This window comes from Pseudoalteromonas rhizosphaerae (genome assembly GCF_902498845.1).
Taxonomy (GTDB): domain Bacteria; phylum Pseudomonadota; class Gammaproteobacteria; order Enterobacterales; family Alteromonadaceae; genus Pseudoalteromonas; species Pseudoalteromonas rhizosphaerae.
The window spans coordinates 1-57,671 of record NZ_CABVLM010000020.1; the positions used below are offsets into that span (position 1 = coordinate 1).

Sequence of the window (57,671 nt, forward strand, 5' to 3'; positions counted from 1 at the left end):
TTAAAAAGAAAGGGTTCATCACTTCAACTGCTGGAAAAAGCCGAACGATAAAGCTATTGATAGGAATAAATCAGTTGCCTGAATTTAAGTAAGGCAACTGATCAGAACTTCTGTGAACGAGTACTAGTAAGTTTGGTAAGCAATGGGACTCATTAGGAAAATCGCCAAAACCTGTATATATACATAACGGTTTTAATTTTGGTGTTATGGTTTGTTCCGAGTTACAAAATAGTAAAGCACGCGTTCGCTTTCAAGGAGCCGTTGATGCATTAATGGTGCTCAGTTGGAATAGAGATCTTGATACCTTCGCGTCTCTAATCGAATCTGCGGCTTTAGATGTTCATGCTTATACTATTTTAGTTAACAATCGAAAATATGGTGACAGTAGAGTACGCTCTCCAGCAAAAGAAGGCTTTCTGCGTGACATCGCTCGTTTAAGAGGCGGTGATAATGATTTCGTGGTAGCTGCTACTATAGACATTGCTACACTTCGAGCTTTTCAAAGTAGAGCTAAACGTTGGCCAGAAAATGGCGATAAGTTTAAGCCCGTACCTGAAGGCTTTCGCTTAGCAAATAACCGGAAAGTACTTCCTCCTAAATAAAACTGTATGAAAACAAAAAAGCGAACCAGAAGTGGTTCGCTTTTTTGTTTTTACTGACCTCAAAATTCAACTATCGGTTGCAGACTTTATTCGAGTTGCAAACTTAATTCCGATAGTTGCATTCTTTATTCGCAACCTACAATCATGATCAGAGTTATTTAAGTTTGGGAAAATGCAGTTTTTTAGACCGCATTTTTCGTTATAGAGTTTTTAGTTATAGATTGGGAATTTTAGTAGGATTTAATAACCCCTAATCTAAGCGTAATTATTATAGTTTGGGAATGTTAATCATAATTACTCATTATCTATATTTAGGCTTCCTCAAATGCCAACCACTACCTACAGGACACCTATAAGCTTCGAGCTCTCGATTAGAGCTCTCATAAAAGTCATCAGCAGAGCTTTCCGCCTCAATAAAACTACCGAAAATTCGCTTTTTAATACCATCACCAGATACACACTTTTTACAAGTCGTACTGCCGGACCGAGCTATTCGTGTTTGGGCATGATGGTCATCTGATCCAAATTTCAACATTTGGTAGTCAGACTCAATATCAGCTTCTATTTGTTTAATCTGATTTTTAAATAAATTTTCAGAAAAATTATGCATACGTATACTCCTTGACTGGCCATATAGACCGTAAAGTTTTTACATGGCGGACGGATAGCGTCAAAGTAAGAGCATCAGGCTCTAGTACACCAAGTTTAGTTATTTAGATTGGAGGTAATTAATAAATTATGTGTTGCGCATTAGGTTACGCCTAGTTCTTAGGGCTTTTTCAGAATGATTTTTATGACCTAACTCAGTTCGCTGACACATAAGAAGCCACCATTCAGCAGCGATAATGCTTCTTTTTATATCTTGAACAGAAGCGTCTTTCTTAGCGTGTCGTCGAACAGCCTTATAACACTCACTGGCAATAGCTCGCACATCCTCATTAGGATCTGATTTTTTGGTGAAGTTGACTGTTTTATGGACTTTTCCATTTAAGTCCAAACCTAATTCAGTAAGAGCTTTTAAGTAACCTTGCCTCCAAACAGAAGATTGTTCTGTTACTTGGCTCGTTTCATATTTATCATCTTTCGCTTTTTCACCTTTACGAATACGCAGTCGGCTTAGGCAAAATTCAGCTAATTGTTGGGAAAATTGCACATAAAAATCTTTTTCAACTTGCTCATGTTTAGCTATTGTAAGGCTTCTATTCTCATTTATTTTTTTTGCACACTGCTCAGCAGCAAGTTGCTTTAAGGAATCGTACCATTTGCTAAAGCCTTTACGCTCAAACAAACAGTTAAACTTTGCAAGAGCCTCATCAGAGAAAGGTTCGGTCGACGAGCGCATTAGAAAAAGGCGATGTCGTAAAGCTTTATCTGGTGCAGAACGATCTAAAAAACTAAGTAATCTATCAAGTTTTTGATGGTATGTTTCTAGATGATCTTTATTCTCTACTTTTACGATTTCACCACGTATTATCCCAATGCTTTTATCTATATAGGGAACCATCTCTTCTCGTTCTAGCCTGTCAATTCCAGTAACAGCCCAATCAGGTATCAAAGCTTTAGGAAAATCCTTAGCGTCAATCAAGTCGGTAAAAAGCTCATTCCACCAAGCGGCGCATTCTGGATATAAATCTTCAGCTCGGCGGCTATTAAAAGGAATTGAACAAGATAAAATTCGTAGTTTACTTTGATAGTCTAACTCTTCTAAAGCGACTAAAAATACTTTTTTCCATGAGGTAAAATGCTTATCATAACCCCATAAATCAACGCTATCCTTTAATTCACCTCGAAACTGACTAGGCTTTGATTCAAGTAACCTTCGAAAATCTTCTTTTATAGAAAACTCAATCCAAGTCGATATCTGTAGCGGTTTCAATTTTAAGCAAAACTCATGATGAGCATTATCTTTACGTCTATATAAATCAATAATGTTTGAGTTGCTGTAGTTATAGTGCCTCTCAAAGTTACGAGACTTAAATGAACTAAAGTATCCGTCTAGCTCTTGAGCCCACCGCACATGCTCTTCGGATGGAACATTATCTAAGTTAGTATTTATATATAGTAACTCTTGAAGCTCTAGCTTCGTGTTCTCAAGCCATTCATAATTTAAAGTTTGAGTTTCATCACTATCTATAAGTTCAAGAGATATTGAATCATCAAGATTAGAGAAGGACTTATTGTAAAAGTATAAAAAATCGAACCACTTATAATTAAATCTACCAGCTTGAGAGTCGTAAGTTATCCATGCCCTTATAAAATCTAAACCACGAATTATATTAGTTGAAGTATTAGTTATTTCTTCAATTTGTGGTCCTTGCACGACGTTTGAATTAGCTATATAAGTCATAGCTTTATATAAGCGCTTGCTATCTAGTGACTGTAATCGATGAGATATTTCATCAAAGAAACTCCAAAGTACAATAGCTCTATCGCTATCACTCAACAAACATAATGAAGTATCATCAAAAAATGCTTTAGTGAGGCAGTAATCCTTTCCGTACAACCATGATGAAAACATTATATAGCTACCACATTTATCCATACCGTCATTAAATAACCCAAACAGTGCGTTAGGGTAATAAATGTCAGCTACGTCCTTTAAAAAAGCAATTATTAGTTCGTTATTCAAAGGTGCTCGGTAGCCTTCATAAAAACTAAAGATACAATTTTCAATGGTTTTCTGTTGAGTCAATAAGATAGAAATACACTTTGCAGACTCTGATGTATGGGGTTTAGTCTCAGCTAGGGCCTCTTCAAGAGCTAATGCACCTCTAAATACATTCATCCATGTATCAGAAAAGTGTTTAATCATTAATGTTCTGAAATTGCCTTGTATATCAAACTCATCTAGAGCTTGTATAAAGCGTTCTTTAGGGTCGTTTTTTTCATCGAAGGTGATATTGCCAAAAGGCGCATCAATCCTGCACATAGTATTCTCCAAAAATAATGAAGTTAGGTTTCACAAAAAGTATCCGGTATAACCGGTTTGCAGCTGAAACCTCCCGTGCAATAGATAGGGAGCGGAGTATAAAGTTAGAGCAAACATGCTCTGTAGCCGACTGCAATTTAGTCTGTTTTTAAGATAAATAAATTTCTCAGCGAAGTCAATAACTTCAATAAGGAACAATTCTAATTTTTAAGATTAAAATTATTTGTCTCACTATTCTCTAATAGTTTCAATTCAATGAATAGAGTTAAATGGCCCATCAACAAACTCTCTAACTTGCTTCAATTGCTCTATATCTCCACCAAGCATAAACTCCAAAGCAGACTGATCATTGAACTCTTTGTTTGGTTTATTTACCCATTCATCAGCCATGCTTCTATCATTGAAAATTAAGCCTAATCCTTTGTAAATTCCAATAATGTATGAGATACGTATAATTACATCGAGGTTCATGCTTTCAACATTACCTTGTTGCCATTGCTCAAATTCATTTCTATCAGGGCTACTTAAAAACACTTGACGCTGTTCTAAATTAACACCCCATGCATCCATAATATTTAAAAATACCTTTAGCGCGATCCGAGCCGCTTTTCTCGGATTTTGTTGCAGTACATTATTTGTATATCCATCCATATTCACTCTCTTATTTGTTGTTGAAGTATGTATTCTTAAAACCGTTTAACCATTCTCTATCGTGCTTATAAAGCCACATATACTCTTTATCTACTGCTTTTCTAAGCTTAGAAATAGATGGTCTAACAAGCGTGTATAGCGCTGAGATAATAGCCTGCCGTGCGGTTTTTCTGCGGGTATAAAACCTGATGCGTTGACGCAGCTTTTTTATCGCCGTTTGGCCAACTAGCACTTGCTCAATATCACCTACTGATAAATTAAAATCACGCGCTATTACTTCTGTCGGCTTTCCTACGATTAACCGTATCAAGATAGACCTGTGCATTATGCTGCTAACTTTTCGGGTATATTCTTTTAGTGCTATACCATGCACTCTAGCAAGATTACGAACGGTTGCAGCACTGACATTCGCTTTACAAATAATATCCCTTAAGGGCATACCTGATTTCAATAATGTTAATGTTTCCTTATGGCGCTCTTCGTCAATATTCACTTGTGGTTTGGGTTGTTTAACTGCACGTACCTTAATGCTTTCTCCTTTTCCGTAAGCCACAATAAAATCGCCGAAGTGCTCGAACAAAAAACTAATAATTAATACGTGCTTGATAGGATGATGACTAGAATCATCGTTATAGAAAATATTTGCAGGAAAGCCCTGCTCAACCGAGGGATTTAATAACTTTCTTACTCGCTCATCATGCATAAGTGGAGCAAAGTACGCTTTCATTTCATTACGCCATTGTATATGTCGAACAGATTTCGTTGTTGCCAAGCCTTTATTAATAAGCCTCACCGCATATGTTTGCCCAAGCTTAGCTCGATCAAATGAATAGTCATTAAGGACAAAGTGATTTATTTCCGCAATCTTAAGTAGTAGAGGGTTTGTACAGTCAGTGACTGAACTGCCAATCTCAGGGAATACAAGCTGCTTACGCGCTTTAGGTTTTGAAACAAGCATGCATTCATGCTTTAAACAAACCATAGAAAGTGGCAATTGATGCTCTAGCAACCAGTACGCCTCACCAAACGCTAACTCTTGCTCTGAAGCGCATACAGGGCAAAATTTATGAGTACCTTCATTCATAATCCGGTTGGATAATAATCCAAGCACTTTGAACGCAGCACCACTGTCGCCAACTATTAAAAAATCACGTGCTTGCTTTTTAACTCTATCAGGTGAAAAAGAAGAGTAATATTGAAAAAGAGAGTGGTTATCTATAAAACAATCAATCTCGCACGATGTTAATGATGATAGCTGACGTAAATACGAGGGGAAAATAGAGTTCAGCTGAATATCCTTATTACCGAACTTATTTATCATCGATTGCGAAAAAGACGTGGATACATCATTTAGCACTATACGTGCTGCTATGCTGTATATTGTTTCCCCTTTATAAATTCGAGGGACTATTTGTAACATTCGCATAACTTATCCTTGCCTGACTATTTAGCTACGCCGCACTAGCTTTTACTAATTCACGAATGTCTAATGGCAATACAACAGGAGGGATCTCACGCCTTATATTTGAAGTGTTTAATAGGAATTCTAAAGACAAATTGAACTCGTCCCTCGTTAGAAACAAATCAATGAGCATTAAATAGAACATGGGATGAAAGTGTTTCTCTGGTTCTAAAAAGTGCATTAAACCACCTGATGAGTTCAACGGGTAATGTCCCGATGTCAACTTACCCCAATCAAAATAACGCTTATAAACAGAGCTATTAAAACGCTTTGCTAGTATGTTTTGCATATACTGAACTCGCTGCACCTGATATGGATTTTTTCTATCATAAGAATAAACACACGCCTTTTGACGCAGCAAATTCAGTACCCGGAGTTTACGCTCTTCTGGGGGAGTATCCGTTAATTCAGAGACCCACCCCAATAACGCAACATCTTTTTCAATATCACTTTGCGAAGCAAGTATCGATAAATTATTGCTAGGCGGTAAAGAAACGTGACAAGAGGCAAGCTCTTCAAGCAATACACTATGCTTATTGCACACACGTTTATATAAACATTGATGTTCTACATGAAGGTAAGTTGTGCCATATTTTTGCTCATCTTCATTTGCACACTCAGGGCAATAGCGCCAATATTTATCTTGTAGAACATTTAATGCATTACTAAATTTGAACGTAGATAACTTTTTCAAAATGGTTTCAATACTTAAACCTTGAAACGCGGATTCATCTAAAAACAAACTATAATCATGTATATTGGTAAACTTACTAATAAAGTCCGCTAATGAGTATTTTGATAATAGTGCATGAGCAAGTTCAGAATATAGTGGGCACCACAACCGTCGGGGTGAGTTCAATTTTGAACTGCACCCATTTACTTGAATAAATGATTCAAGAGTCTCAAAGCGAGTCATTTGAAACCAACGATAAATGATACTTACTGCATGCTCATCAGGTAGTGGAGTTGGTACTTGATGCATAAAACTCTCACTCGTTCTCATAACTTGCAACAATTGAATCAGCATCTATCATTTCATCCCCCTCATTAATTCGCTCAACACTTTGGGCTGGTTTTAAATGGTGCTCACTAGTGCGCTTACGTGCAGGTTTCGGAGTGAATGCCTCGGCTTCACTGTAAAGCTGTGCAACATTCATATTTGAATCAGTGGAACGATTAGCTTTCTTTTTAGGGCTCAATACGTTGTAGTCTTTTCGAAGCTTAGAAAGAGGGGCATGCCAAATTTCCATACGTGTTTGGTAAACTTGTTTAAGTAACTTTAAACAGTCTAGCTTCTTTCCTTTCTCTGAAAGCGAATGATAGTTACGTATAAATGCGATTGAAAGCACTGATATTGCATCAGTCACTCCAGCACATAATACAAGTAATTGCAGCTTGAATTCATTACTATTTACTTCACTATTTTCAAATATCGAGGGTTGGAAATACGCAGAAAAAAACTCATCAAACTTAGACGTATCGGCATGCCATTGCTTAATTTTAATATGTGCGACAGAGTTTAATCGACGCACAGTTTGCAACTTAGTCGCCTTTGTTAATGCTTCATTTTCAGTACTCTTAAACGTAGCTAAAGCATCATCTGTTGTAGAAATGATGACGGGTACGCCAATTTTATTAAAGAGGGTTTCAATTTCCGGTAGTGTGGGAGCATCTTTGAAGTTTGATGAAGGGTTTAATACAAACTGTGCTTCATCTATGTGTATCAATCCGATGTTATATACAACAGCTGCTGTTTGCATTGCATGAAAAAGTTGATCGATAGAATCTCGTGACTTTACAAAATCACCTTTAATTTCACACCCTACCACACGTTCTAATTCATTAAAAAAGTTATGGGCAAGCGCTTTACGACTACGAGATGCTTGCATATCAAATGACATCCACACCACTTGCTGTGTTTCGAATACCTGACCACGATACTCAGTGTGTTTTATGACTTGTGGAAATGTACTTAAAATACGACGAATTAACACTGTTTTGCCAATCCCTGCCTTCCCACTTACCAAGATGCTTGGTGCAGTTGCCACATGTTCGCACGGTTGTTCTACATCAAATTTACAATTAGCCTTTAAGCGAGTACTAATAGAATTCGCTAACCGGCGGGTATCAGCATCTAAAGGGTTTCGCTTCACATAACACTTGCGCATTTGTGCATATACATTTTCATAGAGTTGGTATGCCTCCTTCGTAGGAATGTGAACTAATTTCAAGTCATCGAGACAATCATTCACATCAATCCTTGATAATGCATTAAAGCAGTCAGGAAAATGCTTAAACACATACATTAGTTCAGTAAACTCACTTTCAGTGAGTGATGATGGGAGCGCTTCAACAAGCGGATTCCCTTGATATTTACTAAGCGCTTGCGCTTTATAATTTGCTTTAGTTCTAGTTACTTTCATCAATATATATCCTCATAGTCTTCATCATCATTAAGTTGCTCGCTACTCACTTTAAATTCGGAGTTGGCTTGCATTGTTTTAAATAATTGCTCTGCTTTAATTCGCTGCTCATCTTCAATCATGATTGCTTTACGTTCTGCAATACCACTTTGAATAGTTTTTTGTGTATTGGGTGGAGCATCTTTAAAATCATTGTTCAAACGATGCTCTACAGCTTGTTCAACTTCATGTTCAAAATTGACCAGTGCATTTTCTTTTTTATGCTCTAATTCTTTGCGATTTTCTTTTATTAAATTAAGTTGATATTTTGCTTGCAGCTCAGTCATACCTTCATACCGCTGATACTCTTTTTTGAGTGAGAGAGGCTGAAGTTCGCCTGCTTCATCTTTGAAGTAAATAGTGTCTACAGTGCCGCCGAGGCTGATCACATCAATTTTAAAACGAGCGCCTGTTGCTTTTGCAAACCATCCTTTTTTCTCAGCCCAATCGCTGAAGTACCCTAAACCTTTGAGACTAATTTCGTTTCGATGAACTGTGGCCTTAAGTTTAGGCATTAGGAGATAGACAAGCTCAGGGAGCCGCTTTTGCGACATCCTGGGACGCCCTAAAAGCTCATCATTGATTAAGTGGGACCACATGGCTGACGGCGTTTGTATGACGTCGCTCATCGCCATTTCAGTTGTCAATAAGCGCTCACGAGAGTTCATCGTGTTATGGATACAAATAGCTCTTATGATGAGCCTATGAACATCTTCAATTAAGAGAACAGCTCGTTGAGACGCATGCTGAATACCGGCGTCACGCTTTTTCTCTACTGACCCAGTAATGTTGGAAAGAAAGCCTTGAATAATATGCAGTATATGTTCGACAGTGCCTTTCCCGGCTCCATTTGCTGGAGGGCAATAATCTACAATAGAAAGACCTAAATCTTCTTCCAATACTGTACTAAACTGCTTGGGAGTATTTTCACCACCATTATCAAGGCGAATTGACAAGGGGAGATGTTGACATGACCAATCATCATCATCGATATGAACATTGTATTGCTTTGCATACTCTTTCTTATTTTGGACACAGTTGACTAATGCCTCTGCAACACTTATCCATTTTGGTGAACTAAAACCAAGAGAGTAACCCATCACCTTCTGAGTTTTTACACACACTACAATACACAAAGTCGGCTTGCCCGCAGCTTCTATTTTGTTTTTATTCAATGGGTAAGCAACATACAGAGGCAACTCAGTTGAGTCTGACTCACAAAGCTGGCCTGCACGAGTAGCGCCTTCAAAAGCGCAGCCTGTCATATCTTTACGATTATTTTCATAAGCAGACTTACCAATTTTTAAAACTTGCTGCTGTTGCGGATCAAACGCTTTATTAAATAAACGTTTAAATTGCTGATAATTAATTTTTTTTGATTCATCAACAGCAAGTTCAAAGTGTGTTTCTCCTGCTATTTCAACGACTATTTCATCGGAGCAATACTCTTTCAAAAACAAAATATGTAAGCGTTTTAAACAAAACTTCCCATCTTTTTTATCCACACAGTTTCGAAGTGCAAGTCGTTGAACTTTAACAATGTCGCTTGGTTCAATCATTCTAGTCATCAAAGTAGGAATAAGACTGCCCTTTGGTCCGGGTTTTGTTTTATAAACTCGCTTACTGTTACCCACATTCGCGTACGCAATTGGTAAAAGCGCATTCTTACGACACCCATTTGAAATATATCGATTCAAGGCTCTTCGAATAGCTTTTTCATTAACGTTTAAATCAGCTGCATGCTGTGTGATTTGGCGCGCAAGCATGCCTTGCAAGTATTTTAAGATTTGCTCATCTGATTGAAATTGCTCTATCACAGACCAACTCGCTTCGCGCTTTTTTATCCAGTTAGGGCTCTCTACTTCTAACTGTTCATCACTTACACGTGAGCGCTCATCATGCAAGTAGAATAAGCCACACCCATCATCGTCAAGCAATTGTTTAAAGAGCGTGTGCGCATGATTGGTCGATAGTGCAAGCGGTTTTTGCGGCTCAACTTTGCTTTTCATCTGCGTTAAATTTGTTATCACAAAGTATTGAGCGTACTCCGTACTCTCATTAATCACTTTTGAGACAAAAAACTCATCACCTGCACCAAATTGTGCTTTAAACTTTTCAACTCCCATGGGCGTCAGTTGTAGTATGTCATTTACAGCAAACATAAATATCTAGCCCCACTTACTTATCAAAGCGAGCTTAATCGGCTTATGCAATTTAATTTCTTGCATCAAATCGATTGGCAAAGCATTTTTAAATATTGCGTTCGCAAAAAGTGTCATACTATAAGATGGCTCTATATGCAGTGATGCAGACGTTGCACTCAATGACTCTCGCAGGGTGTGGCTCGGATGTTTAATAACATCATCTAGAAGAGTGGTTACAAACTCGTTTATTTCATTTATACATATGTTCTTATCATATTTATCTATGTAATTTATTAAGTTATGCGCTTTATCCTTTGACACATCATCTCGTAAGATTTGCTCACTACGCACACCAAATCGTTTCCAATACGTTTCTGCAATCTCTAGTTTTTGGTTCGTGCGTGTTTGATTTCGACCACCAATACTATATTTAAATGCATAAGCAACACGATACTCCGAGCCATTTTCATCACGGTATGTAATTAGTAAGTCGGTAGTAACAACCGTCAATTCGCCAGTTAAATGTTTGCGGGGGTGGATGACGCCGAGCGTGTCAGCAATCTCTTGCGTAAGCACATAGTCAAGCGGATATTGCTCTTTAATTTCAACAACATTCGAATCAAATAACTTTGAAATGTAAAGGTGCTTTTCACCTTGCCCCATGAAAGTAATCACTCGTTTTTGAACTGGACAAAAGAATATAGAGCGTGTGCCAGCCGACATAAAAGTGCTTTTCACATATGGAATATGGATACCGCGCTTTTTAGCTTCGTTAAACTCTCTAACTTTTCTATTTGTCGCTTCAGAAACGTATAATTTTTTCACTTGAGTAACTCTTCTTTAATCTTGTCTATTTTTAGTAATAGAACAGAATTGAAAGTTAAACAAGCTGAAAAAGTTAATTACAAAAACATAAATACATGTTTTTAAATATCTTTTTTTGGGTTTGATTGTAAAGTAGGGGTTAGGGTAATAAATATCAATTTAAACACTAAAAAGATAGACCATTAAAGATAAACCATTAAAAACAAGGTATTAAAAAACATAAAAACTGTTTTTTTTATTAAACTAGCAATAAATTATGTAAAAAAATACACACCAAAAAGACTACTCACAATTGGAAGAAGTACTGTATACCTATACATTCAACTGGTTGTAATCTAGGCTTAAAAAACAGAGAAGCAAGTTTATTTTTTGCGTCCACGAAGACTTAAAAACCGATTTTGAGGATTTAATTATGGCTAAAGGCAGTAGTATTAATGGGAATGGCGGCGGTAAAAATGGTGGTAATAATAGCTACACAGTTATTGGGCGTGGCGATGTTTCACGAGCCAAGCTCGTAAAAGAAGTAAAGCAAGGTCAGCATCCCGATACCCATGTTTATAAACGTGATGGCGTAGAGTATGCACATAATAACCCTAATCATAATAAGCCCGATAACATTAATGATTAAGAAAGTTGTAGCTGAAAAGGGATTCAGCTATTACTTAAACATTAATATCATCAAATTTATTTGTTTTTACTGGACAAATATCCATATAGAAATTTAAGTATTAATGCTTGATTCATTTGTTCCAAAAATTAATTTTATAATAAAATGAATTACTTACAAAAGTAAATCTTAAATTTGAAAAGTACTGTTTGCAGGCAAAGTGATTCTTCTACTATCTTCAACATTATTTGAAACATCAAAAGGTATAACCCAGAGCTTTAATTCCCCACCATACTCAAAGGGATATGCAATTGGTTCCATAAAGTCATCATGACTAGGATAAATTAAGAAAAGCTCCCCATAACCAGATAAGTATTTATGCCCGTAAGCGAACATTTGATACAAATCGCTCTGCGATAGCTCAAATTTATCAGTGCCATTGTCTTTTCTACTGTCGATTAATTTCCATTTTGTATCTAATACAACAATTCTCTTGCTATTTTCTGTGATGAGGAGATCTGGTTGTAAACGAAAAATTTTTCGTTTATTGAATGACACTAGCGCCTCAGATTTTGCTTGAGTCTCAAGAGTCATGTTTTGAGGTAACTGCGTTGCTAAAATTGAAGCTACATAGCTTTCAAAAACAGTTTCTAGTGGAAATAATAATGATGATGCATAACTGCTACCCGTCATCGTCAAGGGAGAAAATCCTTCGAGAATTAACTTAGCCCAGTCAAAGGGTTCTTTATAATAATTCATCCCCCGATCTAACTTAACGGCAGACAAATCATTTTTAACATTTGTGCTTAAAGGGATACCTGTAAAAGCAAATAAAAGTTCTTTAGCTAATTTTTGGTTTGCAGCACTAGAAGAATAACTTGAGACTTTAGTTAATGCTAAGTGAATTAACCTATTAATAGGTCTATCAAGTACAAACTCATCATGCGCAACATAAAATTTATGTTTATTAATTGAGTTCTTTTTCAACTGCTTACTAACTAACAATTTTCCCTTCAAAAAAGAGAGGTTGTTTTCACGTCCAATATAATCACTTCGTAGCCCTTTTTTAATCAGTACGTTCACTGAATCAAGAAATTGACTAATAAACACTTCAAGTAGTGGCATTCTAGACTTAGACAAATTGGCGCTCTTAGTGCGAATGTGGCGGAAGGAGCCAAGTGTTGCCAACATACTGAGCAATGAATTGCGCGCTCTAGCTTGACCGTCTTCGCCATCTAGCTTTCGACCGATTTTAGGCAAGACTTCAATTTGAGTGCCATCTGGTGTAAACAGCACCCCAGCATAGTTCTGGAGTTGGAGTACCTCGGTATTATCTATACTCTTTAAATTCAGAAATCGGCTTTCAGATTCGTCACATAGGCAAAGTTGCTTCAAGTAAGCGAATGATGATTGACTGATTCTACTTATGCGTTTCGAATGCACTACTTTTTCGCCAACACCTAAATAGCCAAATTCAAATACTGTTATTGCAGCTTGAATCCTTTTCACTACTTAATCTTCTTTTTTTGCTTTATAAATGCCTATGTATGCTTCCGGCTTGTTCCACACATCATTATCAAAAGGCAAAAGCGTATAGCTTTTTTCTTCTTGTTGATAATTATTCAAACCGTGGTTATTGCCAAACAAGCTATCAAACGATTGTTTTTCTTCTCTTACAAATTGCAGCTCTTCGACTTTTTGGTTATCACCAAGTACTAATCGTATTTTATTCCAGTCCTCAAAAAAGTACTCTTCTAGCAATGGAATTATTTTGTTTTTAAATACTGACTTTAGTGTTCCAAATGCTAGGTCCTGTTTGCCTACTAAATCTTTAACAGGGATGAAAAAAGCATGACCAAGTGTATGCTCTCTGTCGTATAGTGCTTCAATGCGCTGATTCATTTTGCTTAGTAGCGCTTCCAAATCTACACCCTTAATTGACACCTCATGAAACAACTCAGGTCTAGGCATCATTTCGACAAAATCAAAGCGGCGACGAAGCGCTGTGTCCATCATCGCTAATGAGCGATCCGCCGTATTCATAGTTCCAATTAGATACAGATTTTCTGGAACACTAAACGGTTCACCTGAATTTGACAAAACAACTTCTAATGCTTCGCCTTGCTCCTCTCCAGACCTTTTCGATTCTTCTATTAGGGTAATCAATTCACCAAATATTTTTGAAATGTTACCCCTATTTATTTCATCAATCACAAGTACAAAGTTTTTAGCTTCACCTTGTTTCGGCGCTTCAAAATCATTTACCTTATATGTTTTTTTAATATGGTTAAGAATCGATTTAACATACGATGAATTATAAATTTTCTTAACACTTAAACCCCGATACAATTTTCGTAAGTTATCAATTGAAACAGGGTATCCCTTTCCTAAATCTTCGTGTGATGTTGCTTCAGGGAACACTCTAAACGTAGTGTTACCGTGATATTGCACATCAAAGTCATTGCCACGAAGTGTCTTTAACGTAATAGTAGAGGTTTCTTCTAATTCGGCTTTAAACAGCTCTATTGCTTGCTCTAGGGGATCATTATCTGGCTCAACCCCTTGACGAGCATCTTCACAAATTTGCTTAAATATACCAGCTTCAACATCATAAGAAATTTCCCCGTTATTTGAATTTGCTTTCAAGCCCTCAACAAATTCTTCGTAACCATAACTTTGATGAAACGTAACAAATCGAACTCGCTTTTCTTCTACCAACGAGTCATACTTTGCCTTCAGCTTTTTTCTTGAACTTGCTTTGAAACTAGGTTCCGCAGCCTTAACAGCAGCCTCAATAGTATGGTATGTTTTTCCCGTACCCGGTGGACCATACAATATGGTGTTAAGGGAAATAGGAGTATCATCCATTGAATATTCTGCCGCAGGCTCATTTACCTGTTTTGGCTGTTCAAACATTTGCGCCACCTCATCATAGCCCAATGAAAACTTATGTATTTCAGCTTCACTCCAATCCACTAATTCAGATATCGAGCTAAATTTTTGTAAACCTTCGCTTGAAGGCAGAATACTCACGATCCCAGAACCTGCGTAGTCTTTTCCACGAATAGCTAGATATTTTTCTCTAAGACCTTTTTTAGCGTTAACCGTATCAATTTTGACATTAAAACCATCTGTTCCAATACCTACAGTATATGCCAAGTATTCTGGGGAATTTTTGGTTGGATATATCTTTGCCCAGTTATAAGAGAAAAAGTTACCACCTTGGTTAATCGGGCTTTTTCTAATCTTTACCGTTCCAGATGGGAACATTTTTTTCTGTAATGCTCTAGCCCACCGCTCGGTTATCGCGTATGCATCTTTTAATTGCGGGTAATCTTGTATTTGCTCTACATTTTTAGGATTACTTTTTTTACCTTGCCACTTATTCAGTAAATCAAAATGTTCTTTAATGAAAAAATCCATGTATTAAATCCATATTTTAAAATTTTTGTGTCTTTGACTCATGAATATTAAAAGCCTCAAGCTCACAGTATTGCTTAGAGCGTTTACTAAATATTTCTTCGTTAAGCATAACCACATCATCATTCACTTCAGAATGGCGCTCATCCAACCCAATCCCCCAGAAAAGGGCACCAAGCTCACTAATGATATACCTGTTGTGCAAAGCTTCACCGTTATCTTTCTCAATCAATGACGTTACCGTTAATGAAGCAATACCTGTTGAATTAAAGTCGTTATGTGTAGTTATTGCATTCATCAAGAACTGAATCAAAGGTGCGCCAGCGCGGTCTTTTAGCAATATAGTAATTTCTGTACTTTCAACAGGTGAGTTAGCGCCACAAAGCTCTATAAACTTAACCATCGGGTTTAACATAGTAGCCCGGTCGCTAAAATATGGATCTACAAAAGTGATTCGAGAAGATAATCTTAAAAAATCAGTAGTTGCTTGTACCATTTCATTCAAGCTCTTTTGCACTAACCTTTGATTGGGAAGTGATCGAATGCCATCGTTCAAATCAGCAGAGTAAATAAAATCAATTCCCTGAATAGCTTGTTCTGCACGTGCATTCAAACAAAATACATGACTGGGAAATTGTTGATGTGCTTGGACACAGTTTTCGAAGAAGCTAATACCCCCATCGATACCCGAATTTCTGTCAACTAAACAAGTTTCTTCTATAAAGTTAAGTAGTTCAATCAACATGCCTTGTTGATCTTCATTTGCTTCTTCACCTTGGGCGAGAAGCGTTTTTCGTCTGAACTTATTAAACTTTTGTAACTTGCCAACAACCCTAGGAGATTGACGAGAGAATTCTCGCAAAAAATCTTCATAATTTCGTTTAGAAGAAACGACCTCAGTCAAAAACTCAGGCTCAACTAAGTGTTCCACCAACATTATAAGTACTCCTCTCTGCGTTCAGAGAAGAAGCCTTGAGGCCACTTAGAAGTGAATTCACCGTCTTCATCAAGTTTAATTCTTCGGGCAATAGCACCTTCGTCAGACGGTTCAAAGTACACAATGGAGATATAATCTTTATCAACTGGCTTAAAGCCTTCTGGTAACTCTTCATCAGTTGTTTGTCTTACACGTTTTCTCAAACGAAGAACCAGATGCTCGCTATGCGTTTCAATTAAAAAGTTCGCTTTAGATTTTATTTGAGTTAACAAGTCGCCAAGCTCAGTTTGAATTCTAGGGTGAATATGAAGCTCAGGTTGCTCTATTGCTACAATTCCTTTTCTTACTGTATTAGCTGCTACAACCAAAGGTATTACTTGAGAAATGCCAACACCCAACTCAGAAGGCCACACTGGTAAACTAGAATTTTCATCAAACAGAAAAGGAGCTTGAGTTACTATGTCAGCAGATGGCATGTCATTTGGATGTGTAACTCTACAACCTGAACCTAAACGATTTAGCCATGTGGAGACATTAGTACTTAATTCGCTTCTGTCTGCTGCCAGCAAATCCCATGCAGCTCGCCCGTCATACCAGTCTTTTTGTTCGGTTTCTGACTTAGTAATAAAATTTGGATCAGGTACAGTGCGCAGGGGGCCAATGTTCGCACTTTGTTCAAGTATTGCTAGTAAGTTATCTAATGGCGCAACAAATATTTCAGTAAAGACTGACTGCATTTGCAAATAATTTAGGTATTCCGCATTGAGCCCTATGTCAGGTTTGTATAGTCCTGCTATATCCATTACTTGATTTAAATCTGGTAACCCAACTTTTCTACAATTTACGGAAATTGGCATGACTGAGTATGCATCAAGTGAGTGATATTCTTTCTTTTGATCTTCATCTAACTCATCATAACTTTTTGGACGAATTACCGTGTCAGATTTCTCTTCCAAGTAAAATTGAAAGAAAGAATTACAGCCATTATCTTCAACAACAAAATTATCAATCTTTGAGTCGTGTTCGAGTGCTTCGGGAGAAATTGGATAATCTGTATTTTCTATAACATTTAGCCATTCTTTATGGTTTTCAGGGCGTAGTAATGAATGTTTAAAATTCAATCTGGATATTGAAGAACTACTTTGATTCAAATCTGAAGATAATTCCCCCAAGAAGTTTCCATCACTCCATACCCTGTAAGACTTAACTTTGGCACTATTAAGGGTTGCGGACCAAGCAATGGTGAACTCAAGTTCAACCCTTTCACTATTCTCTACCACTGAAGGCATAAGGAATGCTGGCTCATCTAAGGATAGAGAGTCATCATCAATGATTACTTGAGTTAGTTCTGATGCCTCTGATAAATAACTTTTTCCAATTAAGCCTAATTTATCCAACTCCACTTTAATAATAATATCGTTGGAAAGATTTTTTCCATGCACTAAAGATAAAAAGCCACCAAGTTGTTTAGATTTTAGTGCATTTATCCTTGATGGATTTGCCTGCCCCTTAGAAAGAACCTCTTGAAGGTAAAACAGCGACAAAATTACAGAGCTTTTGCCAACACTATTAGGGCCAAATAATAAGGTTACAGGAGCAAACTCTATGGTTTGCTCCTGTTTAAATGATTTAAAGTTAGTTAATGATAATTTTGTTATTCTCATATTGTTATTCTTATTGAGCCAACAGCTCACATCCTTGTTTATTATAGTTCAGCCGAAAAGGCTTTTTGACTTAATGATTGAACAAGCTCACCGTCTATAGTATTTATCCACTTCTCTTTGCTTTCATTGACTTTCTTCCAAATACCCACAAACTTCATTTGCAGCTCTTTTGGTGGGACAGGTATTTCTAACTCTTCACCATATTGTTTTGCATTTATATTGGGTTGAGCAACAACCTTTTGCTTGCTTCTTATCCAATTCCAATATATCGAAGTATCCGTAAATGCTTTTATAAACTCTGGTAATGCTATATCTCTATTTATACTGAATTTGATTAGGTATCCCGCGTAAATACATCTACCATATTTCGAGGAGTAAAGGAAAGTTTTTCCTACAGTAGCTCCACTTCTAGCAAATAATAAATCACCGTCCTTTAACAAGTACTTTTGAGACTCCTGCTCAGAATCTTGTAGAGAAACCATCTTTTCCTTCAAGTCACCTGTGCTAGTTATATCTGTAATCCTTATATAACGATAATCACCTTCTGAATAGTTGACTGCTGGTTTTCCACTTCCATATACACCTTTACCAAGTGATATGTCATTAAGAGCTTTAACCTCCCACCCCTTTGGGTTAATAAAAGGGTCACCGAACATATCGAGGAAAACGCTGCGCAGGAAGTCGTCGGCGAGGTCGATGGCTTGTTGGCGTTTGCGGCGCACGCAGTCGGCTTTATCTAAAATCGCAGCGATTCGTTTTTGCTCTTCGAGTGGTGGTAGTGGAATCTGATGCTCCCAAAACACTTTCATAGATACGCGAGGCATCTTTGCACCAGCAACTTGATCACTTATCCAGCTCACAAATCGATTAGATCTTAAATAATAAGCTAAATACTTTCTATCCAACCTGTTTTCATCAGGGCACAAAGGAACTAATTCTGTAGTAGCTAATCCTTGCTCGTCTGGTAGAACAACTTTGTTTAAATAAGGGCGTAACTTTGAGTAAAGTACATTTCGTTCATCAAACCAATGTGTAGAAGATCCTGCCGATTCAACCGAGTCATAAACTTTTTCTATCACTATTCCAGATTGTGATTGGACTTTATCTAAATTAAGTTGCCAAACAGAATTTTCATCAATAATTTGGGGATTTTTAAGTGGTTTTGAAGGAGCAACCTCACCTAACCTAACTAAAGGCCAACTCACAGCATTTTCTCCAGATCTTTTAGGTCAGCTAGAATTTCATTCTCTAAGCTAACTAAATTTCTTAGGATATCTTTTGGATCGCCATGCTCTTCCTGTTGGTAAACAACTTCTTTATAACGATTAATCGACAAGTCATATTGATTAGAAACTATCTCATCTTTACTTACCCAGAATGCTTTTTGCGTTTTGTCGTTTGCATCGGTGCCTGCAATAGCTTTATCACGGGCTTTAAACTTGGCGACTAAGTCAGGAAGATCGTTATCTTTTATCGGTGTACGCTTATCGTCTAAAGAAAATCCATCTGCTTGTAGGTCGTAAAACCAAACATGCTCGGTTTGAGAACCTTTGGTAATAAAAAGAACTGCCGTAGATACCCCAGCGTATGGTTTAAATACGCCTGATGGTAATGAAACAACACCCTGAAGCTCATTATTTTCAACTATGTGTTTACGTAATTGTTGGTGTGCATTTGATGAACCAAATAGTACACCATCAGGCACGATAATCGCCGTTTTACCACCATTTTTAAGTAAACGAAGAATTTGCGCGACAAACAGTAGCTCTGTCTTCTTGGTTTTCACCATACGCAATATTGCCGGGTCTACGTCTTCTTCATCTAATGACCCTTTGAACGGCGGGTTGGCTGCACAAATAGTATAAGAGTCTTTACTTTGCGTTGGGAAACGCTCAATAAAGCTGCCACTTAATGTGTCTTGGTAATGAATATCTGGCTCAGTCACGCCATGCATTACTAGGTTCATCGCGGCAATACGTAACATGGTGGTATCAAAATCGAAGCCATGAAACATATCGGTATTGACATGATCGCGATGTTCAACCAGCAAATCACCACTAAAGATTTTTACCTTTTGCTCTTCACCTTTTTCATTAACTACTGTTTCAGTATGGATACCTTCAGAAGACGTGTATTTCTCCATTAAATACTCATAGGCCACAGTTAAGAATCCGGCGGTGCCACAGCTAGGATCGATAATGCGATCTTCATGAGTTGGATCTAGCATTTCGATCATGGCACGAATGATATGGCGTGGTGTTCTAAACTGACCATTAATACCTGCTGTTGTTAGCTTACTTAGAAGGTATTCATATAGATCACCTTTGGTATCGCTGTCTTCCAATGGCAATTTGTTGATCATCTCAACTGCGGATTCCATTAGCGTAGGCTTTTGGATCATGCATTGTGCGTCTTTCATAAACTCAGCAAACAATGAACCTTCACCCGAAGTGCTTTTGAAATGAGGAAATACCTCATCACGCACCACTTTTAACATGCTGTCTTTATCTTGATGCATAAAACGGTGCCAACGAATATGTTGTTGGTCGTCACTAAAACGGCGCTTGAACTCTCCACCTCTTAGCTTTTGGCGTTTTTCATCGCGCTGCTCGTGTAAGTCGAGTAGTCGGGCATACATTAAAAAAGTGATTTGTTCGATTACGGTCAGTGGATTAGCGATCCCGCCCGTCCAGAACTCTTCCCATAATTTATCAATATCGCTTTTTAATTTACCAGTGATCATAATGTTCTCTTTTCAATTCTAATTAGTCTTTAAAAGACGTATCTAATTTATTTAACGGTGTTGGTAACTCTAATGACTTTAACAAGGAAAAAACGTCATCTTCGCCGCTACCAAGTACACCCTCATATATTCTGTTGTATGGCGCTTTGTCTAAGTCTGCCATTTTTATACCGCCGCTCCTTGCAATGTGCCCAATCAACATATCGATGATACGCAAAGCTTGTGGTGGCATGCGATGGTTTTGCAGTAAATTTGTGAAACTCTGTTCAATATATTTAGTATCCATGCCAACAATACTGCGAAGCAACTTGTCTAGTGTCTCAGTAGTGTCTGGATAAAACGTTTTAAGCGTTTCAATATCCAAGTCAGCGTATTTGGCATGGATAACACCATTGAGTTGCACAATTTCGTCTTCAGTAACGGGTTGCCCATTTCTGATTTTTTGAATAACTGGATCACTTTCAAAAATAGGTTCTAACGCTTCCTGCACTTTTTGTTGATAGATTTTGTAATCAACAGTATGAATATTCGTTGCTCTCGCTTTGTATTCTGTTTCAGCGTCATCCTCGATTACATCCGTATACTTAGGTCCGGGATTCGGCGGCAGGATTTCACCTTCTAGTAAATACATGACTTCTCTTAACGCAATACGATGTAGCTCTAGCTCATCAAATGTGATGCAGTGCCAATTATTGTCATCCATCAAAAACTTGATTTCAGAGGCTTTAGTTTGCACTTGAGCTGTATTTTTAGGTAAGCGTTCTAACACATCTTTGATTTCAAATTTAAGCTCACCAATTGCTTGAGGATTGAGTAATAGTTCTGTTTGTGTTTGGGCGATTAAACAATCCCAACGAAGTGCTTTACTTTCACCACGAATATCTAACCAATTCATCAATGGTGCAATTTCAGTTTCTAACAATGTAACTGTTTGCTTAGCGAATTGCTTTAACAGCTTAACATCTGACATTTGTTCAACGATTTGCCACTTGTCACGTACATTAATGTTCTTGGTATCTAAGGCAGCTATGTCTTGTTGAATTAACTTGATTACCGTTTCAAACGCTAATACTTCTAGTTTGTTCAGCGCCGTTGCCGCTAGTAACATTCTTAACTCAAAGCGCTTCTGCCCCAATGATTTACTATTGGTTGGCTCGGCTTCTTCGTATTCAAACTCGAAATAATCAAAGTTGTTCCAGTGATCAAAAATCAGGAAACGTGTTTTATGCCTTCCATTACCAAATAAGTCTTCACACAGTCGTGTCCCACGGCCGATCATTTGCCAGAACTTAACTTTCGACTTTACAGGCTTAGCAAATACTAAATTTACCACACTTGGTACATCAATTCCGGTATCTAACATATCAACTGATATCGCCAGTGTTATTGGGTCTGGTAACGATGGATCTTTAGCCTTTTCTTCCTCAGTCACTTTAAACTGTTCGATCAATGCTTCTGCTCGCGGTTCATCTGAGTGAATAACTTCACAAAAGCCATTACTTAGTTCTGGATACATTTCATCGAACAGTTCTTTAAGCAAACGAGCGTGATCGATTCTTCTGGCAAAGATAATAGACTTACCAATTAATTGATTGTCTTTGTCTTTGATACCATTTTCCATTAAGTTTCGGAGTACTTTACGGTTGGTATCTTTGTTTAAGATAGCCTTATCAATGTCTTTTGAGTCAAACTCAAATTCGTTAGGGTCTTCGCCTTGATCTTCTAGCTCTGCTACTTGTAAATCAGTTAACGATTTCTGATTAATACCATCTCGCATGAACTTAGTGGTCATAGTGACAATTTCATAAGGCACAAGATGCTCTTGCTCAATTGCTTTTTCTAACGGGTAGTTAGCAGTTGGGTCTTTATAGCCACAATCAAACAATTGACATGTTGACCGCGAAACCATTTCTACTGGCGTAGCGGTTAAACCAACTTGTAAACAATCAAAGTATTTAAAGATATTGCCAAATACGTTATAGATAGAACGGTGTGATTCATCGGCAACAATTAAATCAAAATAGCCAACATCAAACTTTTCATAAATGCCCATCATCCCCGGATAAGTAGCAATGAATATACGAGCCGTGTTTTCGTATTTTTTAGCACTTTTACCTACAACGTATGGCTTAACACCCAAGAATTCTACAAAAGCTTGGTCAGCCTGTTTACGCAATTCTTTCCTATCGCATAAGAACAGAATACGCTTTGCCCATTTTGCATCTTGTAGAGATTTAGTTAGTGCAATTGAGACACGAGTTTTACCTGTACCCGTTGCTTGTACTATTAATGATTTTCTGCGTTTTTTCTCAAACGTGTCGTGTACGCGAGAAATGGTTTCTAACTGATAGCGACGACCTGCAATGCCTGCATCAATAGTGACATCTGATAGCTTTTTCTTTTCTACTCGCTGGAATTTAACTAAATGTTGCAATGAACTTTTTGAGTAGTATCCATAGATCTTTCTTGGCGGATAACCTTGAACGTCATCCCATATATAAATGTCATGTCCATTGGTATAGAAAATTACTGGTCGCTGTCCATGTTCCTTTTCTAAACCATCGGCATAATCTTTCGCTTGCTTCTTGCCTATACGTGCATCTTTTGACGTTTTCTTGGCCTCAACAACAGCCAAAGGTAGTCCATCGTCATCCCACAGAACATAATCTACAGAACCATTGCCTGTTTCTGTGGGTTGATACTTAACTGGTACTTCTTGTCCAACTTCGTCAGTTGATACTTCATTTTCTGCAACATCCCAGCCTACTTCACGCAATTCCATATCAATAAGGTATTTGCGCGTTTCCGCCTCGCTGAAATCGAGCGTTTTAGAGATAGACTGGCTGTTTGTTGTAAAGGCTTCAAATACAGGCTCATCACGTGTAGCCGTTGCTTGTTTCGATTCAGCTAATATTCTTTCGTTTACTAGGCGCTGTTCTTCTAACTCAGCCATTGCTTGCTGATAAAGTGCGTCACTTTTTTCTAATTTTTTCTTTAATTTGCTCGCCGCAGAAATATCGGTATTAAACTCAATAAATTCAGGAACAGTATCAGCTTTGACATTGTGGTAACTACAATAAAACCATGCGCCTAATTGGTATGATTGCTTAACTGCGAATACAGCATCTTTATCTGTACCTTTGTTCTCGTGAGCAGCCTTATTACCCAATGTTTTAATGGCGTGAAATTTATCTAAAACAGGTGCAGAAGCTAACTGAATAAAGTCTTCACCAATTAATTTTTCGTGGAATGAAGCTTTTGGCAAACATGGTAAGTTCAATTTAAGGTAAATAAAGTTTACCATAAATTCGCTGAATGAACGTAGCTTAATTAGCGCACTTTGAGGATCGCTAAAAGCGTATTCTTCAGCGTAAGCACCGAAGTCAGCTAATTCAGGCCAGTCTTTTCTTAAGAACTCAAAATTCATTGATTGCTTCATTCCTAGTTATTCCTTATTTCCTATGCGGCAGCACCATGCCAAATACAAAACTATTGTGCTTTTTAATTTTAAATTCTTGAGCGCTTCATCCAGTTTGTCAGCGTTAGTGAAGCTTTTAATACCAGTACTTGTGTCGTCTGCATATTAACTTTACCGCTTACTTTCAATTCAAGCTATACATGATTATGATATTTATCAGCCAATTGAGCTATAACAGTTTTATCGAATGGTTTTTCAGATTTTGTCGCTGGTGAAGCAATTGCAGAGCTTAGATTTTGCTTCATGTTTTAAATATCTAGATTGTCAATGCCAAGCAAGAATTCTTTGCACTATTCAATTTCTAATTATTATTTATTTATAATTCATCTAACATGAAATAATAATTTTTCCCCATAAAAAAGCGAACCATTTCTGATTCGCTTTTTTTAATGCATTCGCATTATTAACCTTTTAAAGAGTTATTGTTTGGGAAAAATATTCCCAATCTATAATAAAATTCCCAATCTATAATTTCATTCCCAAACTATAATAACTCTGATCAAATCAAAAATTAATCTCTGTATGTCTCTACCGCTGGGCATGAACACACTAGGTTACGGTCGCCGTATACGTCATCGATGCGCGTTACTGTAGGCCAGAATTTGTTTTTGGCCACTGCAGGTACTGGGAATGCAGCGTAGAAGCGGTCGTACGCGCGGTCCCATTCGTTACCAAGTACGTCGCCTTGTGTGTGCGGTGCAAACACAAGCGGGTTGTTCTCGATAGACCATTCGCCAGAGATCACTTTGTCGATTTCGCCTTTGATTGACACCATAGCTTCGATGAAACGGTCGATCTCAACTTTAGACTCAGACTCAGTAGGCTCAATCATCAAGGTGCCCGCTACAGGGAACGACATAGTTGGTGAATGGAAACCGTAATCTTGTAAGCGCTTAGCAACATCCATTTCAGTGATGCCCGAAAGCTCTTTAAGTGGGCGTAAGTCAACAATACATTCGTGAGCAACACGGTTGTTGCGACCACGGTATAAAATTGGGAAGTGCTGGCTTAACTCGTGAGTTAAGTAGTTAGCATTCACAATCGCCATTTCAGTGGCTTGTTTTAAGCCCTCTGAGCCCATCATGGTGATGTAAGCCCATGAGATAGGTAAAATAGCTGCTGAGCCGTATGGCGCTGCTGATACTGCTCCGTTGCCGATACTCGTACCAGGTACGTTAATTACGCTGTGGTTAGGCATAAATGGCGCTAGGTGTGATTTAACACCGATTGGGCCAACACCTGGGCCACCGCCGCCATGTGGGATACAGAACGTTTTATGCAAGTTTAAGTGCGATACGTCTGAACCGATAAAGCCTGGGCTTGTTACACCTACTTGTGCATTCATGTTCGCGCCGTCCATGTAAACTTGGCCGCCGTGTTGATGAATGATGTCACAAATTTCACGAATTGTTTCTTCGTATACACCGTGCGTAGACGGGTATGTGATCATGATACACGATAGGTTTTCTGCGACTTCTTCAGCTTTCGCTTTAAGGTCTGCCATATCTACATTACCGTTTTTGTCACAATCAACAACTACAATTTTCATGCTTGCCATTTGTGCAGAAGCTGGGTTAGTACCGTGCGCTGAACTTGGGATCAAACAAATATTACGGTGCGCATCGCCACGTGACTCGTGGTATTTACGAATCGCGATTAAGCCTGCGTATTCACCTTGTGCGCCAGAGTTTGGCTGTAATGAAACGGCGTCGTAACCGGTGATGTTAACTAACCAATCATGCAGTTCGCCCATCATGATTTGGTAACCTTCTGCTTGGTCTAGCGGACAGAATGGATGAAGATTAGCAAACTCAGGCCAAGTGATTGGGATCATCTCAGCGGTCGCGTTTAGTTTCATAGTACATGAACCTAACGAGATCATTGAGTGGTTAAGTGCTAAATCTTTGTTTTCAAGACGTTTGATATAACGCAGCATTTCAGTTTCGCTGTGATACGAATTGAAGTTAGGGTGCGTTAAAATTTCATCATCGCGTTCAAGGTTTGCAGGGATTGAATCACTACCGTTTGCTTCGATGTCTGCTGCGATTGCATCAACACTTAAGCCGTGATCTTCGCCAAGAATGATATCGAACAACTGTGCTACGTCTGCGCGCGTTGTGGTCTCAGATACTGAGATTGAGTATTCGCCATCATGGTTAGTAGCAAAGTTTACGCCGTTTGCTACAGCACGTGCTATTACGTCTTCTTTGTTATCGCTAACAACGGTTAGGGTATCAAACCAGGTGCTATGCTTAAGGTTTACACCTTTAGCTTTAAGGCCTGCGGCTAAAATATCAGCAAAGCGATGAATGCGCTGTGCAATAGTTTTTAAGCCTTGTGGGCCATGGTACACCGCATAAAACGCAGCCATGTTAGCGAGTAATACTTGCGCTGTACAAATGTTTGAGTTGGCTTTGTCGCGGCGAATGTGTTGCTCGCGGGTTTGCATTGCCATACGTAGTGCATCGTTACCTAAACGGTCTTTAGACACACCAATGATACGACCTGGTAATGAACGTTTGTATGCATCACGTGTTGCGAAAAATGCAGCGTGTGGACCGCCGTAACCCATTGGTACACCAAAACGCTGGGCAGAACCAAGTACTACGTCTGCGCCAAGTTTACCTGGTGCTTTTAATAGTAATAAGCTCATGATGTCAGCAGCAACACAGGCAATCGCTTTTTTGCTTTGTACGCCAGCGATTAAATCTGTGATATCGACTACTTCACCTGATGTTGACGGGTATTGGAATAACGCACCAAAAATTTCGTGATTTACAGCATCAGCAGCAGGACCTACCACAACTTCAAAACCAAACTGCTCGGCGCGTGTTGTCACTACGTCGATAGTTTGGGTATGTACGTCATCAGCGATGAAGAAGATGTTGGCTTTTTTAGCTTTAGATACGCGCTTTGCAAGGCCCATGGCCTCGGCAGCCGCAGTTGATTCATCAAGTAATGATGCACTTGCTAAATCAAGACCGGTAAGGTCTAAGGTCATAGTTTGGAAATTAAGTAATGACTCTAAACGCCCTTGAGCAATCTCTGGTTGGTATGGAGTGTACGCTGTGTACCAGCCTGGGTTCTCAAGTACGTTACGTAATATTACGTGTGGTACGTGAGTTGGGTGGTAGCCTTGACCGATGTAAGATTTGAATACTTTATTTTTGCTTGCTACTGATTTTAAGTAGCTTAGTGTTTCAACTTCAGTGCGGCTTTCACCCACTGTTAGGCCTTGCTCTAAGCGGATGCTTGCAGGTACAGTTTGACCGATCAGCTCTTCAACACTCGATACTCCAAGAGCACTTAGCATATCGCTTACTTGTGCTGGGCTTGGCCCAATATGACGGCGAATAAAATCTTGCGTTTGCTCTAATTGTTCAAGAGATTTGGCGTTTGACATTTGTCCAGATTCCTATGATCCAAAAAATAAATGGTTATTACTAATGGGTAACCAGCAATAACTTAAAAACTTTTGATTTAATGACTTACAATGTATGGAAAGGTAAGCGGTAAAATCATAAAAGCCCCAATTATGTTAGGTATAATGGGGCTTTTAGTACGGCGATAAACTAATTATTAGTCTTCGTCGATCGAATGTGCATAGCCTTCAGCGTCAAGCAGGTTTTCAAGCTCAGACTCATCAGATGCTTTAATGCGGAATAACCAACCATCGCCGTAAGCGTCGTTGTTTACTGTTTCAGGTGCATCTTCAAGATCTTCGTTGATTGCAACGATTTCGCCACCGATTGGTGCGTATATATCTGATGCCGCTTTTACTGATTCTGCTACTGCACAATCTTCGCCTGCAAGTACTTCGTCACCAACTTCTGGTAATTCAACAAATACCATGTCGCCAAGTAGTTCTTGTGCGTGCTCAGAGATACCTACAGTGAAAGTACCGTCACCTTCGTTGCGAACCCACTCGTGTGAAGAGGCATACTTTAACTCGCTAGGGATATTGCTCATTTTATTCTTCCTTTGGTTTATATTGGGTGATAACACCAAATCTTTTAATTGATACTTTAAAGTACAGACTTACCGTTACGTACAAAGCTTGGTTTAACTACTTTTACGTTAACTAATTTTTTACGCATTTCTACTTGAGCAGTTTCGCCAGTTGAACGTGGTACACGTGCAAGGGCAACACTAAAACCAAGTGTAGGTGAGAAAGTACCAGAGGTAATGACCCCTTCGCCACCATCAACAATTACTTTAGAACCACTACGCAATACGCCTTTTTCTTCCAGCACTAGGCCAACAAGTTTATCAGTGCTTTTGTCAGCGCGTTGCTGTACTAGTACGTCACGACCGATAAAGTCACGATCTTCAGGTTCCCACGCAATGGTCCACGCCATGTTAGCAGCAAGTGGTGATACGCTCTCGTCCATATCTAGGCCGTAAAGGTTCATACCCGCTTCTAAACGCAGTGTGTCACGTGCACCAAGGCCCGCAGGCGCAACACCAGCATCTAGCAGTTGTTGCCAAAGATCCGCAGCTTGCTCGTTCGGTACAACAATTTCGTAACCGTCTTCGCCAGTATAGCCTGTTGTAGCAATAAATAAATCACCAGTTTGCACACCAAAAAACGGCTTCATATCTGCAACAGCTGCTTGTTGATCAGCCGTTAAGATAGTGGCAGTTTTTGCTTTAGCATTAGGGCCTTGTACTGCAATCATGGCAAACTCTGGGCGCTCTGTTACTGCAACGGCAAAATCAGCTGAAACTTTAGCCATGTGCGCTAAATCTTTTTCACGAGTTGCAGAATTAACCACTAAGCGATAATCAGTATTTGAGAAGAAGTAAATGATAAGGTCGTCAATTACGCCACCTTGCTCATTCAGCATGCCAGTGTAAAGCGCTTTACCAGGAACGGTTAATTTAGCAACATCGTTAGCGACTAGTTTACGAAGGAATGCTTGTGCTTGCTCGCCTTTGACATCAACAATAGTCATGTGTGAAACGTCAAACATGCCTGCATCGGTGCGCACTGCGTTGTGCTCTTCGATTTGCGAACCATAGTTGATTGGCATTTCCCAGCCATGAAAATCAACCATTTTTGCTTTTGATTCTAGGTGCTTTGCATGTAAAACTGTTTTAGAAGTCATAATATTCCTTCACTTTATAATTAACCCAAGATTGGGCGTGGCCTCAATTTAATGAGGGGGAATAACATGGGCGGCGATTATACATAAGTTGTAATGCACCTAACACCCAAATTGCGATTTGTTCTAACAAATAAATTACAAAAGCTGGCAACTAAAAATACGCTAGCCAGCTTATCAATTTATGTTTAAGCAACGTCTGGTAGTGACATATCAAAACCGCGTTGCTGTAAATATGCTTGCCATTTAGTCAGCTCTGGCGCTTTGGCCACCAGCTGAAAATACTGTATTGATTGTTTATCAATAGCGGTAATAAATACCTCACCACTTTGCGTACCATAACAGCTGTTGGTGTCTGACAAGCGCAGTCCAGGAGTGAGTTTAAATGCTTCGACTAACGCGTCAAATGCCTGCTCACCAGATAAAGTTAAGGTCGCTAAATCAGTGCGTGTAACAAACTCAATATCGTAGCGCAGTTGCTGTTCACTGATCAGTGCTTGTAATTGAGCCGCTGCATCTGTGTGCAACACGAATCTAAACGCTGTTGCACTAAAGTAATATAACGCAAAACTATAATTGCTATTTAGGTCGCCATCTAAGGTGCCTTTCACACCTAAACCACTGGCGGTTAGTTTGTTTAAATCTAACCCTAATATAGTGGTTAAAAACGGGATTGCTTCAGTGCCGCTAAAATCGATCACCACGGTGTTTGTATTGACCTGCAGCATATTGCTATCAGCTACTTCAATCTGGCTATGACGAGCAAACATTATCGGGCTAAAAGTCATTATCGGCACCTATCAATCTTTAATGGCAAAAGTATATTGTGCAAGTCTAGCAACAACAAATTGTAATTATTAATCAATTGATAAATAATACTTATCAATCTACCCCCATAAATTGTAATTTTTAATATGAAAAATATCTCAACAGACAGCTTACGCACGTTAGTTACTGTGGTTGAAGTAGCAGGTTTTGCTAAAGCAGGTGATTTACTTGGCTTATCGCAACCCGCTGTAAGTTTACAAATAAAGCGGTTAGAAGAAATGCTCGGGCATAAACTATTTAAAAAACAAGGCCAGCGCCAAGTACTCAATCAATACGGTGAACTGCTGCTGCCGATGGCAAAGCAAATGCTGCTGCAAAACGACACCATTTTGCAATTATTTACTAAAGAGAATGTGACCGGTAAGGTGCGGTTGGGAATACCCAGCGAATTTGCCGCTCGGATCTTACCCGCTATTATCGGTGACTTTGTGGCACTTTACCCTGAAGTATCGTTAGAGGTTAAATCGCGTTTAAGTAAGCATTTATTGTCGGTTTCACGAGAAGACCAGTTTGATTTAGTACTGGCGTTAAATGAAGATTTAAACTCTGAAAAGTTCCCTGTTTTTATGCAAGACCAACTGGTCTGGGTTGGTGATTTATCAATAGCACAAAATGACGTTGTTACGCTTGTGACCGCACCGGAAGGTTGTATTTATCGACGCCGCGCCATCGAGGCACTGCAACTTGCAGGTATTAAGTACCGCATAAGTTATAGTAACGCTGATTTAACAGGCCTTACTGCGGCTTTAAAAGAAGGATTAGGGATCACCGTTTTGGCTAGAAGCACAGTGCCTAATGAACTTAATTATGAGTTAAACACCGCTATTTTACCGAGCCTAGGTAAAATAGGTATTAGCTTAACAAAGCATGCAGAACAAGCCGAGCATGCGGTAGATAAACTTGCCGAGTTTATTGCATTACGCTTGACTTAATAGCTAACAAAAAGCCGCCTTTAGTTATCTTTTGATAATTTAGATTATCGCAACGAATATAGTAATACAATATTAACAACAATATGTTTTCATATTTATATTCAAAAACTTACTTAACGATCGGAATTGTTACAAATAGGATTGATTCGTATTATTTTACATGTTTAAATTGCGCTAGTTAAAATTAGACACATACAGGATCTATAATGCCTCCTAAGCTTATTGTTTCAACACTTTCGATGGCTATTGCTTTATCATTAAGCGCTAATGCCGTTGCAAATGATGCAACAAATAAAAAAAAGAATTTTGAGCAAATTACCGTAATTGGCTCGCAAGCTGCTATTAACGATATTCCGGGCTCTGCTACATTTATCTCAGACGAACAATTACAAAAATTCGAATTTACCGATATTTCTCGTGTTTTAGCATCTGTACCAGGTGTTTACGTGCAAGAAGAAGATGGTTATGGCCTGCGCCCTAACATTGGTATGCGCGGCACAGGCACTGGCCGTAACGATAAAATATCTGTAATGGAAGATGGCGTTCTCGTAGCACCCGCTCCTTACTCAGCGCCATCGGCTTACTACTTCCCTACTATGGGCCGTATGGAGTCGATTGAAGTATTAAAAGGCGCAGCCTCTGTTAAGTATGGCCCACGCACTACCGGTGGTGTTTTAAACTTACTTTCGCGCAGCTTACCGACCGAAGGTTCAACGGGTTTAGTAAACGCCGAACTCGGTAGCGATGGTTTTTATAAGGGCCATGCTTACTTCGGTAAAGAAAAAAACAACGCAGCCGGCCTTATTGAAGTTTTCAGCTATGGTGCAGATGGCTTTAAAGAATTACCTGTAGGTAGCGACAACACAGGCTTTGAAAAGAACGACGTTCTACTTAAATTTGGTTATAAGTTTGGTGAAAACAACGCGCATAACCTAGAGATGAAAATTAAGTACTCTGATGAACAATCTGATGAAACTTACATGGGTTTAACAGAAGAAGATTATAAAGCGTCACCAAACCGTCGTTATGCCGCATCACAAAAAGACCAAATGAACACGCAACATAATGCATACCAATTAAATTATGCTTATCGTTTTGGTGATGGTTATGAGTTATTAGCGACAGCTTACCTCAATGATTTTCATCGTAATTGGTACAAAGCGAGCAAAGTAAGTGAAAGCTATTTAGCACAGTACAGTGAATTTGAAGCGGCACCAACAGCTGAAGGTATTGAAGGCATTGGTATTAAAGCAAATAACCGCGACTACCAAGCCAAAGGTGTGCAATCAGAGTTGCACATTCCTGCGGGCGATCACTATGTGACTGTTGGCGTACGCTACCACGAAGACGAAATGGATCGTTTTCAGTGGGAAGACAAATACACACTTAATCAAGATTTAAGTATGACCTTAACGTCTCAGGGCGTTCCGGGTTCTGACAGCAATCGTGTAGATAGTGCAAAAGCAACAACGTTATTCATTCAAGACCAGTGGTCAATCGATGCATTAGTGCTTAATGCAGGCCTTCGTTATGAAGACATCACAATTACCCGCGTAGAGTGGTCAAAGTCTGATCCTAAACGTGAAAATGGCTTAACTAAAGACGTTTCAAACGATACACAAATCTTAGTGCCATCACTGGGTGCAACTTACACCGTAAGCGACAGCCTAACGCTACTTGCAGGTATTCAGCAAGGTTACGCTCCTGCTGCACCAGGTAATGCTGACCAAGAAGAAGAGGAAAGCGTAAACATTGAGTTTGGTGGCCGTTATAACGTTGCTGGTTTTAATGGTGAAATCATTGCATTCTTCTCTGATTACAGCAATATGCATGGAAATTGTACTGCATCTGTAGGCTGTAGTGATGAGAACATTGGCGACCAATACAACTACGGCGAAGTAGAAGTATCGGGCTTTGAGTTCTCTGCAGGTCGTATTTTCGAAACTAATAGCGCAACATTCCCTGTACGCTTAACTTACACTTATACGGATTCACAGTTTAAAAATGATTTTGCATCAGATATCTGGGGGCAAGTAAATAAAGGCGATGCAATGCCTTACGTTCCAGAGAATCAAATCGCTCTTTCATTTGGTGCCGTGCTTTCAAGCTTTGCATTTGATACGCAAGTGCGTTATGTATCTGACGCACATACTGATTTAAGTGCTGACGGCTTGAATGCAATCGACAGCCGTGTTGTGTGGGATTTAGCCGCTAAATATTTAATTGATGACAATCAAAAAGTATATCTAACGGTTGATAACTTGTTTGATAACACTTACATCGCTAACCGCGCCAACGGTGGTATTCAACCAGGTAAACCACGCACAATCCAAATGGGTTACAGCTACGCGTTTTAGGCTAAAAGCTAAAGGCTAAAGGCTAAAGGCTAAAGGCTAAAGGCTAAAGGCTAAAGGCTAAAGGCTAAAGGCTAAAGGCTAAAGGCTAAAGGCTAAAGGCTAAAGGCTAAAAAATTATAAAAGCCGTGTTTGATAAATCAAGCACGGCTTTATTATTGGTGGTGATTAATCACAAAAATGGCGCTTTAATAAAACAGATGAGTAAGCTCAAACCGCAGTGATTTTTCGGCTAAAGCCGAACCTACAGATAAACACCGAGCTAATTGTAGGTCGTGATTTATCACGAAAATGGGGCTTATATTAAAGCCACCTGTACCCCAAAACTGCGGTGCTTTTTCGGCTAAAGCCGAACCTACAGGTAAACACCGAGCCAATTGTAGGCCGTGATTTATCACGAAAATAGCGCTTAAATAAAACAGATTAGTAAGCTCAAACCTCAGTGATTTTTCGGCTAAAGCCGAACCTACGGCCATAAAAAAGCGCGGTATTAACCGCGCTCTTGGTCACTTACAAACTCTCTTAACTAGCTAGCTTTAATCTCGCTAACTTTACTCTCGCTAACTCGCCAACTTTGTTCTACTTCCAACTTCTCATTTTATGGCCTTTAAGCGCATAGAATAAGATGAATAAGTAACTTGGGATCATCAAGGCGTAAGCACCTTGCGCACCTAAGCCTGCTACGTTACCTAAACCAATCAGTAATGGGCCTAATGCACCACCTGCAATACCCATAATAAGTAAACCGGATGCAGTGCCAGTTAAACGACCTAAGCCAGTTAATGCTAACGGCCATATTGCCGGCCACACCATGGCATTGGCAAAACCAAGTAGGGCAATACATAACAATGGATCTGGCAGCTCAGGGCCACCAAATGGTACTAATAATATGTTAGCAAGAATAAATGAGTCGTTACTTCCCATTATTACTGCAAGTACAGTTACAATACCTGCAAGCCCAGACATAACGAGCGCATTTTGCTGCGACATAAAACGGGGAATAAGTGCAATACCAATGGCATAACCAACCAACATGCACGCCATGGTGTATGAGGTCATCACTGAGTAATCGGCAATCCCAATCTGTAATGCGTAAGAGCCAATGGTATCTGCGGCAATCACTTCAACAGCAACATATAAGGCAATACCAATTACACCCAGCACTAGGTGAGGATGTTTTAGTGCTTCTTTTACTTCGCCTTTACCATTACCTTCAGACTCTTCAAAAACCAAATCAGGTAGCGATGAAAATTTAGCAAATGCTGCAAACGCAAAGATCAAACCTGCAATTGCCATATAAGGTAAAATAAGACTATTCGCCATCGCATCTTTTTGCTGTTGTGATAATTGCTCACCATCAGCGACTACACCGCTGACAACAACGGCAGCAAAAATAACAGGCACGATAACCCCAGCAAATTTATTCAGTAAGCCCATAATACATACACGAACTGCCGCTGATTTTTCAGATCCCATTTTAACAACATACGGATTTACCGCTGTTTGTAGGATTGTTTGCCCAACACCTATCATTAGCTGTGCGAATAAAAATATTTCAATCATCTGCATTTTAGCGGCAGGAATATACATCAAGGCTGACGCAGCCATTACTGCACAGCCAATTGCCATACCATTTTTGTAACCTACACGCTTAATAAGCATTGCAGATGGGATGCCAGCGACTGTTACGGCAATATAAAATGAGGAAATAATAAACGAGGCTTGCAGTGGCGATAACACCAACATTTGCTGTAAAAACGGTGTAATAGCGCCATTTAGCCAGGTTATACAACCTAGAATGAAAAACATTGATCCTGCCAATGTCATTGGCAGCCAAATACTATGTTTAGTGTTTGCTTCACACTCGACAGTTGCTTCCATAAATTTATCTCAACAGTTTATTTTAATTAATTATTTTAGCATTACGCCGTGAAAGCTCTATAAACCAAGGCGCTGCAATCCTAAAATCATTTTTATTACATTAAATTAATCATACACCAACAAAAATGACAGCGCTATCATTTTTAAAAAGCAAAAAATCGACCCTGTTTGTTATAAGGCTTTATAATAAGCAACGCTTAAAAGGCTTTTATTTCACCGCCAATGATCGCCCTTTACGGATACCTCTTTGAGAAAGCGTACGAACTTGCTTTACATTAGTGGCTTTATTTTCATCATCATAAATGAGCCAATTGCCAAGACTATTTTGATATTCGATGACAATCCCCGGATACAAAGTAAATGCATCTAAGCCTTCACTTTGTTGTTGTGCAGCTACGCTAGGTAAACGATAAAAGCGCCCTGCTTGCTCTAGCTTTGCAAATTCTTTAAAGCCAACTAACGCCGCAAAACGCTGCCAATCAGCTGCCAATCAGCTGCCAATCAGCTGCTTTTTGTTGCTTAAGCGTTGTATTAAAATGGCCTGTATTTTGATCATACTTAGTACCTTGCCGGTTATAATCTAATTCCCATGGCGCTTTATGCCAAGCTCGCTCTGCAAGCGCTAATAACCGTGGATATAACATGTACTCAGCTTGCCTGTCACTGCGAATGAGCTCTGACCATAAATGCCCTTGCAAACCAATAAAAGGTTTTGTGCGCATCGTTTTACGATCATCAGCACTGTAATGATGATTGTTTACCGAGCGCCAAATTTCAGCATGCGCAGGTAAATTATCCGGCATAAACTCAAACACTTTTTTACTGTCAATCGCGCGACTCGCCCAGTGATTCCCCGGCTCTTGCGGATGCGACTGATATGGGAAGTCAAAATAAGTTACATCCGGGCTTGATAACACCACATCCCAGCCTTGGTTAGCATGACGATGCGCAACCTTATGCCCACCATCGCTCAGCGTTGCCCACGCATTTGACTGCACATTTGCTGGCATGCTCTTTAGCGTAACGTCGTTCATACCGTCGCTCCATCCGGCCACTTTAAAGCCTTTTTTAGCGACCATGCCACTGACTTTTTCAATAAAATAGCCATTAAATGAATGCAGCGCCGGTTGTTGGTTTTGCAAACGCCGACAGCTTGGAGAGTCAACCCACGCACCAGCCGTCTCATCGGCGCCAATATGGTAAGTTTTAAGAGGCACACCGGCTTGCACATGTAATGCGTTTACTTCATCGAGCACTTTATCGATAAATTGATAAGTCGATTCTAAACAAACATTTAAGGTGTTATCTTGATAATGCTGGATTGAACTGTACTGAGTTTTATCAGCGGGTTCGACTAAACGATACTGTAGCGCCTGTTCGCTTTTGCCTTGGCCTATTAAACGGTTAAACCTTGCCTCCATTGCAACAATTGCCGCGCGCGAATGCCCTGGCATATCAAGTGATGGGATCACTTCAATAAAGTGCGCTTGAGCATATTTTAATATTTCAATGTAGTCATTCTGGCTGTAGTAACCATTTACCGCTGATTGACTATCAAGTCCTGCGCCTAGCTGTGGTAACAAACAACGCTGTTCGGTTAAATCTAAGCAACGCTTGGCACCGACTTCCGTAAGCTCTGGTAAGTCGTTAATAGCCAATCGCCAGCCTTCATCATCCGCTAAATGTAAGTGTAATTTATTAAGCTTATAGGCGGCCATTTGCTCTATGGTATTTAAAATAAATGTTTTTGAACGAAAATTGCGTGCTACATCAATGTGCATGCCTCTAAATTCATAACGCGGCGCATCAGTAATATTAAGTGCTGGGATAGTTAAATTATCAAGGCTGACTAACCCTGCGATGCTCTGCAACGCATAAAATATCCCTGCAGAACTCGTTGCGCTAATCGTTATTTGCTCATGTTGAATTTTTAACGTGTAAGCCTCTGGGTTATCAGCTGCTAAATCTAACTTGAGCGTGGTTTTAATCCCTTGGCTATGCTGCTTAATACCAAAACGTGCTAAGCGTGCTATTGCCGCTGTAAGTTGTACTTGATCAATATCATTCGCTAGCTGTAGATTTAAGCCTTGGCTTAAATCTACAGCCTCACCTGATAATAAAGTTAAAGCGACCGGCTTTGGGATCAAACTCAGCGGTGGCGTATTTAATATAGGCCGAGACTCACTTTCATATAAATACTCCGCATCCATCGATGGTGTCGCATCGTCGTTACTCGTTTGTAGTTGTTCATAGGTTAAAAATGGTGCTAAATATGGTTGTAACTCTAGCTTAGTGTCAGGATCAATCGCGGTTTTAGTACTGTTAATAACCCGGCTTGTTAAACCCGCACTTGCCAATATGTAATTAGGCATAAACTCAGCGCGAGTAATTTGCGATTCTTGACTATAAAACTCTATACTTATCGGCGTATTTTCTTTAAATCCGGCAAATGCCGAGGAGGGCTTTATTTGGTGTAAATCGCCATTGATATGCGTAATGGTAAACTGCGACGAGTCAGTGCTATAAATTGGCATTAGCTGACTAAAATAAATTGACCACTGTTGACTGTTTGCATCAAAAGGTGTGCTGAACGTCAAACGCGATAAGTAACACTGCTTTTGATGAGGTGCAGGGCAAGTATCGGGCTTTGCCGAAAGTAACTCATATTTTACCAATAACTGCTGCGCGAGGGTATCTAACTCAGTCTGCGATGGTGCTTTAGCAAAAACTGCAGCCGAACATATGGCAAGCACCAATAATATAATTCTACGCATAACTAGCTCCCAACGATTGCTCATAAGCCATGTCGTTTATAAATAACGCATGGCTGCCAAATAATGGAGCATCGTCGCCAAGCTCACTAATACGAATATCTAACGACTGCAAAATAACTGGGTTAACTAACTTAGCTAACTGAATATGCAAACTAGGTAAAAAGCACGCTGATGATTGTGCAACAGAGCCTCCTAGTACAATAACGTCAGGGTCAAACGCGAGTATCACATGGTTTATTGCATGAGCGAGATGCTTGCCAAACTCATCAAATAAACGTTGTGCGTGTGCGTCATTTGCCAATGCCTCTTGGTAAGCTTGCTTGCCCGTTGTACCTTGATTAATAAAAAACTGCCCAGAGGTAAAGTGCTCAATAATCCCTTGTAAATAACTAAAACTGCCAAACTCTCCTGCGGCTGAGTGCTTACCCGTATATAATCGACCATTAAGCACCAGCCCGGCGCCAAGTCCAGTGCCTAGGCAAATGCCAATTAAATTCGTATCTGATTTAAAATTACCTTGAGTGAATTCTCCCATAGCAAAACAATTTGCATCATTATGCACCCGTATGGGCAGTTTAAAATGTGTGCTTAATAGCTGCTTTAACTGCACATTTTTCCAATTGGGGATATTAACCGTTTCGATCACTTCGCCAGTTTCCATCAGCACCATGCTAGGTACACCTACGACGATACCAATGCAAGTATTGTCAACCACTTGCTTGATGATTCGACATAAAAAGTCGTTTGTTTGCTGCTTACTTGCTGAGCCGTCCACATCAAAATAGCGTTTTTCTATTACACCTGTTGCGGTTACTTTTGCGACCAGCGCTTTGGTGCCACCAAGGTCAACACATAATAAAGTTTGTGACATTACAACCTCTTTTGTCATTAGTTACTTTCAGCAAGCTTTGCTGTCTGTGGATTACTTTTAAGCGTGTGATTAGCAACCAGTGGGTTAGCCCAAATACCGACACTAAAAATATAACCAAGCGGCATTAACAGCAGTAATAGTGATATTTGTAAGCTACCTGTAAGCTCACTCACCGCACCAATAATAGGCGAGGCAAATGCACCGCCGACAATCCCTGTGCATAAAATACCAGATACAGTGCCATGCCCTTTTGCAACTGAGTTTAATGCCAACGAAAATATCACCGACCACATAATTGATAAGAAAAACCCAACCGCAGGAAACGCCCATAATGCCAGCTCAGTATGTGCAAATAATGCGGTAAATAGACTAACCACCGCACCAACACTAAAAGTAAGTAACACATGTTTAGCATCAAAGAGTTTTAACAGCACGATGCCCAATAAGCAGCCTAATGTCAGTGATAGCCAAAACTGACTCACTATCTGTGCTCCGCCTGTATTTGGGTCAAGTTGGTGATAGGTTTGTAAAAATACTGAAATTGAATTAGCCACTCCTTGCTCAAGCGCCACATAAGCCACGATGGCAAAAAAGAACTTGATCACGGTGGGGTCTTTAAATAATTGTAAGCTTTGTTTGATACTGCCTTGTTGCGGATTTTCTGCTTGGGTGTTGTGTTTTATCGGTAACACGCTAATAACCACCAACATCACTGTGCATAACAGTGCAAATAATAAGTACATACTTAGCCAAGTCATATCGGCGGGTACTAATTGCAATAACCAGTTTTGGCTCTGTGCTTGTGAATCTGCTTTAACAAGCGCGCTATATACCAGCGGTGATAAGGTCGCTGCACCACCAAACATTAACTGGGCTGCGACCGAAAAAACCGCAAAATGTTTAGAGCCACCACTGGCTCTAAGTAACGGATTAATTGCCACTTGCAATAGAGCCATGGCGGTCCCGATAAAAAATAATGCTGACATTGCAACAGCAAAAATCGGCAAGCTAACAAATAACACACTGCCAAATAATGCCAGTGAGAATGCTATAAGCATGACCTTTTTTTCACCTAAGCTTTGCACCAACAACCCTGCAGGGATCGACATAACTCCATACGCGATAAAAAATGCAAATGGGAAAAAACCAGCAAGGGTTAAGCCTATATTATAGCTTTGGATCAGAGCCGGAAATATCGGCGCTAATAAGTTCGTTATAAATGAAATAACAAAAAAGGTAACTAGTACTAGTAGCACTATCAAATAATTTCTTTTCATAATTGTTCTACCTGAAAGTCTCATTCTAAAAATAAATAGAGTGGTGATAGCCATCTGTTCGTGGGCATACAAACAAAATGATTCAAGGGAATAATTAATCACCACTCTTAATTAGCTAAGTCTGCCATCATAAAATGAGTTATGCGGCACTACTCTACGGCTTGTTGATACTTTTCAACTCACTTTATGCAGTCTTCATTGCACGTAGTTGCTCTGCATGTGGTTTACAATGCTTATTACACAGTTCATGCAAATACATTTTTGCGCCATTACAAATTGCAGCGCAAGCGGGTTCAAATGACTGCTGGCACCGCGATCTTTGGTAGTCCATGCCACCAAGTAAGCAATACCAACTAGGTCTAAAATAAACTTGCTGTTGGGTAAGCTTTGACAAATACGCATCAAAATCATCGCCATTAAGCCATGCTTTTAGTAAAGACTTTAAAGCACTAGAGCTGTGATTCAGTTGCTTTGCTGTAAGCCAGTATTCACTGTCGGTGCGTAAGCTAGTTGCATAATGCGCAACCACATAATCTTTAATGCCATACACTAATTGATGGAGTTGTTGATTGACGTGTTCAGCTACTTTTAATGACTGCTCGTTGTTTTTTAGCTTTGTTAAGGCTTGGCTAAATAACTTAATACTATGTTGAGTAACCATCAAAGATGTCGCTTCGATGGGCTCAATAAAGCTCTGCGCCAACCCTATAGCCATGACATTGCTTTGCCATGCAGACTGCATACAGCCGACTTTCATTTTTAAATGCCGAAACGCGCTATTTTGTGGATTTATGTTTAATTGCAGGGCAAGCTCATACTGGGCTTGCTCATCAGTGATATGTTTTGAGCTATATACATAGCCATTACCGATACGGCAAGTGAGCGGAATTTGCCAACACCAACCGGCACTTAACGCCGTAGATTGAGTGGCACATGGCATCACAGCATCGCTAGAAATTGGCGTCGCCACGGCTACAGCACGGTCGTTAAGTAGTTCATCAGCAAATGAATTAAAAGGTGTACCCAGTGTTTGCTCAATTAACAGTGCATTAAAACCACTGGCATCGATAAACATGTCGCCATTAATTTGTCGTCCATCAACCAGCGTAATATCAGCTACATTGCCATTGTTGTTTATATGCGCGTGGCTAAACTCACCATCAATGTGTTCAACCCCATTCTCTTGTGCATAGGCTTTTAGCACACCCGCTAATTTTATGGCATCAAAATGATAACCATAAGTTTGCTCTTTGAGCATAGGTGTATGCACTTTTGGACTTAAATTTTGTTTTGCGATATGGCCTGTTAAAAAATACTCATCTGGGGCTTGCCAATCGCCATTACCGCGCCTTCGGGCATTAGCGTTTACAAAATAAACTTCGGCAGTTTTTTCATCCATGTCGCTATAAAATGGATGGAAATAACAACGTTCATCGCCATTCCAATTATTAAAGTAAATGCCTGCTTTGTAGCTTGCATCGCACTTGGGCATCCATTGTTGTTCACTAATACCGAGTGAATCCATGAAGTTTTTTAAGTGTGGTGTTGAACCTTCACCAACGCCAATACTGCCAATTTTACTCGATTCAATAACACTAATAGCTAATTCAGGATGCTGCTTTGATAAATACGCAGCGCACATCCAACCCGCACTACCACCGCCTAAAATTACTAATTTATTTATGATAGCCATAACTAAAAAAGGCCGCCAAGTGGCGGCCTATCTCCATTAGAATTTATAACTTACACCAAGGTAATAACGTGAACCAAACTCGATAGTATTTTGCGTTAAAGCAAAGTTAGTATCGTACGATTGCACCACTTCGTTGGTTAAGTTAACGCCTTCAAGGCTAACATCTAAGTTTTCCATGGCATGCCAGATGATTGACGCATCAATTTGTTGATAGTTATCGTTTTTAACTGCTTGGGCTGCACCAACACCAATCCATTCACTGCGCCAGTTATATGCTAAACGAGTGCTGATAATATCGTTCTCAAAGAACACTGATGCATTAAAACTGTTTTCAGAAACACCTGGTACCATTTCTTTTGAGCCATCTGGCGTGGTTGTTTCACTGTCTACGTACGTATAGTTAGTCACCCCCCCAAAACCGTTAGCAAAGCTATGCTGTAGTTGCAGTTCAATACCATTTACAGAGCCTTCGCCGTTACTACGAGGACGAGTAACACGGCATTGCTCATATAGATCTGGACTGGCGCCACAGCCATCTACAAATTCAACCGCTTCAGTCGAAAAAACAACGTTATCAATTTGTTTGCTGAAAAATCCTGCTGATGCCATAGAAGCGCTTGTAAAGTAATACTCTATAGCAATATCGCCCTGGTTAGCTTCATAGGGTTTTAGATCAGGATTTCCCCCTGTGGCGCTACCAAAATTGGCATTAATTGCTAAGCCGGGTTTTAAATCACTGTAGTTTGCGCGAGACATAACTTGTGATGCTGCCGCGCGAATAATAATGTCATCCGATAAATCATAAGCAAAGTTTACGCTAGGGAGTAAGTTATTATAATCGACCGTCTCTTTGAAAACCGCGCCGTCGGCGTAGCCGCTCGATGTTTGCTCAGTCTCAACGTAACGTAAACCAATATTACCTCGGTAGTTTTCGCCACTAAAATCAGCCTTCGCGTAAATGGCGATCATATCTTCATCCACTGAAAAAGTATTACCTAAGTTAGCGACTTCGGTCAGTTCGCCAGCTGCATATTTACCGCTAATGAAATCCCACCATTTATCTGTATCAAGTGAGGCATATGCATCAAGCGTATGACCAGAGCTTTGTGAATGCAGCCCAGTTAATACGCCATCACTCCAATTTGATAAATTACCATCGGGAACAAAACCAAGTACTTCGTCTGGATTACGGTTAAATGCAATGCGCGAAAATTCGCTACTATTAAATTTAATGCCGGTCTTGATTGCAGTAAAGAAATTACCATCTAACTCAAATTTAACATCAGCTTGAGCATAACTCACATCATGCTCTTGCACTGTGGTATCAAAATTTGCTTCTTGCGCATGTTTAAATTGCGTTGCATCGGTAGCATCTAGCGAAGTTAGCCAAACTTGATAAGGACCCGTAGCATCATAAGTAAAACCACCATCAGTGCTGTTTTGTCCATTAGGAAATGCAGGATCACCTATTTTACCTCCTTCATCTAAGGCTGGGATCCACCATGAAGATGCGCCAAATTGCGTGCCGCCATCTGATGTTGATTTTCCAATTACACCACTGAGTTCAAAGCCATCACCTTGAAACTTACCAGTTAGGTTTAGTACATCAGCTTTCATATTAACGGCATTACGCACTACTGGATTATAAATAATAGAAGCATATGCAGGTAATATAGTTGCTTGCTCGGTACCGCCTAATGCATTGTTGGTTACATTAGTAGAACCCGCACCACGGGCGCCAACCGTCAGAAAGTTATGGTTTACATGCGGGTTATCAAATTCAAAACGAAAATAATCAAGCACAAACTCCATATTATCGGTTGGTGCAAACTGCGCGGTTAATTGCGCGCTGGTCCGTTCACGCTCAGACTTAAATGCTTGCGAACCTAAACTCCATGCACCGACTGTCGATTCTTGTCCTGTTGCTTGGTTTTCTGCAAAGTACTCATAGTAGCCGCCAATAGACTCAAGTACATGGCGCCCTGAAGTTAATTGTTCATAAGAATACGCAGCTAAAATACCAAATTTTTCATCTTCATTTTTCCAACTAGCAAGAATTGATGCACCAGGATCAGTCTCATCATACAATGAACTTTGTGCCAACTCTGCAGAGAGTAGTAGCGTATTTGCATCTAACTCCAGAGGTTTACGAGTCGTTAAGTTAACGGTTCCTCCCAGTGCTCCTTCTTCGATATCTGCTTCCGGTGTTTTATATACTTGCACACCCGACACTTGCTCTGCTGATAACAATTCCATATTAAAAGTACGTGTCGCTGGGCCTAAATCGTACCATGAGGTGCTTGCTACTGTTTGGCCATTGAGTAATATTCTTGATTGCTCTGGTGCAGTACCACGAATAGTTACGCCATTTACCTCACCATATTGGCGGTCAACCGTCACTCCTGAAATACGTTGTAGTGCATCACCAATGTTTTTATCCGGAAATTTACCAATATCTTCTGCGGTAATGGCATCTACCACTCCATCTGCAAAACGCTTAGTGTTCATTGACGCTTCTAAAGAGCGACGAATGCCACGCACTTCAATGGTTTCTAGATCACTGTCTGCTTGAGTTTGAGCTGCAGCTAATGCCATTGGACTGACGTATAGTGCTGAGATACATATCGCCAATGTAGATAATTTAAGCGATGCTTTGTTAATGTTTTTCATTCCTAGTCCCCTATTTATTGTTATTGAAAGCGTTACTAGGGTATCGCGCCGGATTCGTGTTAAGCAGTACAATTGACACCTTATCCGGTACTTTCCTATCAAAGAAATGTTAACTTTGATGGCAAAATGTTCAATGTCCTGTAAGCAAAGAATCGTGCGCAATAGATTAATACTAAAAGTGAATTGAAAAGTATTACTTGGACTGCTAAAAATTGTTCAATATAGGGACTAAAATAAATAAGGAGGTCGTCATGCGGGCAATGTGTGAAAAAGTCATTCCTAATACCAATTCATCGTGGCGCTATTGTAAATATACGCTTGATTACATTCCATTTAATTGGCATTACCATCCAGACTTTGAGATTTGCCTTACTTTAAACAGTCAAGGGGTATGCCATATTGGCGATTACATTGCTCCTTATGGCGAACTTGATCTAGTGATCCTTGGTGCTGATTTGCCCCATACTTGGCAATCGTCACCGAATATAGATAACAGTGTACAAGTTGTTCACGTTGCACAAATTCCAAAAAAATGGCTTAGTCAGCAAATTACTAGTCACCCTGAATTTGCCATACTTGAAGAGTTATTAATCGCTGCGCGACAAGGCCTTAAATTCTCGACTAAAACAGCGATGATAGCGAAATCATATTTTGAAAAAATCGAGGTCAGTAACCCTTTTGAGCAATATTTAGGTTTATTTAAATTACTGTATTTAATGAGCCAAGAAGCAGTCCCTCAGCAGCTTTCTAGCGCGAGTTTTTGCTACACTAATGAAACTGATCCCGCAAAAGATAAATTTGATAAAGTGATTGATTATATTTATCGCCATTACACCGAGGGCTTAAGCGCAGAACAATTAGCTAACATGGCGCATATGAGCACTAACCACTTTCACCGCTTTTTTAAAAAGCGTATGGAACGCACTTTAACAGAATTTATTAACCAGTTAAGAATTGGTCAAGCTTGTAAGCTATTGATCAATACTAACCGCGCTATTACGGCTATCAGCGATCAATGTGGGTTTAAAAATACCTCTAACTTTAATCGCCGCTTTTTAACACTAAAAGGGACAACACCAAGCCAATTTAGAAAGCGCTTAAAACAAAAATCATTAGTGTGAAAGAGTAAAAAGGTAGGGCTACCTACCTTTTATAAATACCGTTATTTTTCAAGTAACCACAATGCAGGCGTGTTGGAAGGCTGCCAATTACTTTGGGAATAATGTGCTTGTAACACAGAATAAATTTTATCTTGATAACTTACAAAATTAGCAGCTTCGTATTGCCTGTTTTGTTGCCATTGAGGCGCATAATTATCAAGTGTATCAAATCGATAACCTTCTGCTCTTGCGTGCTCAACAAAGCTTTTAATTTTGGGCAAGTTAATCGTCGCACCTTGCCCACGCGGACCATCTTCAAACAAAAAGTCATGGGTGAGTATCACTACTTTATTCGCTGCTAATCCATCGCTGCAATCTAAGTTTTGCGTGCGGCTATTGACAGGATCCATTGTTTTGCCAGGGCAAGTATTGACGATTTGATTAATGCTTTCGACCATTTGAATACCATCTGCCATTGTTTCTGCAGGGTAATCAACGCCCCAGTTCACTGGGCCCCAATCAAAATCCCAACCATAAACCTTATAGTCGTCGCTTGCTAATTTATCAGATATTTTTACTGCGACTTGTGAGCTATTGGTAGAAACCTGTGGATCACAAGAAAAAGCTGGATCCCAAGGTGGTAAATTATCAGATGTTGCGCATAAACCATCACCTTTAAAAGTTTTCGTAACACGCCACGCATTTGTATATGGCAAGCGTGCCATTGTTCTCATTTTAAAGTTTGGGAAGCTTTCTGCATTAGGTAATAACGCCAAGACCTTTTGAGTATTAAGCTCAAAGTAATCATAATCGGTACTTACATCTTGGTAGGATTTAACTGGCCATAAACCAACTTCGTTACAATAAACAGCACCAGAGCGCTCTCCATCCGTGCAATTATGCAACATATGGTCATAACTATGGTTAGCTAAAAGGTGACCGCTATTTAAAAGCTTAGCTAATGCTAATTGTGAGTGTTGTTCATTTTCATCGCCTTCACCATACATGTGAAAAGCATTGATAAAAAATGTCGCTTTTATTTGTGCCTCATCTAAAGCATCAATTAGCCCTGAGGTGGCATTAATCGGGCCATCATCAAACGTTAAATAGATAACCTTGTCGTCATCTGCAAAGCTGTAAGTTGAGCATAAACTTGCACACAATAGCGTTACTGCCGTTTTATTTTTCATTTTGTTCTCCATTAATTAACACCTAATTAATATTGCATGCTATTTAGCCATCGACTGATACGAAGCAATGCAATTTAGGTATTAATCAAACAAAATGAATCTCTGCTACTTCCCTATCGCTTGCTTGGCAAACAGGTGCTTAATTGGGCCTAAGTTATCAACCAAGCTTAAACCCACACCACGTACCAGTTTTTTAAGTGGGTTAGCGCCTGCAAATAATTCTTTTAAGCCTTGCATCATGGCAATATGCTTTTGTGCATCAAGCTTGCGGGTACGCTCGTAATCTCGTAATAGTCGATTACTGGCAAACTCTTTATTGTCAGCAGTTAACAGCTCAATAAGGTAAGCGGCATCTTTAAGGCCTAAGTTCATACCAAGCCCAGCTAACGGATGAATGGTATGTGCGGCATCGCCCATTAATACCACTTTACCTGTCACCCATTGCTGCGCGTAACGCATTTTCAGCGGGAATGCTGTGCGCGCACTTTGTACCTCACATAAACCGCATTGGCCATCAAGGGCTGCCATAACTGCTTTATTAAAATCGCTATCATCCATGGCTAGTAACGTTTGGCAATGCGCAGGACTGGTTGACCATACAATTGAGTGCGTATTGGCATCTGGCAGCGGTAAAAACGCCAGTGGTCCAGTAGGTAAAAATACTTGGCGCGCAGTATTATTATGTGGCTCAGTGGTTCTTACCGTCGCAACGATGGCGTTATGATCATAATCTTTAAACGTAATGGGCAAATTAAACTGTTTCCGAATCGCTGAATTTGCGCCATCGGCTGCCACTAATAACTTGGCTATAACCGGCTCACCAGAGTCTAAGGTTATAAAGACGTCATTGTCAGTTTGGTGTATTTGTTGATAGCGTGTATCAAACATAAGTGTTGCTTGGCTGTGTTGTTCTAATTCATTGATCAGTGCATAACGAATGATGTCGTTTTCAACAATATGACCTAAATGAGGAAGGTCCAGTTCATCGCTGTTAAAAGCAATTTTGCCAAAGCTATCTTGGTCGCGCACATCCATATGGGTATAAGCGCATGCTCTTTGAGCAATGATCTCAGGCCACACTTGCAAAGATTCAAACAAGTGTTGGCTGGCAAGGCTCAGTGCACTTACGCGTAAAGCGTATTCATCGCCCGGCAATACTTGTTTTGCTGCAGCATCAATTACTACTACACTGATATTGGCTTTAACAAGCCCCAGCGCGAGGGTTAAGCCAACACAGCCGCCCCCCACAACACATACTTGTGTCTGTTTCATAGTCGTTTACCTTGTTTAACCTGACCCATTAATTGCTTAGCTAAAGGTGTTTTTAAAGAAGAACACAAATCCATGGCGAATAGACCACAGCTGCGACCAAATGCGAGTATTCGTGATGAGTTTGAAAATAACCGCACTAAAGAATCTGTTAACGTCATTACAGTGGTTATATCTTGGTTACGTTGTTTGGCATATTCACGGGTAAATAGGTAACTGCCAATTGCCAATTCGCTCTTTACTAATTCACATAGAAGTTGCACATCGCGCAGGCCTAAATTAAAGCCCTGCCCTGCAATAGGATGAATCGCATGCCCTGCATTGCCAATTAGTACCGTACGGTGAGCACTTAATGACTCAGCACGGCCATACACCAGTGGATAGTTTGCACGCATGCCGACTTTAGTAAATTGCCCGCCACGATAACCAAATGCAGTTTGCAAAGCACTTACAAAAGCGCTGTCGTCAAGCTGCATATGCGCGTCAATATCGGCTTTATCCATACACCATACTAACGAGTAACGGTTATTACTCATCGGGAGTAATGCCATTGGTCCATGCTCAGTAAAGCGCTCAAAAGCATGGTTATGATGACCACCTGCCACTTCAATATTGGCAATGATCGCCCCTTGTGAATAAGGCTCAGGAGTAAAATTGATCTTTGCCAGCTGGCGAGTAGCCGATTGCGCACCGTCGGCAATCACCACTAATTGGCCATTAAGTTGAGCACCAGACTGCAAAGTAATACTTGCAAAATCATGCTGATAGGTAATATCTGCAACACTGTCAGGGCAATACATGACCACTTGGGTAGCTGCAAGTTGTTGATGTAAAGCACGACCAAACGGATTTACCTCAACAACATAACCTAGAGCTGACTGCGAAAATTGCGCACAATCGATCTGCGTTTTACCAAAGTGACCGCGATCCGACACGGTCACTTTTTTAATTGCCGCAGCAAATGAGGCATCAATATCAAAGGCATTAATGGTCTGTAAAAATTGCACCGATTGTTGTGCTAAGGCGATACTTCGGTCGTCAAAACTAGGATGGTGTTCAGTGCTTGGTTGATTTGCTTCAACCACCGCAATCGTTAATTGCGGCGCATGTTTCGCAAGACTCAGCGCACAACTGGCACCCGCTAAGCCACCACCGATAATAACAACATCAAACTGCTCTGCCACGTTATGCTCCTAGCGGTTAATTGCTTGCTTTTGCATTAACGCTTCAATCTCGCTGATACTTTTTGGCACACTCAAGGTAAGATTTTCGTGGCCTTGCTCGGTCACTAACAGGTTATCTTCAATACGAATACCAATGCCCTTATATTGCTCAGGTGCTTGCGCATCTAGGCTAACATACAAGCCAGGTTCAATAGTGAGTACCATACCAGCTTCAAATGGGCGTTCTTTTTCGTCTTTTTTATAGTCGCCTACATCATGCACATCAAGGCCAAGCCAATGACCAAGGCCGTGCATATAAAATGCTTTACATGCTTGGTTATCAAGTAACTCTTGTAACTCACCTTGCAAAATACCTAAATCAACTAAGCCTTGGGTGAGCACTGTCATCGCTAATTTATTAGCCTTTGATAAGCTACCACCGGGCTTTACTTCAGTAAACGCTGCTGCTTGCGCCGCTAGAACAATGTTATAAAGCTCAGCTTGAGGTTGACTAAATTGCCCATTAATAGGGAAAGTACGCGTAATATCTGCCGCGTAACCTTGCAGTTCAGCGCCAGAATCAATCAGCACTAAATCACCGTCGGTCAGCACATCACTGTTAGCAGTGTAATGCAATATATTGGCGTTATCGCCACCGCCGACAATGGTGCCATAGGCGGGATGACGCGCACCATGCATAGCGTAATGATGATGAAGCTCGGCTTCTAGCTGATATTCGGTAGCGCCTGGCTTTGCAAACTGCATAGCACGAATATGTCCTTGGGCACTTATTTCACACGCTTGGCGCATAATATTCACCTCAGCAGGTGATTTAAATAAACGCATTTCGTGCACTAAACCACGAATATCTTTAATCGTATGTGGCGCTTTATAACCTTTTTTAGGCGCGCCACGCAGCGTATTTAATAACGCCCACACTTTATCGTCAAACTGTGGATAAGTACCTTGTGCATAAAATAAAATCTGCTGGCCGTTCACCAAATTCAATAATTGTTCAGTTAGTTCACTCAGTGCACATGTTTGGTCGAATAAATAATCTTTTTTAGCTTTTTCAAAACCAATACGACGACCATGCCAAATTTCCGCCAGCTTATCTTTGTTCAAACAAAACAGCGTACTCGGTGTATCGCTGCTTGGGCAAAGCACTAACACTGCATCGGGTTCATTAAAGCCAGTTAGGTAGAAGAAGTCGCTATCTTGGCGAAACGCATATTCAGTATCACGGCTGCGGGTTACTTCACTTGCCGCTGGAATGATAGCCACACTGTTTGGTTCCATCATGGCAAGTAAACGATCTCTGCGTGCTTTAAACTCTGCTTTTTCTATTTTAACTGTTGGCATTATAAACCCTGTTTATACTGTTAATTTTAACTTAGTGAAGTGTTTTTTTAGTGCTTTTTGGCGCTTGCTCTTGACCAAGTTCAGCAAAACACAACAGCGCAGAAACTCGCACATATTCAATTACTTCGTGCAATGCTTGGCTGTCTTCTTCGGTTTCATCAAACATGGTATCTAAACGCGTAATTTCACTAAAATCACTGATCACTTCTTTTACATCAGCTGATAACTTGCCATAGTCTTTTTGCTTTAAGCCAAAACCAAGCATAAACCCAGCGACCCATGACACTAAACCATTCGCTTGATCTACTAAGGTTTCGTCATCACTTGGTAAAAATAAATCAAATTGAAACTCTTCGTTGTTAAAGCTTTCTACAACTTGCTTATAAATAATGGCAAAAAATTCTTTCAGATCATGGCTAAATGCTTGGCCATCATTAAACACATCGCTTAATAAGCCTAAGTATTCTTTGGCTTCAATACTCAAGCCGCAGGCTAATAATCCACTGATCACGCCGTGTGCTTCTGAAGGAGTGACAAATATTTCGTTTTTTTCCAATAGTAATTGGGCTTGTTGGTAATCTGGTAATTCGTTCATGCTGAGATCTTCGCTTGGCTAATTAAGTCAATGCTACCACTCGATAAATAGCAACTCCAATGAAAAGTATGATTGAGGTCAAAAAGCAATCCGAAAAGTAAATAGCCAGTTACCAGTGCTGGAAAATCACTCGAACAGTATAATTATTTTGAATTTGGGGTGTAAGGATTGGCTTATGTCTTATATACTGAATTTGTTCCCTAGGGTGTTGGAGCTTGGTTAAGTCCCTGAGCCGATAAATTTTATGTTAGGGTTTCTGTTCGTCTGCTATTGTGCAAGCTCGGCATGTACCGAGAAGCCTACGGCAAACCGCAGATTCCCGCCCTGAGACCTTATGGTTTCAGGACTGACACCGAGTGCCACATACTTGGGGAACACCTTTCTTACCTTCCTTTATACTATCTGCTGTTGTGCTTTAAACCATTGATAATAATATGAGCCAAATGTATTTAATAGCGTCGCAAATGCAATTAAGCTCGTACCCAGAATTTGCATCAAACTCATTACGGTACTAAAAAATAAAAACTGGAATAACACCGCAAAGATTAAGTTAGTATAAATTAAAGGCGCCAGCTGTGAGTTTGAATCAACTAATCTATATGCTTTGGAACGAAAAAACTGAGTTGCAGCAGTTGAAAGTCCTAAAAACAATAATAACAATAAGATCCCCTGCTCGAAATTGACTATCATTATTATACTTTGTTGATACTCAACTTGGCTGGTAAAAATAACCATCACAGGTAAAACAAACAATGCTGCAATTGCAAAACAGCACCCGTTTATTACCAAGATAGGTAAATTTATTTTACTGGCTCTAAATAAAGCAACTTGCGAGCAACCATTAAAAAAACCAGCCGCTAAACCTATTAATAATTCCCAGCGCCACGTTATCCCTTGTACGGTTAAGTTTTGCATCACCACGCCAATGCCCATTAATATTAAGGTAGGTAAAACCATTCGACTGATTTTGGTTTTATAAAAATAGCGCTCAAGTAGCGGAATAAATAACGGCCCAGTACTAAATAATACCACGGCCTCAATTAACGTTAAGCGACTTAAGGCCAACATAAAACAACCTTGGCAACTGGCAATAAAAATGGCACGTAAGATAAATGCACCCCAAGCTGCTTGATTTGGCATCACCCAGCGGCTGCATGCAGCAATAAACAACATAACTAACGCAGGAAGTAATAAACGCAACATCACTAATATTGCATCACTAAAATACTCAGTTAAAAGCTTTGAAAATAAACTATTCAACGCTAAAGTAAATGTGGATAACAGCATAAACATACTGGGTCGTAATAAAGCAGCCATAACAACTCCTTTCTCAACGAGAAATACGTTTCACATTGAGAATGATAAGCTTAACATTAATCTGAGGCGCTAAATTAGCGTAAATAGGTAGAATGAAAAAGCGAGTAATTATGCACAAACCTGTAAGTAAAACTTAACAATGAGAAACTATGGCTAACTCTATTCCTTTAAAATCGCTTCATAGTTTTATTGCAGTCGCAGAAACTGGAAGTATGGTCCTCGCTGCTGAGCAATTAAATATTAGTCATTCTGCAATAAGCCAAGCAATTAAGTCTCTTGAATCGCAACTAAACACTCAATTATTTACTCGTATCGGCCGACGAGTTGAGCTAAATAGCACGGGTAAACGCTATTACCTGCGAGTACAGCCAGCTCTAAATGAGATTATAGCTGCAAGTTTTGAGATCTCTGCGAGTCAGCTCTGCGCGCACTTAACTTTAAATATGGTGAACTCGATGGCATTGCATTGGTGGATCCCACGAGTAGCGGAACTACAAGCTTACGCGCCAGAGTTAGATGTGCGTTTATCTAATTTAGTCGGAGAGTTTAACTTAGAGCAACATGGCGTGGATGTCGCTTTGGTGCATGGTAAACAACAAGATTGGGCGCAATATCACTGCGAAAAACTGGCTGATGATGAGCTTATTTTAGTATGTAGTCCTGAATTAATAAAAACCTTGCCCACAGATTGCCAAACTGGCAAAGAGCTACTTACTCGTTTCCCGGCTATTTTTGCCATAAACCCACGCCGCGATAACGATTGGCACGTATGGTGTAACGCCCATCAATTAGCAATACCGAAACAACATAAAAACCTCACTTTTAATATTTCAGTACAAGCAACGCAAGCGGCAATGCGCCAATTAGGTGTTTTGGTCACCCATAAACAATTTGTAAAAGATGATATTCAACAGGGTATGCTGGTGCAAATAGGTGAGCCGGTATTAAACCCACATCAACAGTTTTATTTTGCTACCAGCCATAGCAAGCGTGAACAAGCCACTATATTGATATTAAAAAAATGGTTAAAATCGCAGTTTTCTAATCAATAAAAGTTTATCAGCCTACGGCTTACTAAAAGTTAATTTTTAACTTTTAGTGCACCTAATACAATACAGACAACACCACCGACCATTCCAGCCCATGCCTCGATGGGTGTATCACCACTAAAAGTTCGCGTAATTTGCGCACTTGCAGAGTCATAAACGTCATAACCCCAAAAAGCCAGTGCAGCTCCAATACAGATCAGCACAATACCAATTACTTTATTCATTTTAATTCCTATTAAAGCTAACAGAGGTAATCTCTAAAAATACGCTAAGATATTGATTTAAGCAAAAACTAAAAATAACCTTCACACCGCTATTTAAAAATTACTCATGGTATTTACGGATCACCGCAATCTTACCGTTTTCAATTTCTAGAACATCCATCAACGTTTGGGTGTATTCAATCAGTTGCTTGTTTTGCGGGTGCACACCTTTCGCGTGTTGCGTGTAACGAATCGCAATAGCGGTATGATTAAATATGAAAGTATCAAGTAACTTTGCTTCATATTCAGTGTGGGCACCTAGATAAAAAGTCATACCTTTGCGCATCATGGCCTTACCGTCAGGTGAACGAGAATCATCGCTTTGATAAGGTAGGTGTTGATTAGCAACATCGTCAGTGAGTAACGCTAAAAAAGCTTCTAGTTCTTTACTGCTAGCTTTAGGCGCCTGAGTTGCCGTCATGGTGGAAAAATATTGCTGGGCGAGTCCTTCTAGTTCGTTATTTTCGTCTTTTGCATGTAAGTTAAAAGTTGCGATAACAGCTAACAATAAAAAAGTAACGTATTTCATTATGCTCTCTTGCATTGTGTTTAATTATCACTCTATCAAAACAGCAACAAACTAAAATGTATAGTCTTTTTATAATAAATCACGCTTCGCCGGATGGTTTTATAAAATACTCTTATAAAATATCATCTAAAAGGCTGGCTTGTTCTGGACAATCTCAGTAAGCATGTAGCGAATCTTCTACAACTTAAGACCCATACCTTTTTAATTAAATTATTTTAATGTTCACCGGCACTTTCAATGCATAATAAAATCAACACACTCAATAACTTATTTAAATAAAAAGTCATTAGACTAACAACCAGCCTATAATTTACTTTAAAATAAATATAAAACTTAATGACCATTTAATATAAAAAAGTGATTGATTTAGGGAGAGGATAAATAATAGGGGTATTACGACTGCTAAGCAGCCGTAATAGAAATGCGTTGAAATAGATAGTAACGAGTTATAGGTGTGAAGAACTACCAGCTGATTCATTGAATGATAAACCTGATACAATGCCTTTAGCATTAAAACGGATTGTTACATTCTTTGTCTCATTTTGAGAACCACCGACATGGCCTGCGTATGGAATAAAGCCTACACCACCGCCTTGACCTTCGCTGTAGCTGTATGTCCATACAACTTCGTCATTACCTATATCATTAACGCCCATAGGGTCGCCAATCGCTTCTTTGACTTGCTCTTGAGTTGTTTCGCCTTTTTTGAAGCCTTTTACAACTTCCATATCAAAATCACGGCCTTGTGAGGTGCTATTACATGCGGCCAAAACAAACGCCATTGCAATTGTTAATAATATCTTTTTCATGTCATTCCTTAATAATTATCTTTTAAATTCCATTTCAACGCGATTAAGCGCGTTAATTATGAACAAAAAAATAAAATATCAACCCCAAATGGAAACATATTAAAGATAAAAAATTAATCAGTAAAAATGTATAATAAAATAAAAAAAACAAATACTATAATTATAAATATTTCAATCCCACTTATGATTAGATATTACTTTCCAACCCACTATAGCTACCATTTTATACCATGATTTCATTTGGATAACTTACTCACTAGTAGAGCGCAACAATCCACAACTAAAGTAAATTAATGCAACATCAGCAACAATAAATGTCATTATCATTATTTTATTTTTGTAAACTCCAATTTTTAATAATTATTTTATATTTTTTATTTCGTTAAAAAATACAGCTGTAGTAATAATAGGTTAATTCACTGGATAAAATAACCAATCACTTGCCATTGCTCAGCAGATTTTTTTAATGTCACGGTTTCAATCGACTGTGCTTTATTTTCAAAATCAGTTTGAAACTCTAAAATCACATAATCACCGTCGGGCAGTTGCGGTATTGAGGTTAACACTTGACGACTGATACCTTCGCGAGATGTAACAGCACCTAGCGGCGTACGAACTTGCTCTAACTTAGATACCCAAAGCGCTTGCGGTACATTTTTTTGAAAAAACGCCCCAGCCTGCTGCCAACTGTTTGCGTATTTACCACTATCAACAACTTCTAACCAGCTAGTCGCAGGGGCGATTTCTGTTGATACATCAACAACCCTTAGCGTCTGAGCCCACGTTAATGTGCTTATAAATAAACATAAAACAACAATTATATTTTTCATGGTGAGTCCTTTTTTCTATCAAGTTATTTTGCCTCAAGCACAAAATCACTGTTCAACTTTGCCATAAATGATTTTCAAAAAACAATCTGCACTGTCGAAGCATCGCTCACTATGTTCTGCTTAAAGCTGGCTTTTATTACAATATGTTGCCTTTTCAAAGTCACTGACATTCATTGCAATATTGTCGATATGTGGGAACATCTGAGTAAGTTTAGTCACTATCGCTTTTGATAATTCAGCTTTTTGCTCAGTCGTTCGCCCCTCCATTATATATCCAAAAACATGAATAAATTCGTACTGTTTATTACCCACTAAATAACGATTATACGGGTTTACTCTGACTTTAATTTCATGCTCAGCGAACAAATCCGATGCGTTTGCAGTGTGATGAATTTGTTCATTAATGGTATCTTCATCATGATGAGTCAAGATACTCTGCGAGCAATCTATAATAAAGTGTGGCATTAAATAACTCCTTATTTATGCAGTCAATAAGTATTTAACTTACCTTTTTTTAAACTATAAAACACTGCTTAATAGTCAATTTTACTCTTGCTAACTTTGTCCTTGCTAACTCCTTCACATCTTACTTTTAACTTTACTCGTAGCCGCACTGGTGGCGGGGTTATCAGGCCAAAAGTGTTTTGGATAACGACCTTTCATTTCTTTTTGCACCTCCCGATAGCTGGTTTGCCAAAAGCCAGCAAGATCTTGTGTTAGTTGTAAAGGTCGTCTTGCTGGTGAGAGTAGTTCCATTAATAAGGGTAACTTGCCTTGCGCTAATATTGGCGTACTGGTCATGCCGTACACTTCTTGCATACGAACACTGAGTTTTGCAGGGCCGTCGAGTTGATATTCAATACGAATATTTGAGCCACTTGGAACTGACACTCTCAGCGGGAATAAATCATTTAACGCATTTTGTTGTTGCCAATTAAAACAACTTTGCAAGGCATTAAAGTAGTTAAACTTTTTCAACTGTTCGAGGGTTTTTATATCTTCCAGAAAAGCACCTAACCAAAGCTGTGCGTCATCGATTAAGCTTTGTTTAGTGACGACAGGAAATTGCTCCGGCACTAAATTACTGGCTAAACACATACGAATAAGTAACTGCTCACTGTCGCTTTGTTCATTAAATAATTCAAAGCCTTGTTTTTGAAATAAAGCTAACCACGCTTTCGCCCGCTCACTTTTATCAAGCGGATGTTTACTCGGTTGGCTAGTAACTGTAATTGCCCCTAGTTTGACTTCATCTTGATGAATAAAGCGCCCTGTTTTTTCGTCAAATTCACAGCGCGTTTGTGCAGTAAATAAGTGTGTCAGTTCATCCTCAATCTCTGTAGGAGTAAACGCAACAGCTGCAAAAATACGACTGCCTTTTTGGCCTCCCATTGAAGCAATTGCAAGGTAGTCCTCGTTATGCCAATGCTCGTTGTTTAGCTCAGCACCTGCGCCATTGGCAAGCAAGTAACCATTGCCACGCTTTTTAGCTAATCGATCAGGAAAAGCAAACGCCACCAGCAAAGCCAAATAAGTGGTTTGTAGTTCGCGTACTTCAGTTAGCTTTAATCGCTTTAACCAAAATTTCAGTTGCTGTTTAAATACCGGATGTGGCCGAGCATGTTGACTGTGTAATGCTAAGCTTAAATCTGCGGCATGGCTTATCCGACTCTCTAATAACGCAATTAAATACGCCGCTAATGTATAAATACCTGGCATCTGAGGTTCGAGTTGCTGCGCTTTAATTAGCATGTGCGCTAGGCGAATATCCGCGCCAAAACTTAGCATACGTGTACCGAGGGGGGTCAATTTATTGTTATTATCGAGCGCCTCTAACATTTGCAGTAATTTTGTTGCTTGCTGTATTTGTTGTGCTGTTGGACTAT

At 39.6% G+C, this 57,671-nt stretch carries 44 protein-coding genes and 1 other RNA gene (1 of these 45 running past the window's edge); 7 read left to right on the top strand and 38 right to left on the bottom strand.

Annotated elements, in window-relative coordinates; genetic code table 11:
- Nucleotides 1-206: 206 nt before the first annotated feature.
- Nucleotides 207-602, top strand: coding sequence for a hypothetical protein (locus PSR9079_RS21505; RefSeq protein WP_246175633.1), 396 nt, complete (start codon nt 207-209; stop codon nt 600-602).
- 301 nt (nt 603-903) lie between these two features.
- Here the strand turns inward: PSR9079_RS21505 and PSR9079_RS21510 are convergent, their stop codons facing one another.
- The 8 genes from PSR9079_RS21510 to PSR9079_RS21545 form a co-directional block, all read right to left on the bottom strand.
- Nucleotides 904-1,212 (bottom strand): hypothetical protein, encoded by a 309-nt coding sequence (locus PSR9079_RS21510; RefSeq protein WP_149983197.1) that lies wholly within the window; start codon nt 1,210-1,212, stop codon nt 904-906.
- A 126-nt stretch (nt 1,213-1,338) separates the two neighbouring features.
- Nucleotides 1,339-3,531, bottom strand: a complete 2,193-nt coding sequence (locus tag PSR9079_RS21515; RefSeq protein WP_149983198.1) for a hypothetical protein — start codon at nt 3,529-3,531, stop codon at nt 1,339-1,341.
- 252 nt (nt 3,532-3,783) lie between these two features.
- A complete protein-coding gene (locus tag PSR9079_RS21520) occupies nt 3,784-4,182 on the bottom strand; it encodes an antitoxin Xre/MbcA/ParS toxin-binding domain-containing protein (protein ID WP_149983199.1) in 399 nt (132 codons plus the stop codon).
- Nucleotides 4,183-4,192: 10 nt separating this feature from the next.
- A complete protein-coding gene (locus PSR9079_RS21525) occupies nt 4,193-5,608 on the bottom strand; it encodes a TnsD family Tn7-like transposition protein (RefSeq protein WP_149983200.1) in 1,416 nt (471 codons plus the stop codon).
- 25 nt (nt 5,609-5,633) lie between these two features.
- Nucleotides 5,634-6,626, bottom strand: coding sequence for a TniQ family protein (locus PSR9079_RS21530; RefSeq protein WP_149983201.1), 993 nt, complete (start codon nt 6,624-6,626; stop codon nt 5,634-5,636).
- 7 nt (nt 6,627-6,633) lie between these two features.
- Entirely contained in the window at nt 6,634-8,067 is a 1,434-nt protein-coding gene (locus PSR9079_RS21535) for an ATP-binding protein (protein WP_149983202.1), read from the bottom strand.
- Nucleotides 8,067-10,268 carry a hypothetical protein gene (locus PSR9079_RS21540; RefSeq protein WP_149983203.1) on the bottom strand — a complete coding sequence of 734 codons (2,202 nt, stop codon included), beginning with the start codon at nt 10,266-10,268 and terminating at the stop codon, nt 8,067-8,069. The genes PSR9079_RS21535 and PSR9079_RS21540 overlap by 1 nt, the downstream gene beginning before the upstream one ends.
- A gap of 6 nt (nt 10,269-10,274) precedes the next feature.
- On the bottom strand, nt 10,275-11,075 hold the full coding sequence (locus tag PSR9079_RS21545; RefSeq protein ID WP_149983204.1) for a TnsA endonuclease N-terminal domain-containing protein: 801 nt from the start codon (nt 11,073-11,075) through the stop codon (nt 10,275-10,277).
- Nucleotides 11,076-11,487: 412 nt separating this feature from the next.
- Between PSR9079_RS21545 and PSR9079_RS21550 the strand changes: the two genes are divergently transcribed.
- Nucleotides 11,488-11,703, top strand: a complete 216-nt coding sequence (locus PSR9079_RS21550; protein ID WP_149983205.1) for a DUF3892 domain-containing protein — start codon at nt 11,488-11,490, stop codon at nt 11,701-11,703.
- A gap of 168 nt (nt 11,704-11,871) precedes the next feature.
- On the opposite strand, the gene PSR9079_RS21555 is transcribed toward PSR9079_RS21550, so the two are convergent.
- From PSR9079_RS21555 to PSR9079_RS21605, 11 genes are all read right to left on the bottom strand, one after another.
- Entirely contained in the window at nt 11,872-13,191 is a 1,320-nt protein-coding gene (locus tag PSR9079_RS21555) for an McrC family protein (protein ID WP_149983206.1), read from the bottom strand.
- A 3-nt stretch (nt 13,192-13,194) separates the two neighbouring features.
- Nucleotides 13,195-15,105, bottom strand: coding sequence for an McrB family protein (locus PSR9079_RS24090; protein ID WP_149983207.1), 1,911 nt, complete (start codon nt 15,103-15,105; stop codon nt 13,195-13,197).
- Nucleotides 15,106-15,121: 16 nt separating this feature from the next.
- Nucleotides 15,122-16,039: a hypothetical protein gene (locus PSR9079_RS21565; protein ID WP_149983208.1), complete on the bottom strand. Its 918-nt coding sequence runs from the start codon at nt 16,037-16,039 to the stop codon at nt 15,122-15,124.
- Entirely contained in the window at nt 16,039-17,703 is a 1,665-nt protein-coding gene (locus PSR9079_RS21570; RefSeq protein ID WP_149983209.1) for an AAA family ATPase, read from the bottom strand. Before PSR9079_RS21570 ends, PSR9079_RS21565 begins: the two co-directional genes overlap by 1 nt.
- A 41-nt stretch (nt 17,704-17,744) precedes the next feature.
- Complete coding sequence (locus PSR9079_RS21575) at nt 17,745-18,908, bottom strand: restriction endonuclease subunit S (RefSeq protein WP_149983210.1); 1,164 nt, start codon at nt 18,906-18,908, stop codon at nt 17,745-17,747.
- Nucleotides 18,905-20,446: a class I SAM-dependent DNA methyltransferase gene (locus PSR9079_RS21580; protein WP_149983211.1), complete on the bottom strand. Its 1,542-nt coding sequence runs from the start codon at nt 20,444-20,446 to the stop codon at nt 18,905-18,907. Before PSR9079_RS21580 ends, PSR9079_RS21575 begins: the two co-directional genes overlap by 4 nt.
- Nucleotides 20,447-20,468: 22 nt before the next feature.
- The gene (locus PSR9079_RS21585) at nt 20,469-23,885 is read right to left on the bottom strand and encodes a DEAD/DEAH box helicase family protein (protein ID WP_149983212.1); all 3,417 of its coding nucleotides are present in this window, start codon (nt 23,883-23,885) and stop codon (nt 20,469-20,471) included.
- Between the two features lie 550 nt (nt 23,886-24,435).
- Entirely contained in the window at nt 24,436-27,327 is a 2,892-nt protein-coding gene (gene gcvP / locus PSR9079_RS21590; RefSeq protein ID WP_149983213.1) for an aminomethyl-transferring glycine dehydrogenase, read from the bottom strand.
- A gap of 176 nt (nt 27,328-27,503) precedes the next feature.
- Complete coding sequence (gene gcvH / locus PSR9079_RS21595) at nt 27,504-27,893, bottom strand: glycine cleavage system protein GcvH (protein WP_149983214.1); 390 nt, start codon at nt 27,891-27,893, stop codon at nt 27,504-27,506.
- 56 nt (nt 27,894-27,949) lie between these two features.
- On the bottom strand, nt 27,950-29,032 hold the full coding sequence (gene gcvT / locus PSR9079_RS21600) for a glycine cleavage system aminomethyltransferase GcvT (protein WP_145241861.1): 1,083 nt from the start codon (nt 29,030-29,032) through the stop codon (nt 27,950-27,952).
- A gap of 185 nt (nt 29,033-29,217) precedes the next feature.
- On the bottom strand, nt 29,218-29,817 hold the full coding sequence (locus PSR9079_RS21605; RefSeq protein ID WP_149983215.1) for a hypothetical protein: 600 nt from the start codon (nt 29,815-29,817) through the stop codon (nt 29,218-29,220).
- 126 nt (nt 29,818-29,943) lie between these two features.
- Between PSR9079_RS21605 and PSR9079_RS21610 the strand changes: the two genes are divergently transcribed.
- Nucleotides 29,944-30,789, top strand: a complete 846-nt coding sequence (locus PSR9079_RS21610) for a LysR family transcriptional regulator (protein WP_145241866.1) — start codon at nt 29,944-29,946, stop codon at nt 30,787-30,789.
- Nucleotides 30,790-30,995: 206 nt separating this feature from the next.
- The gene (locus PSR9079_RS21615; RefSeq protein WP_149983216.1) at nt 30,996-33,146 is read left to right on the top strand and encodes a TonB-dependent receptor family protein; all 2,151 of its coding nucleotides are present in this window, start codon (nt 30,996-30,998) and stop codon (nt 33,144-33,146) included.
- 576 nt (nt 33,147-33,722) lie between these two features.
- Here the strand turns inward: PSR9079_RS21615 and nagP are convergent.
- The 7 genes from nagP to PSR9079_RS21645 form a co-directional block, all read right to left on the bottom strand.
- Entirely contained in the window at nt 33,723-35,024 is a 1,302-nt protein-coding gene (nagP, locus tag PSR9079_RS21620; protein WP_145241873.1) for an N-acetylglucosamine MFS transporter NagP, read from the bottom strand.
- Nucleotides 35,025-35,232: 208 nt separating this feature from the next.
- Nucleotides 35,233-35,514, bottom strand: coding sequence for a chitobiase/beta-hexosaminidase C-terminal domain-containing protein (locus tag PSR9079_RS24095; protein WP_246175634.1), 282 nt, complete (start codon nt 35,512-35,514; stop codon nt 35,233-35,235).
- On the bottom strand, nt 35,504-37,798 hold the full coding sequence (locus PSR9079_RS21625) for a family 20 glycosylhydrolase (RefSeq protein WP_246175636.1): 2,295 nt from the start codon (nt 37,796-37,798) through the stop codon (nt 35,504-35,506). The genes PSR9079_RS24095 and PSR9079_RS21625 overlap by 11 nt, the downstream gene beginning before the upstream one ends.
- Nucleotides 37,791-38,669, bottom strand: coding sequence for an ROK family protein (locus tag PSR9079_RS21630; protein WP_149983217.1), 879 nt, complete (start codon nt 38,667-38,669; stop codon nt 37,791-37,793). Before PSR9079_RS21630 ends, PSR9079_RS21625 begins: the two co-directional genes overlap by 8 nt.
- Nucleotides 38,670-38,686: 17 nt before the next feature.
- Nucleotides 38,687-39,946, bottom strand: coding sequence for an MFS transporter (locus PSR9079_RS21635; protein ID WP_149983218.1), 1,260 nt, complete (start codon nt 39,944-39,946; stop codon nt 38,687-38,689).
- Nucleotides 39,947-40,130: 184 nt separating this feature from the next.
- Nucleotides 40,131-41,639: a tryptophan halogenase family protein gene (locus PSR9079_RS21640; RefSeq protein WP_149983219.1), complete on the bottom strand. Its 1,509-nt coding sequence runs from the start codon at nt 41,637-41,639 to the stop codon at nt 40,131-40,133.
- 36 nt (nt 41,640-41,675) lie between these two features.
- Nucleotides 41,676-44,309: a TonB-dependent receptor gene (locus PSR9079_RS21645; RefSeq protein ID WP_246175637.1), complete on the bottom strand. Its 2,634-nt coding sequence runs from the start codon at nt 44,307-44,309 to the stop codon at nt 41,676-41,678.
- A gap of 251 nt (nt 44,310-44,560) precedes the next feature.
- On the opposite strand from PSR9079_RS21645, the gene PSR9079_RS21650 reads away from it, so the two are divergent.
- Nucleotides 44,561-45,430 carry an AraC family transcriptional regulator gene (locus PSR9079_RS21650; RefSeq protein WP_149983220.1) on the top strand — a complete coding sequence of 290 codons (870 nt, stop codon included), beginning with the start codon at nt 44,561-44,563 and terminating at the stop codon, nt 45,428-45,430.
- Between the two features lie 41 nt (nt 45,431-45,471).
- Here PSR9079_RS21650 and PSR9079_RS21655 read toward each other — a convergent pair whose 3' ends face one another.
- The 5 genes from PSR9079_RS21655 to PSR9079_RS21675 all read right to left on the bottom strand — a co-directional run bounded on the left by PSR9079_RS21655 (nt 45,472) and on the right by PSR9079_RS21675 (nt 50,988).
- The gene (locus tag PSR9079_RS21655) at nt 45,472-46,599 is read right to left on the bottom strand and encodes a polysaccharide deacetylase family protein (protein WP_246175638.1); all 1,128 of its coding nucleotides are present in this window, start codon (nt 46,597-46,599) and stop codon (nt 45,472-45,474) included.
- A 105-nt stretch (nt 46,600-46,704) separates the two neighbouring features.
- A complete protein-coding gene (locus tag PSR9079_RS21660; protein WP_149983222.1) occupies nt 46,705-47,871 on the bottom strand; it encodes an FAD-dependent monooxygenase in 1,167 nt (388 codons plus the stop codon).
- The gene (ubiH, locus tag PSR9079_RS21665; protein WP_149983223.1) at nt 47,868-49,052 is read right to left on the bottom strand and encodes a 2-octaprenyl-6-methoxyphenyl hydroxylase; all 1,185 of its coding nucleotides are present in this window, start codon (nt 49,050-49,052) and stop codon (nt 47,868-47,870) included. Before ubiH ends, PSR9079_RS21660 begins: the two co-directional genes overlap by 4 nt.
- Nucleotides 49,053-49,061: 9 nt before the next feature.
- Nucleotides 49,062-50,393 carry a Xaa-Pro aminopeptidase gene (gene pepP, locus PSR9079_RS21670; protein WP_145241892.1) on the bottom strand — a complete coding sequence of 444 codons (1,332 nt, stop codon included), beginning with the start codon at nt 50,391-50,393 and terminating at the stop codon, nt 49,062-49,064.
- A 31-nt stretch (nt 50,394-50,424) separates the two neighbouring features.
- Nucleotides 50,425-50,988: a UPF0149 family protein gene (locus tag PSR9079_RS21675; protein ID WP_145241895.1), complete on the bottom strand. Its 564-nt coding sequence runs from the start codon at nt 50,986-50,988 to the stop codon at nt 50,425-50,427.
- Between the two features lie 194 nt (nt 50,989-51,182).
- On the opposite strand from PSR9079_RS21675, the gene ssrS reads away from it, so the two are divergent.
- Nucleotides 51,183-51,366, top strand: a non-coding RNA gene (gene ssrS / locus PSR9079_RS21680) — 6S RNA.
- A 15-nt stretch (nt 51,367-51,381) separates the two neighbouring features.
- Here ssrS and PSR9079_RS21685 read toward each other — a convergent pair.
- Nucleotides 51,382-52,305: a DMT family transporter gene (locus PSR9079_RS21685; RefSeq protein WP_149983224.1), complete on the bottom strand. Its 924-nt coding sequence runs from the start codon at nt 52,303-52,305 to the stop codon at nt 51,382-51,384.
- A 149-nt stretch (nt 52,306-52,454) separates the two neighbouring features.
- On the opposite strand from PSR9079_RS21685, the gene PSR9079_RS21690 reads away from it, so the two are divergent.
- The gene (locus tag PSR9079_RS21690; RefSeq protein ID WP_145241900.1) at nt 52,455-53,357 is read left to right on the top strand and encodes a LysR family transcriptional regulator; all 903 of its coding nucleotides are present in this window, start codon (nt 52,455-52,457) and stop codon (nt 53,355-53,357) included.
- A gap of 29 nt (nt 53,358-53,386) precedes the next feature.
- Here the strand turns inward: PSR9079_RS21690 and PSR9079_RS21695 are convergent, their stop codons facing one another.
- From PSR9079_RS21695 to hrpB, 6 genes are all read right to left on the bottom strand, one after another.
- Nucleotides 53,387-53,578, bottom strand: a complete 192-nt coding sequence (locus PSR9079_RS21695) for a DUF3185 family protein (RefSeq protein WP_149983225.1) — start codon at nt 53,576-53,578, stop codon at nt 53,387-53,389.
- Between the two features lie 100 nt (nt 53,579-53,678).
- Nucleotides 53,679-54,146, bottom strand: a complete 468-nt coding sequence (locus tag PSR9079_RS21700; RefSeq protein WP_149983226.1) for a nuclear transport factor 2-like protein — start codon at nt 54,144-54,146, stop codon at nt 53,679-53,681.
- A 446-nt stretch (nt 54,147-54,592) separates the two neighbouring features.
- On the bottom strand, nt 54,593-54,955 hold the full coding sequence (gene bamE, locus PSR9079_RS21705; protein WP_145241390.1) for an outer membrane protein assembly factor BamE domain-containing protein: 363 nt from the start codon (nt 54,953-54,955) through the stop codon (nt 54,593-54,595).
- Between the two features lie 416 nt (nt 54,956-55,371).
- A complete protein-coding gene (locus tag PSR9079_RS21710) occupies nt 55,372-55,785 on the bottom strand; it encodes a DUF4019 domain-containing protein (protein ID WP_149983227.1) in 414 nt (137 codons plus the stop codon).
- A gap of 120 nt (nt 55,786-55,905) precedes the next feature.
- A complete protein-coding gene (locus PSR9079_RS21715; protein WP_149983228.1) occupies nt 55,906-56,250 on the bottom strand; it encodes a 5-carboxymethyl-2-hydroxymuconate Delta-isomerase in 345 nt (114 codons plus the stop codon).
- A 114-nt stretch (nt 56,251-56,364) separates the two neighbouring features.
- Nucleotides 56,365-57,671, bottom strand: the 3' portion of a protein-coding gene (gene hrpB / locus PSR9079_RS21720; RefSeq protein ID WP_149983229.1) for an ATP-dependent helicase HrpB. It continues 1,117 nt past the right edge of the window; only the last 1,307 of its 2,424 coding nucleotides appear in the window; the start codon falls outside the window, past its right edge; the stop codon is at nt 56,365-56,367.

Excerpts from the sequence above, each read along its gene's own strand:
- PSR9079_RS21505 (WP_246175633.1), top strand. The coding sequence starts at position 207 with ATGGTTTGTTCCGAGTTACAAAATAGTAAAGCACGCGTTCGCTTTCAA.
- PSR9079_RS21510 (WP_149983197.1), bottom strand. The coding sequence starts at position 1,212 with ATGCATAATTTTTCTGAAAATTTATTTAAAAATCAGATTAAACAAATA.
- PSR9079_RS21515 (WP_149983198.1), bottom strand. The coding sequence starts at position 3,531 with ATGTGCAGGATTGATGCGCCTTTTGGCAATATCACCTTCGATGAAAAA.
- PSR9079_RS21520 (WP_149983199.1), bottom strand. The coding sequence starts at position 4,182 with ATGGATGGATATACAAATAATGTACTGCAACAAAATCCGAGAAAAGCG.
- PSR9079_RS21525 (WP_149983200.1), bottom strand. The coding sequence starts at position 5,608 with ATGCGAATGTTACAAATAGTCCCTCGAATTTATAAAGGGGAAACAATA.
- PSR9079_RS21530 (WP_149983201.1), bottom strand. The coding sequence starts at position 6,626 with ATGCATCAAGTACCAACTCCACTACCTGATGAGCATGCAGTAAGTATC.
- PSR9079_RS21535 (WP_149983202.1), bottom strand. The coding sequence starts at position 8,067 with ATGAAAGTAACTAGAACTAAAGCAAATTATAAAGCGCAAGCGCTTAGT.
- PSR9079_RS21540 (WP_149983203.1), bottom strand. The coding sequence starts at position 10,268 with ATGTTTGCTGTAAATGACATACTACAACTGACGCCCATGGGAGTTGAA.
- PSR9079_RS21550 (WP_149983205.1), top strand. The coding sequence starts at position 11,488 with ATGGCTAAAGGCAGTAGTATTAATGGGAATGGCGGCGGTAAAAATGGT.
- PSR9079_RS24090 (WP_149983207.1), bottom strand. The coding sequence starts at position 15,105 with ATGGATTTTTTCATTAAAGAACATTTTGATTTACTGAATAAGTGGCAA.
- PSR9079_RS21565 (WP_149983208.1), bottom strand. The coding sequence starts at position 16,039 with ATGTTGGTGGAACACTTAGTTGAGCCTGAGTTTTTGACTGAGGTCGTT.
- PSR9079_RS21570 (WP_149983209.1), bottom strand. The coding sequence starts at position 17,703 with ATGAGAATAACAAAATTATCATTAACTAACTTTAAATCATTTAAACAG.
- PSR9079_RS21580 (WP_149983211.1), bottom strand. The coding sequence starts at position 20,446 with ATGATCACTGGTAAATTAAAAAGCGATATTGATAAATTATGGGAAGAG.
- PSR9079_RS21585 (WP_149983212.1), bottom strand. The coding sequence starts at position 23,885 with ATGAAGCAATCAATGAATTTTGAGTTCTTAAGAAAAGACTGGCCTGAA.
- gcvP (WP_149983213.1), bottom strand. The coding sequence starts at position 27,327 with ATGTCAAACGCCAAATCTCTTGAACAATTAGAGCAAACGCAAGATTTT.
- gcvH (WP_149983214.1), bottom strand. The coding sequence starts at position 27,893 with ATGAGCAATATCCCTAGCGAGTTAAAGTATGCCTCTTCACACGAGTGG.
- gcvT (WP_145241861.1), bottom strand. The coding sequence starts at position 29,032 with ATGACTTCTAAAACAGTTTTACATGCAAAGCACCTAGAATCAAAAGCA.
- PSR9079_RS21605 (WP_149983215.1), bottom strand. The coding sequence starts at position 29,817 with ATGACTTTTAGCCCGATAATGTTTGCTCGTCATAGCCAGATTGAAGTA.
- PSR9079_RS21610 (WP_145241866.1), top strand. The coding sequence starts at position 29,944 with ATGAAAAATATCTCAACAGACAGCTTACGCACGTTAGTTACTGTGGTT.
- PSR9079_RS21615 (WP_149983216.1), top strand. The coding sequence starts at position 30,996 with ATGCCTCCTAAGCTTATTGTTTCAACACTTTCGATGGCTATTGCTTTA.
- nagP (WP_145241873.1), bottom strand. The coding sequence starts at position 35,024 with ATGGAAGCAACTGTCGAGTGTGAAGCAAACACTAAACATAGTATTTGG.
- PSR9079_RS21625 (WP_246175636.1), bottom strand. The coding sequence starts at position 37,798 with ATGCGTAGAATTATATTATTGGTGCTTGCCATATGTTCGGCTGCAGTT.
- PSR9079_RS21630 (WP_149983217.1), bottom strand. The coding sequence starts at position 38,669 with ATGTCACAAACTTTATTATGTGTTGACCTTGGTGGCACCAAAGCGCTG.
- PSR9079_RS21635 (WP_149983218.1), bottom strand. The coding sequence starts at position 39,946 with ATGAAAAGAAATTATTTGATAGTGCTACTAGTACTAGTTACCTTTTTT.
- PSR9079_RS21640 (WP_149983219.1), bottom strand. The coding sequence starts at position 41,639 with ATGGCTATCATAAATAAATTAGTAATTTTAGGCGGTGGTAGTGCGGGT.
- PSR9079_RS21645 (WP_246175637.1), bottom strand. The coding sequence starts at position 44,309 with ATGAAAAACATTAACAAAGCATCGCTTAAATTATCTACATTGGCGATA.
- PSR9079_RS21650 (WP_149983220.1), top strand. The coding sequence starts at position 44,561 with ATGCGGGCAATGTGTGAAAAAGTCATTCCTAATACCAATTCATCGTGG.
- PSR9079_RS21655 (WP_246175638.1), bottom strand. The coding sequence starts at position 46,599 with ATGAAAAATAAAACGGCAGTAACGCTATTGTGTGCAAGTTTATGCTCA.
- PSR9079_RS21660 (WP_149983222.1), bottom strand. The coding sequence starts at position 47,871 with ATGAAACAGACACAAGTATGTGTTGTGGGGGGCGGCTGTGTTGGCTTA.
- pepP (WP_145241892.1), bottom strand. The coding sequence starts at position 50,393 with ATGCCAACAGTTAAAATAGAAAAAGCAGAGTTTAAAGCACGCAGAGAT.
- PSR9079_RS21675 (WP_145241895.1), bottom strand. The coding sequence starts at position 50,988 with ATGAACGAATTACCAGATTACCAACAAGCCCAATTACTATTGGAAAAA.
- PSR9079_RS21685 (WP_149983224.1), bottom strand. The coding sequence starts at position 52,305 with ATGGCTGCTTTATTACGACCCAGTATGTTTATGCTGTTATCCACATTT.
- PSR9079_RS21690 (WP_145241900.1), top strand. The coding sequence starts at position 52,455 with ATGGCTAACTCTATTCCTTTAAAATCGCTTCATAGTTTTATTGCAGTC.
- PSR9079_RS21695 (WP_149983225.1), bottom strand. The coding sequence starts at position 53,578 with ATGAATAAAGTAATTGGTATTGTGCTGATCTGTATTGGAGCTGCACTG.
- PSR9079_RS21700 (WP_149983226.1), bottom strand. The coding sequence starts at position 54,146 with ATGAAATACGTTACTTTTTTATTGTTAGCTGTTATCGCAACTTTTAAC.
- bamE (WP_145241390.1), bottom strand. The coding sequence starts at position 54,955 with ATGAAAAAGATATTATTAACAATTGCAATGGCGTTTGTTTTGGCCGCA.
- PSR9079_RS21710 (WP_149983227.1), bottom strand. The coding sequence starts at position 55,785 with ATGAAAAATATAATTGTTGTTTTATGTTTATTTATAAGCACATTAACG.
- PSR9079_RS21715 (WP_149983228.1), bottom strand. The coding sequence starts at position 56,250 with ATGCCACACTTTATTATAGATTGCTCGCAGAGTATCTTGACTCATCAT.